Source organism: Pseudomonas sp. 13159349, assembly GCF_013305685.1.
Lineage (GTDB): Bacteria > Pseudomonadota > Gammaproteobacteria > Pseudomonadales > Pseudomonadaceae > Aquipseudomonas > Aquipseudomonas asiatica.
In genome coordinates, this window is the sequence record NZ_CP045553.1 from 56393 (window position 1) to 113637 (window position 57245).

At 60.3% G+C, this 57245-nt stretch carries 51 protein-coding genes (1 of these 51 cut by a window edge); 22 read left to right on the forward strand and 29 right to left on the reverse strand.

Annotated features, from left to right (window positions below; genetic code table 11):
- The first annotated feature begins 176 nt into the window (after nt 1-176).
- The 3 genes from GEV38_RS00265 (at nt 177) to GEV38_RS00275 (ending at nt 3160) form a co-directional block, all read left to right on the forward strand.
- The gene (locus GEV38_RS00265; RefSeq protein WP_009395904.1) at nt 177-1484 is read left to right on the forward strand and encodes an OprO/OprP family phosphate-selective porin; all 1308 of its coding nucleotides are present in this window, start codon (nt 177-179) and stop codon (nt 1482-1484) included.
- A 298-nt stretch (nt 1485-1782) separates the two neighbouring features.
- Nucleotides 1783-2808, forward strand: a complete 1026-nt coding sequence (locus GEV38_RS00270) for a hypothetical protein (RefSeq protein WP_011953109.1) — start codon at nt 1783-1785, stop codon at nt 2806-2808.
- Between the two features lie 127 nt (nt 2809-2935).
- Nucleotides 2936-3160, forward strand: coding sequence for a hypothetical protein (locus GEV38_RS00275; RefSeq protein ID WP_010951451.1), 225 nt, complete (start codon nt 2936-2938; stop codon nt 3158-3160).
- A 92-nt stretch (nt 3161-3252) separates the two neighbouring features.
- Here the strand turns inward: GEV38_RS00275 and GEV38_RS00280 are convergent, their stop codons facing one another.
- From GEV38_RS00280 to GEV38_RS00300, 5 genes are all read right to left on the reverse strand, one after another.
- Nucleotides 3253-5250 carry a heavy metal translocating P-type ATPase gene (locus GEV38_RS00280; protein WP_010951452.1) on the reverse strand — a complete coding sequence of 666 codons (1998 nt, stop codon included), beginning with the start codon at nt 5248-5250 and terminating at the stop codon, nt 3253-3255.
- A 202-nt stretch (nt 5251-5452) separates the two neighbouring features.
- Nucleotides 5453-5776, reverse strand: a complete 324-nt coding sequence (locus GEV38_RS00285; protein WP_003253432.1) for a DUF2790 domain-containing protein — start codon at nt 5774-5776, stop codon at nt 5453-5455.
- Nucleotides 5777-5938: 162 nt separating this feature from the next.
- On the reverse strand, nt 5939-9100 hold the full coding sequence (locus GEV38_RS00290; protein WP_010951454.1) for a CusA/CzcA family heavy metal efflux RND transporter: 3162 nt from the start codon (nt 9098-9100) through the stop codon (nt 5939-5941).
- A gap of 24 nt (nt 9101-9124) precedes the next feature.
- On the reverse strand, nt 9125-10375 hold the full coding sequence (locus GEV38_RS00295) for an efflux RND transporter periplasmic adaptor subunit (protein ID WP_010951455.1): 1251 nt from the start codon (nt 10373-10375) through the stop codon (nt 9125-9127).
- A 68-nt stretch (nt 10376-10443) separates the two neighbouring features.
- Nucleotides 10444-11715, reverse strand: a complete 1272-nt coding sequence (locus tag GEV38_RS00300; RefSeq protein WP_010951456.1) for a TolC family protein — start codon at nt 11713-11715, stop codon at nt 10444-10446.
- Between the two features lie 403 nt (nt 11716-12118).
- On the opposite strand from GEV38_RS00300, the gene GEV38_RS00305 reads away from it, so the two are divergent.
- The 3 genes from GEV38_RS00305 (at nt 12119) to GEV38_RS00315 (ending at nt 15066) form a co-directional block, all read left to right on the forward strand.
- Nucleotides 12119-13462, forward strand: a complete 1344-nt coding sequence (locus GEV38_RS00305; protein WP_003253422.1) for an OprD family porin — start codon at nt 12119-12121, stop codon at nt 13460-13462.
- Nucleotides 13463-13950: 488 nt separating this feature from the next.
- Nucleotides 13951-14625: a heavy metal response regulator transcription factor gene (locus tag GEV38_RS00310; RefSeq protein ID WP_003253420.1), complete on the forward strand. Its 675-nt coding sequence runs from the start codon at nt 13951-13953 to the stop codon at nt 14623-14625.
- A gap of 117 nt (nt 14626-14742) precedes the next feature.
- Complete coding sequence (locus tag GEV38_RS00315; protein ID WP_010951457.1) at nt 14743-15066, forward strand: hypothetical protein; 324 nt, start codon at nt 14743-14745, stop codon at nt 15064-15066.
- A gap of 101 nt (nt 15067-15167) precedes the next feature.
- Here GEV38_RS00315 and GEV38_RS00320 read toward each other — a convergent pair whose 3' ends face one another.
- From GEV38_RS00320 to GEV38_RS00330, 3 genes are all read right to left on the reverse strand, one after another.
- Nucleotides 15168-15695, reverse strand: a complete 528-nt coding sequence (locus GEV38_RS00320) for a hypothetical protein (protein ID WP_012269855.1) — start codon at nt 15693-15695, stop codon at nt 15168-15170.
- A gap of 189 nt (nt 15696-15884) precedes the next feature.
- Nucleotides 15885-17282 carry a hypothetical protein gene (locus GEV38_RS00325; protein WP_230491487.1) on the reverse strand — a complete coding sequence of 466 codons (1398 nt, stop codon included), beginning with the start codon at nt 17280-17282 and terminating at the stop codon, nt 15885-15887.
- 81 nt (nt 17283-17363) lie between these two features.
- The gene (locus GEV38_RS00330) at nt 17364-17765 is read right to left on the reverse strand and encodes a hypothetical protein (RefSeq protein ID WP_012269857.1); all 402 of its coding nucleotides are present in this window, start codon (nt 17763-17765) and stop codon (nt 17364-17366) included.
- A gap of 905 nt (nt 17766-18670) precedes the next feature.
- Between GEV38_RS00330 and GEV38_RS00335 the strand changes: the two genes are divergently transcribed.
- On the forward strand, nt 18671-21043 hold the full coding sequence (locus GEV38_RS00335; protein ID WP_043935155.1) for a DEAD/DEAH box helicase family protein: 2373 nt from the start codon (nt 18671-18673) through the stop codon (nt 21041-21043).
- A gap of 273 nt (nt 21044-21316) precedes the next feature.
- Here the strand turns inward: GEV38_RS00335 and GEV38_RS00340 are convergent, their stop codons facing one another.
- From GEV38_RS00340 to GEV38_RS00355, 4 genes are all read right to left on the reverse strand, one after another.
- A complete protein-coding gene (locus GEV38_RS00340; protein WP_015268425.1) occupies nt 21317-21688 on the reverse strand; it encodes a type II toxin-antitoxin system HigA family antitoxin in 372 nt (123 codons plus the stop codon).
- A gap of 6 nt (nt 21689-21694) precedes the next feature.
- Complete coding sequence (locus GEV38_RS00345) at nt 21695-21997, reverse strand: type II toxin-antitoxin system HigB family toxin (RefSeq protein ID WP_015268426.1); 303 nt, start codon at nt 21995-21997, stop codon at nt 21695-21697.
- Between the two features lie 90 nt (nt 21998-22087).
- Nucleotides 22088-22495, reverse strand: a complete 408-nt coding sequence (locus GEV38_RS00350; protein ID WP_015268427.1) for an RcnB family protein — start codon at nt 22493-22495, stop codon at nt 22088-22090.
- A 227-nt stretch (nt 22496-22722) separates the two neighbouring features.
- On the reverse strand, nt 22723-24015 hold the full coding sequence (locus GEV38_RS00355; RefSeq protein WP_054572532.1) for a sigma-54-dependent Fis family transcriptional regulator: 1293 nt from the start codon (nt 24013-24015) through the stop codon (nt 22723-22725).
- A gap of 222 nt (nt 24016-24237) precedes the next feature.
- Between GEV38_RS00355 and GEV38_RS00360 the strand changes: the two genes are divergently transcribed.
- From GEV38_RS00360 to GEV38_RS00370, 3 genes are read left to right on the forward strand one after another with little or no spacing between them, the layout of a single operon-like run.
- Nucleotides 24238-25122, forward strand: a complete 885-nt coding sequence (locus GEV38_RS00360; RefSeq protein WP_054572533.1) for an MBL fold metallo-hydrolase — start codon at nt 24238-24240, stop codon at nt 25120-25122.
- Between the two features lie 39 nt (nt 25123-25161).
- A complete protein-coding gene (locus GEV38_RS00365; RefSeq protein WP_173895516.1) occupies nt 25162-26433 on the forward strand; it encodes an FAD/NAD(P)-binding oxidoreductase in 1272 nt (423 codons plus the stop codon).
- Complete coding sequence (locus GEV38_RS00370; protein ID WP_015268431.1) at nt 26430-27248, forward strand: sulfite exporter TauE/SafE family protein; 819 nt, start codon at nt 26430-26432, stop codon at nt 27246-27248. The genes GEV38_RS00365 and GEV38_RS00370 overlap by 4 nt, the downstream gene beginning before the upstream one ends.
- On the opposite strand, the gene GEV38_RS00375 is transcribed toward GEV38_RS00370, so the two are convergent.
- Nucleotides 27237-28124 (reverse strand): LysR family transcriptional regulator, encoded by an 888-nt coding sequence (locus GEV38_RS00375; RefSeq protein WP_015268432.1) that lies wholly within the window; start codon nt 28122-28124, stop codon nt 27237-27239. The two genes, GEV38_RS00370 and GEV38_RS00375, sit on opposite strands and share 12 nt — an antisense overlap.
- 221 nt (nt 28125-28345) lie before the next feature.
- On the opposite strand from GEV38_RS00375, the gene GEV38_RS00380 reads away from it, so the two are divergent.
- Nucleotides 28346-29992 (forward strand): GMC family oxidoreductase, encoded by a 1647-nt coding sequence (locus GEV38_RS00380; protein ID WP_054572535.1) that lies wholly within the window; start codon nt 28346-28348, stop codon nt 29990-29992.
- 98 nt (nt 29993-30090) lie between these two features.
- Complete coding sequence (locus GEV38_RS00385; protein ID WP_137137807.1) at nt 30091-31710, forward strand: MFS transporter; 1620 nt, start codon at nt 30091-30093, stop codon at nt 31708-31710.
- A gap of 199 nt (nt 31711-31909) precedes the next feature.
- On the opposite strand, the gene GEV38_RS00390 is transcribed toward GEV38_RS00385, so the two are convergent.
- The 4 genes from GEV38_RS00390 to glyQ are packed head-to-tail and all read right to left on the reverse strand — an operon-like array spanning nt 31910 to nt 36268.
- Entirely contained in the window at nt 31910-32695 is a 786-nt protein-coding gene (locus tag GEV38_RS00390) for a 1-acyl-sn-glycerol-3-phosphate acyltransferase (RefSeq protein ID WP_025337179.1), read from the reverse strand.
- 46 nt (nt 32696-32741) lie between these two features.
- A complete protein-coding gene (gmhB, locus tag GEV38_RS00395; RefSeq protein ID WP_015268435.1) occupies nt 32742-33269 on the reverse strand; it encodes a D-glycero-beta-D-manno-heptose 1,7-bisphosphate 7-phosphatase in 528 nt (175 codons plus the stop codon).
- 3 nt (nt 33270-33272) lie between these two features.
- A complete protein-coding gene (gene glyS, locus GEV38_RS00400; protein ID WP_013970260.1) occupies nt 33273-35324 on the reverse strand; it encodes a glycine--tRNA ligase subunit beta in 2052 nt (683 codons plus the stop codon).
- Entirely contained in the window at nt 35321-36268 is a 948-nt protein-coding gene (glyQ, locus tag GEV38_RS00405; RefSeq protein WP_013970261.1) for a glycine--tRNA ligase subunit alpha, read from the reverse strand. Before glyQ ends, glyS begins: the two co-directional genes overlap by 4 nt.
- 83 nt (nt 36269-36351) lie before the next feature.
- Between glyQ and GEV38_RS00410 the strand changes: the two genes are divergently transcribed.
- Together GEV38_RS00410 and GEV38_RS00415 are read left to right on the forward strand one after the other, a co-directional pair.
- Entirely contained in the window at nt 36352-36903 is a 552-nt protein-coding gene (locus GEV38_RS00410; protein ID WP_003260004.1) for a DNA-3-methyladenine glycosylase I, read from the forward strand.
- 41 nt (nt 36904-36944) lie between these two features.
- Entirely contained in the window at nt 36945-37832 is an 888-nt protein-coding gene (locus tag GEV38_RS00415) for a lysophospholipid acyltransferase (RefSeq protein ID WP_015268436.1), read from the forward strand.
- A 97-nt stretch (nt 37833-37929) separates the two neighbouring features.
- On the opposite strand, the gene GEV38_RS00420 is transcribed toward GEV38_RS00415, so the two are convergent.
- From GEV38_RS00420 to def, 5 genes are read right to left on the reverse strand one after another with little or no spacing between them, the layout of a single operon-like run.
- Nucleotides 37930-38244 carry a tetratricopeptide repeat protein gene (locus GEV38_RS00420; protein WP_015268437.1) on the reverse strand — a complete coding sequence of 105 codons (315 nt, stop codon included), beginning with the start codon at nt 38242-38244 and terminating at the stop codon, nt 37930-37932.
- A gap of 11 nt (nt 38245-38255) precedes the next feature.
- Nucleotides 38256-39629: a Trk system potassium transporter TrkA gene (trkA, locus tag GEV38_RS00425; RefSeq protein WP_013970264.1), complete on the reverse strand. Its 1374-nt coding sequence runs from the start codon at nt 39627-39629 to the stop codon at nt 38256-38258.
- 23 nt (nt 39630-39652) lie between these two features.
- Complete coding sequence (rsmB, locus tag GEV38_RS00430; protein ID WP_054572537.1) at nt 39653-40963, reverse strand: 16S rRNA (cytosine(967)-C(5))-methyltransferase RsmB; 1311 nt, start codon at nt 40961-40963, stop codon at nt 39653-39655.
- Nucleotides 40960-41892, reverse strand: coding sequence for a methionyl-tRNA formyltransferase (fmt, locus tag GEV38_RS00435; protein ID WP_054572538.1), 933 nt, complete (start codon nt 41890-41892; stop codon nt 40960-40962). The genes rsmB and fmt overlap by 4 nt, the downstream gene beginning before the upstream one ends.
- A gap of 60 nt (nt 41893-41952) precedes the next feature.
- Complete coding sequence (gene def / locus GEV38_RS00440) at nt 41953-42459, reverse strand: peptide deformylase (protein WP_003260000.1); 507 nt, start codon at nt 42457-42459, stop codon at nt 41953-41955.
- A 207-nt stretch (nt 42460-42666) separates the two neighbouring features.
- Between def and dprA the strand changes: the two genes are divergently transcribed.
- From dprA to GEV38_RS00455, 3 genes are all read left to right on the forward strand, one after another.
- Nucleotides 42667-43764 (forward strand): DNA-processing protein DprA, encoded by a 1098-nt coding sequence (dprA, locus tag GEV38_RS00445; protein WP_015268439.1) that lies wholly within the window; start codon nt 42667-42669, stop codon nt 43762-43764.
- A 42-nt stretch (nt 43765-43806) separates the two neighbouring features.
- Complete coding sequence (locus GEV38_RS00450) at nt 43807-44364, forward strand: L-threonylcarbamoyladenylate synthase (protein WP_015268440.1); 558 nt, start codon at nt 43807-43809, stop codon at nt 44362-44364.
- Nucleotides 44365-44807: 443 nt separating this feature from the next.
- On the forward strand, nt 44808-45116 hold the full coding sequence (locus GEV38_RS00455; protein WP_031324379.1) for a hypothetical protein: 309 nt from the start codon (nt 44808-44810) through the stop codon (nt 45114-45116).
- A 159-nt stretch (nt 45117-45275) separates the two neighbouring features.
- Here the strand turns inward: GEV38_RS00455 and GEV38_RS00460 are convergent, their stop codons facing one another.
- Nucleotides 45276-46253 (reverse strand): NADPH:quinone reductase, encoded by a 978-nt coding sequence (locus tag GEV38_RS00460; RefSeq protein WP_013970270.1) that lies wholly within the window; start codon nt 46251-46253, stop codon nt 45276-45278.
- A gap of 134 nt (nt 46254-46387) precedes the next feature.
- Here GEV38_RS00460 and hemF point away from each other — a divergent pair, with 134 nt between their 5' ends.
- Both hemF and aroE read left to right on the forward strand, forming a co-directional pair.
- A complete protein-coding gene (gene hemF / locus GEV38_RS00465; protein WP_013970271.1) occupies nt 46388-47299 on the forward strand; it encodes an oxygen-dependent coproporphyrinogen oxidase in 912 nt (303 codons plus the stop codon).
- A gap of 25 nt (nt 47300-47324) precedes the next feature.
- Nucleotides 47325-48149 carry a shikimate dehydrogenase gene (aroE, locus tag GEV38_RS00470; RefSeq protein WP_015268442.1) on the forward strand — a complete coding sequence of 275 codons (825 nt, stop codon included), beginning with the start codon at nt 47325-47327 and terminating at the stop codon, nt 48147-48149.
- Between the two features lie 113 nt (nt 48150-48262).
- Here the strand turns inward: aroE and GEV38_RS00475 are convergent, their stop codons facing one another.
- The 3 genes from GEV38_RS00475 to betC all read right to left on the reverse strand — a co-directional run bounded on the left by GEV38_RS00475 (nt 48263) and on the right by betC (nt 52435).
- A complete protein-coding gene (locus GEV38_RS00475; protein ID WP_054572540.1) occupies nt 48263-49828 on the reverse strand; it encodes a SulP family inorganic anion transporter in 1566 nt (521 codons plus the stop codon).
- Between the two features lie 145 nt (nt 49829-49973).
- Nucleotides 49974-50903, reverse strand: coding sequence for a choline ABC transporter substrate-binding protein (choX, locus tag GEV38_RS00480; protein WP_054572541.1), 930 nt, complete (start codon nt 50901-50903; stop codon nt 49974-49976).
- A gap of 14 nt (nt 50904-50917) precedes the next feature.
- Nucleotides 50918-52435: a choline-sulfatase gene (gene betC, locus GEV38_RS00485; RefSeq protein ID WP_054572542.1), complete on the reverse strand. Its 1518-nt coding sequence runs from the start codon at nt 52433-52435 to the stop codon at nt 50918-50920.
- Between the two features lie 108 nt (nt 52436-52543).
- Between betC and GEV38_RS00490 the strand changes: the two genes are divergently transcribed.
- A complete protein-coding gene (locus GEV38_RS00490) occupies nt 52544-53443 on the forward strand; it encodes a LysR family transcriptional regulator (RefSeq protein WP_015268447.1) in 900 nt (299 codons plus the stop codon).
- A 121-nt stretch (nt 53444-53564) separates the two neighbouring features.
- Here GEV38_RS00490 and GEV38_RS00495 read toward each other — a convergent pair whose 3' ends face one another.
- Entirely contained in the window at nt 53565-54182 is a 618-nt protein-coding gene (locus GEV38_RS00495) for an NAD(P)-dependent oxidoreductase (protein WP_054572543.1), read from the reverse strand.
- 52 nt (nt 54183-54234) lie between these two features.
- Here GEV38_RS00495 and GEV38_RS00500 point away from each other — a divergent pair, with 52 nt between their 5' ends.
- The gene (locus GEV38_RS00500; RefSeq protein ID WP_054572544.1) at nt 54235-54567 is read left to right on the forward strand and encodes a DOPA 4,5-dioxygenase family protein; all 333 of its coding nucleotides are present in this window, start codon (nt 54235-54237) and stop codon (nt 54565-54567) included.
- A gap of 120 nt (nt 54568-54687) precedes the next feature.
- Here the strand turns inward: GEV38_RS00500 and trpA are convergent, their stop codons facing one another.
- Nucleotides 54688-55497 carry a tryptophan synthase subunit alpha gene (gene trpA / locus GEV38_RS00505; protein ID WP_054572545.1) on the reverse strand — a complete coding sequence of 270 codons (810 nt, stop codon included), beginning with the start codon at nt 55495-55497 and terminating at the stop codon, nt 54688-54690.
- Nucleotides 55494-56711 (reverse strand): tryptophan synthase subunit beta, encoded by a 1218-nt coding sequence (gene trpB / locus GEV38_RS00510; RefSeq protein ID WP_015268451.1) that lies wholly within the window; start codon nt 56709-56711, stop codon nt 55494-55496. The genes trpA and trpB overlap by 4 nt, the downstream gene beginning before the upstream one ends.
- 111 nt (nt 56712-56822) lie before the next feature.
- On the opposite strand from trpB, the gene GEV38_RS00515 reads away from it, so the two are divergent.
- Nucleotides 56823-57245 carry the 5' end (the start) of a LysR family transcriptional regulator gene (locus GEV38_RS00515; RefSeq protein WP_015268452.1) on the forward strand. Its footprint extends 474 nt past the window's final position, so only the first 423 of its 897 coding nucleotides appear in the window; the start codon lies at nt 56823-56825; its stop codon lies off the right edge, out of view.

Consider the following 57245-nt stretch of genomic DNA (forward strand, 5'->3'; position numbering starts at 1 on the left):
CTACAGAAACACAACTGTCATATTCGCTTGCAACCTAGTCAGAGTGCTTAGAACAAAGGCATCTTGTTACAGCGGGTGACAACCGTGGCCTGCTCCCATCTGCAAGATAAATTTAGGCCGGCGCAGGGCGAAATATAACGTCGGTAGCTAAGCACTTAACATACGAGAGGCAAGCAATGATCCGTTCTTCGAACATGCGGGAAAAGCTGTTGGCTGCCGCAATAATAGGCACATTTTCCTCGCAAGCATTCTCCGGAACAGTAACCACTGACGGAGCTGACATCGTTCTGAAGACCAAGGGCGGTCTTGAAGTATCGACTTCTGACAAGGAATTCAGTTTCAAACTGGGCGGCCGAGTTCAGGCCGACTACGGCCGTTTCGATGGTGTCTTCACCAAGAATGGCGATACCGCTGACGCAGGCTACTTCCGTCGCGCCTACCTTGAGCTCGGTGGCGTGCTGTACCGCGACTGGAAGTATCAGCTCAACTACGACCTTTCCCGCAACACGGGCAACGACTCCGACGGCTACTTCGACGAAGCCAGCCTGACCTACACGGGTTTCAAGCCGGTGCAACTGCGCTTTGGCCGTTTCTACACCGACTTCGGTCTTGAGAAAGCCACCAGTTCGAAGTGGACCACCGCCATGGAGCGGAACCTCTCGTACGACCTGGCGGACTGGATCAACGACAACGCCGGCATGGGTGTTCAAGCCACCAGCACCATCGCTGACATGGCTTATGTTTCCGGTAGCGTTTTCAGCGAAACCAATAACAACTCGGATGGCGACAGCACCAAGCGCTACAACGTACGTGGCGTGTTCGCACCGCTGCACAGTGATGGCAACGTCCTGCACGTCGGTGCTCAGTACGCTTACCGCGACCTCAAAAACAGTGCGGTCGATACCCGGATTCGTTCGCGTCTGGGCGTCCGCGGTGTAGATACCAATGGCGGCGGCGATGCCGGCACCAACGGCAACCGCATGCTGTTTGGCGGTGCTGCTGCACAAGATGGCCTGTGGAAGGACGACTCGGTCTGGGGTCTCGAAGGTGCCTGGGCCACCGGCCCGTTCTCGGTTCAAGCGGAATACCTTCGCCGCAAGCTGAAAGCTGACCAGGCCAACAACGACATGAAGGCCTCCGGTTACTACGCCCAGATGGCTTACACCCTGACCGGCGAGCCGCGTATCTACAAGCTCGATGGTGCCAAGTTCGACACTATCAAACCAGAGAACAAGGAACTGGGGGCCTGGGAAGTCTTCTACCGCTTTGACGATATCAAGGTCGAAGACGGCAACCTGGTCACCGCGGCGGACCAATCGAACGAGCGCAAGGCCAAGAGCCACACGGTGGGTGTGAACTGGTACGTCAACGAGGCGGTGAAAGTCAGTGCCAACTACATCAACGTGCGCACCGACAACAACGAGAACACCGTGGGCGACGACAGCGGCAATGCCATCGTGACCCGCCTGCAATACGTCTTCTGATCCCTCTCATCAGTCTGACGTGAGAAAGCCGGAAGCGCTCAACGTGCTTCCGGCTTTCCTGTTTCTGGAGGTGATCAAGCATGGAGCGCCCTCCTCCTACCTGCTTTCGCTTACCGATGACCGCTCTTGCCAAAGCTCGGCGAATCTGATGTGATTGCCGCGTCGGGCTTTGCATGGTGGCCGTGCAAGCAAATCAAACCTGACTCCTATTCATGATTGAACCTGATTCGACGTCCAGCTTCGCGTCTAACGGCCCTACAAGCGCAGCTACCCCAACGTCGCTCATTAGGGGATAGTCATGTCTGCAAAAAAGCTGCTTCAACCTCTCGCTGCTCAGCTGCACGCCTCGTTCTCGGCTTCTGGCCGCCCGTACTCTCATCTGCACCTCCACCAGCTGTTCCACGCGGCCATCGGCTCCGTTGCACCGCAAGTTGCCATCCAAGACAAGCTGCCAATTCAGGTCTGTCGTGACAACGAGACACGGCAGTACAACCTCTACGCGGCGGTCGAGCGGGCGAAAACGTGCTTAGGATTGACCGATCTTCAAGCAGTCGGTGTGGCTGAAGAAGTCATTGAGGTGCTACGAACTGCGGGAATCGGCGTGAACCAGGTTCGCCTGCTCCTTGACCCCTCCTTCAGCTCGAAGACTCGCAAAAAGGCCTTCAAGGCTCTCTGCAAGAACCTGGATCTGAACGAGCTAGGCGATCGCTTCGTCCCCAAGACTGCCACGTTGGCCATCGCTGCTGGTATTGCGCCGCCTCCCAAAATGTCGTGGAAGGATCGCTTCGCCCTGGCTGCAAATTCCCCCATGCGGGGGCCAAGCGAGCTCATCAGCATGGTCAACCGGGATGAGTGTTATCTGTGGGTATTCCCACCGACTGACCATCATGCGACGGCTCCAGCGACGCATGACCGTTTCTTTGGTGAAAAGACCCACCCGAGCGCAGAAATGGGCATGGGGTTCAGCATCATCGATTCCGGCTGGACCCGCCCCAAGTACCCGCTATCCAGGCAGTCACAAGAGACCTTCATCCAGTATTCGCTTTCTGCGCCGATGTGGTCCTGGCGCGCACAAAGTGACACCTGGCGCCTGGGAAACATCCTGCGTTCAAGAATCCTTGACGGGGCTCCTTGGCATAACGAGCCTCTGAGTGACGTGCTTCCGAGCGGCCTTAAATCCCTGCCCCGGATCTATGGGTGCGAAACCTGCCGAACGCTGTTCATTGAGAATCACAGCGACTACCCGGATGTACCCACTCAGTGCCAATGCGGTGAGGCGAGCAGCACGGGTGACCAAAACGAGTCATCTGCTCTCAATAGCTGATTTTCCTTACGGTGGCGGGCTGAGCCCCCCGTTAGGGATTGGCTATGGGAGCGGGATTCGCTCACCCCAAACCTGAAGGCGCCGCCACCTAACCGAGCGATATGAGCTGAATGCTCGCGGAGTAGATATGCAAAAGAGTAAAAACAAACAGGACACCCTGGCGGCGATCAATGCGCTTGTCGAGATTGCGTATGATCAGGGATTTGCGGACGGACACGGAGTCGGCAATCAAGTCGGTTTCGTAGCCGGTGTCATGAGCCTCAAAGCTGCATTGGCCTGCGGCTTACGGCATGGCTCACCTGAGTGCGGAAAGGCCCTTGAAAGCCTCAAGCGCATCGGGATCGACGAGTGAGAGAAAAGTACGGGTCGTGCGCTGATCGCGCACGACCCGTACTTCTACTTCAGGTCATTTCCCTGCTTAGCTTCATGATTGAAGCTCAGGGATCAGGTGCTTCTGCGGTAGGCCAACAGGCGCAAGGCGTTGAAGACGACCAACAGTGTGGAGCCCTCATGGATCGCAACAGCGGCACCAATGCTCAAGCCCATGATGGTGGACGGAACCAGGATGGCCACAATCCCCAAGCTGACGAACAGATTCTGGTGGATGATCGATCGCGTGTGACGGCTCAGCCCCACCGCAAATGGGAGTTGCCTGATGTCGTCAGCCATAAGCGCGATATCAGCCGTTTCCAGGGCAACATCAGATCCAGCAGCCCCCATTGCGATACCAACGCTCGAACTGGCCATGGCAGGGGCATCATTGACGCCGTCACCCACCATGGCCACCTTGGCGCTAAGGCGCAGGTTTTTGATGGCCTTGACCTTGTCTTCCGGCATCAGGTCTCCCCACGCTTCATCTAAGCCAACTTGTTTGGCTACAGCCTCTGCAACGCGGTTGTGGTCTCCAGAAATCATGACCATGCGTTCGATGCCCATCTCTCTAAGCTTCTGGAGTGCCTCTTTGGCCCCCTCCCGGGGTGTGTCCAATAGCCCGATAGCGCCCAGATCCTTGTCAGCACGCCGTACCACCATGGTGGTACGGCCTGACTGACGTAGACGCTCCGCAGCCTCCAGGGCTGCCTTGCTGAGTGCGGGAATACCATTGGTACCGAACATCTCGACCTTGCCAATCCAGACGAACTGCCCATCAAGCTCAGCACGCACGCCGCGGCCAATCATGTTGCTCATGTTCTTGGCTTGGAATCGGCGCCGTGTGCCAATCATCTCTTCACCGTCACGCACAATTGCCGCAGCCAGCGGATGGTCGCTCATCGACTCCACAGCGATGGCGACGTTTAGCAGATCCTCGATCTGCGTGCCGCCTATGGGTATTACATCGGTGATACGTGGGCGCCCTTCGGTCAGGGTACCGGTCTTGTCGAATGCCATGGCATTCAATGATCCAAGCTCTTCAAGTGGCGCACCGCCCTTGATCAGCACGCCACCTCGGGCTGCCCTGGCGATGCCAGAGAGAATGGCGCTTGGTGTAGCGATCGCGAGCGCGCAGGGGCTGGCTGCAACCAGTACGGCCATCGCCCGGTAGAACGAGTCACGGAACGGCTCGTCAAGGAAAATGCCGGCAAATAGCAGCCCGACTACCAGCAGTAAAACCAACGGGACGAATATGCGTTGGAAGCGGTCCGTGAATCGCTGGGTCGGTGACTTCCTGACTTCGGCTTCACTGACCATCTTGATGACCCGCGCCAAGGTACTCTCCGTAGAGCGCCGTGTTACCTCAACCTCGATGAGCGTTTCGCCATTGATGGTACCGGCGAAGACTTTCGAGGCTGCATCCACTGCATCTGGCTTGCTGCGTGCGAGTTCGGCATCAGGAACAGGTTGCTTGTCCACGGGGACGCTCTCACCGGTTACTGGCGCCTGGTTGATACTTGAGGAGCCTACGACTACAAAACCATCGGCCGGCAGGCGGTCATTGGGGCGCACGATGACAACGTCACCGGGAACCAGCAGCTCCACGGGCATCTCCACCGTGCCATTTGCTCTGCGTACGATCGCGGTGGCTGGTGCGAGCTTGGACAGTGCCTCAATCGCTTTCTTGGCCCGCCCCATCGCGTAGCTTTCAAGGGAATGCCCCAGACTGAACAGGAACAGCAGCAGAGCCCCCTCCGCCCAGGCGCCGATGCTCGCGGCACCGACTGCGGCGAGAAGCATCAGCGAGTCGATCTCGAAGCGTTTCTGACGGATGTTGGTAACCGCTTCCTTAGTGGTGAACCATCCACCGAACACGTAGGCCGACACGTACAGAATCAGAGGCAGACGATCAATCAGGCCAAGTTTTCCTGCGAGAGCTCCGGCACCCAGGAGAGCACCACAGATCAGCGCGAAAATCAGCTCTGTGTTCATTCCAAAAATGCCGCCATGCTCATGGCTATGACCTTCATGCCCGGCTTGGTCATCAGGGCGTTCAAGCAAACTCTTCATAACTCGTCCCTTCTGGGGTCAAGGCTTCCAATTGCCCTCTGCAGTTGGGGAGCCGTCTCTGTTGGTTGGCTAAGATCTATTGCACGGTTTGCCCGAGCCCAGGCGTTAACATTTCGAAGCTATGGGGTATCGGGCGTAATAAAAAATGCCAGGCACTGCCTGGCATTTATGAATTCTCTAATTGTTCTGTTCAAATCGTTTACTACTTGTTGTTGATGCATTGCGAATACATCGAGTAACGAACAGTCTTGAGCGTGCCCTGGGAGTCCTCGAAGGTCATCAACCGTGGATAGACCTGGCAGGTACGGGGGTCCTGCGACTGACGTACGAATTTCGCAACGTCTATCTTCATGCCATATTTGTAATCCTGAATCTCTGGCATTGGCTTGCCATTTTTCTCCGCGTACTTGGCCACTGCGGTCTGGTGTTCCTTGGTGTATTGAAGCTGCTTGCTCTCGGAGAAAGTGTTGGCCTGCGAAGCCACCGAGAAAACAACAAGTGCAGCAGCGATAATTAGCTTTTTCATAAAACCCTCTCAATTTCAAAACTTCTCGGGCGTAACCTTAGCAATGCATAGGCATCACCGGCATGACGAGAAACTTACAATTTTGAAAGGTAAGTGCATCTACTTCACTTTAAACAAAAAAGCCCACAACACGTGTTGTGGGCTTCTCTTTAGCGGAGGCTGTTAGCTAACCACTTCGGCCTCGTCGCCGTCTTCATCCTTGCGGTGTGCCCAGTGATACAGGGCAGGCAGTACCAGCAAGGTCAGTGCGGTGGAGGACAGGATCCCGCCAATCACCACCGTCGCCAATGGCCGCTGAACTTCGGCACCGGTGCCGGTGGCCAAAGCCATCGGGATGAAGCCCAGGGACGCTACCAAGGCTGTCATCAGAACAGGTCGCAGACGGGTCAATGCACCTTCATCGACTGCCTGTCTGAGCGTTCGTCCCTCCTCCCTTAGCCCGCGGATGAAGGCAATCATCACCAGGCCGTTCAGTACTGCAACGCCGGACAGTGCAATGAAGCCGACACCTGCCGAGATCGACAGTGGGATGTCCCGCAGCCACAACGCCACAACACCACCGGTGAGTGCGAATGGAATACCGGTGAAGACCAGCATGCCGTCCTTCAGGTTGTTGAACATCAGGAACAACAAGGTCATGACCAGCAGCAAGGCGACTGGAACAACGATCTGCAGGCGTTTGGCAGCCGACTGCAGCTGCTCGAACTGGCCCCCCCAAGTCGTCCAGTAGCCCGCAGGGATTTGCACCTTCTTGTCCAGCGATGCGGTCGCCTCCTCAACGAAGGACCCCAGATCGCGGCCTCGAACGTTGGCGCTGACGATAACCAGACGTTTGCCGTTCTCGCGGCTGATTTGGTTCGGGCCCAGTTGCAGGTCCAGATTGGCGACCTGGGACAGCGGGATGAAGCCGATCTGATTGGCACCCTGTGCCGCATTGGCAGGTACCGGGATCAGCAAGCTGGACATACCCGCTACGTCGGTGCGAACGGTCTCTGGTAGGCGTACTACCATGTCGAACCGACGGTCGCCCTCATACAGCGTGCCGGCCTGACGGCCACCCACGGCGATAGCGATCGAGTTCTGAACATCCGCGATGTTCAGGCCGTAGCGTGCTGCTTTTTCGCGGTCAATGTTGATGGTCAGCACCGGCAGGCCGGATGTCTGCTCAACTTTCACTTCCGATGAGCCCGGGACCGCTTTGAGCGCTGCCGCGATCTTGTTGGCGGTGTTGTTGAGCACGTCCATGTCATCGCCGAAGACTTTCACAGCGACGTCACTACGCACGCCCGAAATCAGCTCGTTGAAACGCAGTTGGATTGGCTGCGACAACTCGTAGTTGCTTCCTGGAACACCCGCTGCGGCCTTCTGCACTTCAGCAATCAGCTCATCACGAGGCTTCTTCGGGTTAGGCCACTGATCCTGAGGCTTGAGCATGATGTAGGCGTCAGAGGCGTTCGGCGGCATCGGGTCAGATGCAATTTCTGCGGTACCCGAGCGTGCGAACATCCGCTCAACTTCAGGCACCTGCGCAATCACCGCTTTCTCCAGACGCTGCTGCATCTCGACAGATTGAGTGAGGCTCGTTCCAGGCACACGCATGGCCTGCATCGCAAAGTCACCCTCACTGAGGCTTGGGATGAACTCGCTACCCATACGACTTGCCAGCAAACCACTGAGCACGACCAAGGCTACTGCGGCCGAGAAAGCGATGTTCCGATGTCCCAGCACCCATTGCAGAACCGGTTCATAGCGCAGTCGAGCTGTGCGCATGACCACGCCTTCCTCTTCCTTCACCTTGCCAGTGACGAACATGGCAATAGCTGCAGGAACAAAGGTAACGGACAGGACCATTGCACCCAGCAGCGCCATCACAACGGTGAAGGCCATCGGGTGGAACATTTTGCCTTCGACGCCGGTGAGGGCGAAGATCGGCAGGTACACCACCATGATGATCAGCTGACCGAAGATCAGCGGCCGGCGAGCTTCTCGCGCCGCGGCAAAGACCTCGTGGAAGCGTTCGGTTTTGGTGAGCATGCGGCCATGCTTATGTTGCGCATGAGCCAGTCGACGGATCGCGTTTTCTACAATAACCACGGCACCGTCGACGATGATGCCGAAGTCGAGTGCCCCCAAACTCATTAAGTTGGCACTGACCTTGTTGTTGAACATGCCTGTGAAGGTGAACAGCATGGACAGCGGAATCACCATCGCGGTGATCAGAGCCGCACGGATGTTGCCGAGGAACAGGAACAGAATGGCGATAACCAGGATCGCGCCTTCCACCAGGTTCTTCTTCACCGTCGCGATGGCTTTTTCAACCAGGTTGGTACGGTCGTAAACAGTCACAGCCACCACGCCCTTTGGCAGGGTGCGGTTGATGTCCGCCAATTTGGCGGCGACAGCTTGAGATACGGTGCGGCTGTTTTCACCAATCAGCATGAACACGGTACCGAGCACGACTTCGCGGCCGTTCTCAGTAGCAGCACCTGTACGGAGCTCTTTACCGATGCTGACGTCAGCAACGCTGCTGATGCGAATCGGTGCACCATCCACACTGGTGATCACGATGTTGGCGATGTCTTCGATATTGCCTACCTGACCCGGTGCACGGATGAGCAACTGTTCACCATTACGCTCGATGTAGCCGGCACCGACGTTGGCGTTGTTACTTTCCAACGCTGCGACCAGGTCATTGAGTGTCAGCTTGTAGGTAGCCAGGCGCTTTGGATCCGGCGCAACCAGGAACTGCTTGGCATAACCGCCGATGGTATTGATCTCGGCCACACCCGGGACGTTACGCAGCTGAGGCTTGATGATCCAGTCCTGGATCACGCGCAGGTCGGTCGGGGTGTACGGCGTACCGTCCTCTTTGACCGCGCCATCTTCGGCTTCAACAGTCCACAGGAAGATCTCGCCGAGGCCGGTAGATACCGGACCCATGACGGCCTCTACACCTTCTGGCAGCTGTTCCTTCGCAACCTGCAGCCGCTCGTTGATCAACTGGCGGGCAAAGAAGATGTCAGTGCCATCCTTGAAGATCACGGTGACCTGAGACAGGCCAGAGCGAGACAGGGAACGGGTCTGCTGAAGGCCCGGGAGACCGGCCATGGCCGTTTCAACTGGAAACGTGATCCGTTGTTCGGTTTCCAAGGGCGAGTAACCAGGCGCTGCAGTGTTGATCTGCACCTGGACGTTGGTGATATCGGGTACCGCATCGATGGGCAGCTTTTGATAGCTGTAGATACCGATACCCGCCATGATCAGAACGGCGATCATTACTACGATGCGCTGCTCGATGGCGAATCTGATGATACGTTCAAACATGAGAAATCATCCTGTCAGTTCGCATCAGTGACCGTGTTCGGCAGAAGCTTTGCCGAGCTCGGACTTGAGTGTGAAGCTGCCACTGGTTGCTACCTGGGCGCCGGCTTCAATACCGTCGATGATTTCCACGTACCCATTGTCGCGGCGACCCAGTTTTACCGGGCGGGTGTCAAAGCCATCTGGGGTGCGTACGAATACCGAAGGTTTGTCTTCAACGGTCTGCACAGCGTGCTCAGGGACCGCTACGGCAACTCGATCGGTCTGGGAGGTGACCGCAATGTTTACGAACAGGCCTGGACGCCAGGCGCCGTTGGGGTTGGTCAAGGTGACGCGGACAGTAGCTGCACGGTTTTGCTCGCCCAGCAGGCTGCCGACATAACCCACCTTCCCTTCGACCTCGACGTTCATGTCAGGCGAAGAGACTTTCACTGCACGGCCAGTCGTGACCTTGCCCAGATCTGTCGGCGGAACTGCGAAGGTCGCCCAGACCTGATTCAGGTCGGAAAGGATGAAGGCGTTGGTCGCCTCGCTGACGACTTCGCCGACGGTCAGGTGTTTCTCCACTACCACGGCGTCGAAGGGAGCGCGGAGCTCGTAACGATTACCGCCAACGGAGTTAACCGAGGCACCGATTGCGCCGACCTTCTGCTTGGCGTTGGCCAAGGAGATCTCCGCTTCTTGCAGCGCTTGGCGTGCTTGGAGGTAGTCTTGCTCTGCAGAGATCTTGTCCTGCCACAGTTGCTTCTCACGTTCGAAGGTCACACGCGCCAGTTCGACGCGACGCTGTGCGGCCTGTTGTTCGCTGCGCAGGTCAGAGATCTGCTGGCTGGCGATTACCGCGAGGACTTGCCCTTTCTTGACCGTCTCGCCCAGGTTGGCCTGGACAGCCTCAACAACGCCAGGAACACGAGGAACCACGTGGGCAGTACGATCTTCGTCGAAGCGAATTTCGCCAGGGAAGCTCACGACGGTACCGAGGTCACGAGGCGCTGCAGCTTCCAGGGCAACACCAGCGGCCTTGATCTGTTCAGCGCTGAGCGTCAGCTTGCCCTCTTCTTCACCGCCCTCTTCGCTGTGGCCTTCTTCACCATGGCCCTCATCACCTTCCTCTTTGGCGGCAGATGCGGCTTTCTTTTCGTCGCCATGGCCATCGTTAGCGCCATGCTCGGCAGTACTGGCGGCCTGCTGTCCGGAACTGTTGTTCCAGGCAAGGCTGCCAAATCCGAGGGCTGCCACAGCGGCTACCGCGAGGGCGATCTTGCGTTTGTTATCCATTGCTACTCCTGCTGATCGTAGGCACCGGCTTGTTCAAGGCTGTGTGCCGAAGAAAATGTTTGGCCCGTTCAGCGAGTGCCGGCGGTTGAGCCGACTTCGCCATAAACCCTTTCCACCTGCGCACGCGCATTGGTCGCCGCTGCCAACGATTCGAGGTATTGGCCACGAGCGACGATCAAGGTGCGCTGGGCATCCAGCACTTCGATGAAACCGAATTTGCCCATCTCGAAGCCGCGGGTTGCGGTCTCTACGGCTTGTTGGGCTGAAGGCAGAATGGTCTTGTCGTAGGACTCGACCTCCTGCATGGCGGTGGACCATTGGTTCAACGCGGTTTGGGTTTCGGTGCGCAGGCGCAGCTCAACAGCATTGCGCTGGTCCCGGGCCTGATCTGCACGACGAGAAGCGGAAAGAATGTTGCCCTGGTTACGATCGAACAGCGGCAAAGGCATAGACAGGCCCACAGTGTTGACCCGCTCGCGCACAGAGCGGTCGTACTGGCTACCTACACTGACAGTAAGGTTCGGGATACGCTGAGCTTTCTCTGAGCCGAGCGAGGCATCGCTCTTGTCTATCTGCACCACGGCCTGACGCATTTCTGCTGTTTGGTCGAGCTTAGCCAGCAGATCTTCAGTGCGAGGTGGCAAGCCCGGGGAGAGGGTTGGCGATTCGAGTCGATCAAACACGGTGACTGAGCTCCCGGTAATTTGAGCGAGCTGTTGGTAAGCGGTCGCTTTTTCCGTTTCTGCACGTCGAACTTGCAGCTGGGCTTCGGCCAGTTGCACTTGAGCGCGGGTCGCCTCCACTGGGGACGACTTACCTGCGCGAACACGGCCATCGACGATGCGAAGACCGCGCTCAGTCAGTTCGAGAGATTGCTTGGCCAGGTCGAGACCTGTCTGGGCCCGCAACGCGGCGTAAAAGGCTTGGACGACATCTGCACGCAGGCCGTTAACGCGACGGTCTAACTCAAGCTGTGCGGCGGTCTGCCCGTATGTGGCGACGTCAACACGAGCCCCCCGCTTACCGCCCAGCTCAAGGGTCTGGCTGAGAGAGACAGTCGTCTGGCTGGTGTTACGACGGGTGTCTTCCACGTCATACGAGATTGTGGGGTTGGGGATAAGCCCGGCCTGCTTGCGAGCACCATCAGCGATCCCAATTTCTTGCCTGGCCGCGGCCAGGTCTGGGTTGGCATCCATGGCCGTCGAAAGCGCCTGGGGCAAGCTGATGCTTTGGGCAAGGGCTGCAGGCGCCATCAACCCAGAGATGACTGCACAGAGTGCAGCGATCTTCCAGGGCGAGACGGGGGTCTTGGGTAAGACATTGCGGTTATACCGGGGCACTTTGATGGTCCTCGTGCACAAACTTCGATAAAGCTTGGCGAGAACGCCGAAACAGCTGCCAAGCCCCACTTGATTAGGTGATGGCACTCTAATGAGCGGTAGCTATCAGAGGGGTGGCTAGAAAATTACAATTCCGTAAGAATGTCCTGTAATGCCCGAAAATACTGGGAAACCAAACCCGACACGATGATTTCGTTACAAGCAACGGAGATGGCAAACACGCGGTGCGAAGGCCCGAACAACAGGTAGATGACGAAATTGTAATTTTCCTATCACCCCCCCGTTATCTTCGGCCTGCAAATATGAGCTCGCGCTACGCTAGGCGCGCCGCCTGGTCAGAACAATTAACGACACCCGCGCCGGTAAACATAATAAAAACTGCCGTGAATCAAAGGAGCATCGGATGAAAATCAAAGTACCACTGTATTTGGCGGCAGTTTCTGCGCTGTCTGGAAGCTATGCTATTTCGGCACAGGCAGAAGACAAGCCAGAAGGCTTCATTGAAGGCAGCAGCCTTACAGTGCTGAACCGTAACTTCTACTTCAACCGTGATAACCGCGACAGCACTGCCCCCACTTATAACAGTGGCAAGGGCAACACCAACGGCTACTCCGAAGCCTGGGCGCACGCGATCATCAGCAAATTCAACTCTGGGTTTACCCAGGGAACCGTTGGCTTTGGCGTTGATGCCTTCGCCATGATCGGCCTCAAGCTCGACACCGGTGATGGGCGCAACGGCGGCCGTAGCTCCTTCGACGTGCTACCCGTTGATAACAAGGGCGAAGCTCGCGACGAATACACCAAGGTCGGCGGCGCAGCCAAAGTCCGCTTGTTCGATACCATCGTGAAAGTAGGTGATGTTTTCCCATCGACTCCGGTCGTTGCATCCGGCGACTCTCGCCTGCTGCCAGAAAGCTTCCGCGGCGTGACCGTTGAGAACACCAGCATCCAAGGCCTCACCCTGCAGGGTGGTCGTCTGCATGCGATGAGCCAGCCGGTCTCAAGCAACCTGAACGACAACTTCGTGACGTTCTACGGCGGCCCGGTCAACTCGCCATGGATCGGTTACGGTGGCGGTGACTACTCGATCAACGACAACTGGACTGTGAGCGTCTACGCCAGCCAGCTGAAAGACGTCTGGAATCAGTACTACGCCGGCACCAGCGTGGTTTACCCGCTGAGCGACGATCTGGCGCTGATCGGTGGCTTCAACTACTACAAAGCCGTAGATGAAGGTAAGAAGCGCCTGGGTGAATTCGACAACAACATCTGGAGTGCCAAGGTCGGCGTGCGTTACGGTGCCCATACCCTAGCCCTGTCGCACCAGCGCAACAACGGCGACGACGATTTTGACTACCTGCGTCAGTCGGACTCGATTTTCGTCGACAACTCCATCCAGTACAGCGACTTCAACTCGCCGAAAGAGCGTTCCTGGATGCTGCGCTATGACCTGAACTTCACCAGTTACGGCATTCCAGGCCTGACGTTCATGACCCGCTACGCCAGAGGCTCGGGCGCGGATTACTCGAACGCTAACCAGTTCTACATGCGCACTGATGACAACGGCAACCCGCTCGACAATCAGAAGCGTTGGGAGCGTGACGTCGAAGTCAAATACGTTGTCCAAACCGGTCCAGCAAAAGATCTGTCCTTCCGGTTGCGCCAGGCAACCACACGTGCCACTGCATTCGAATCGGATCTGGATGAAACCCGTGTGATCATTGAGTACCCGCTTTCGATTCTGTAATTCGCTAACTGGACCAGTTATTCATTAACTGGTCCTATTAGTAAAACGAGCATTACGAATTCACCTTGAGTGGCTTAAGTGCTCCTTTGGTAAAAGGTGGATATTTGGCGCCCATTGGGCGCCTTTTTTTGCCTAAAATTCAAGTAGGCGTTCGATTGTACGCATCGCATGCCGGTGAAGTTCATGACTACACCAATGACCAGTCTCTTCAATGTGAGCGACCTCGCCGTCATCTGAGCGGAACGAAGCCAGCACAAAGAAGAAAATAACCCAATACTTCATAAGGTCAAATCACCTGCTGGAGAGAGGGCCCGCAACTGTCAAACCCAAACCGCGACAAGATATACCGCCAGACTATCAACTGTATTACCTAGAAATTACAAATCCGTCATTTGAGCCCCGGCACGCTCATTTTGATTTACCATCCCTTTCAATAATGCCGGCGCGCGTGCGCGGTTAATTGCTCAGTGATATCGAGACAAAATCCCATGCGAATTCTGGTAATTGAGGATGAAGTAAAAACTGCGGAGTATGTGCGTCAAGGTCTGACGGAATGTGGCTATGTCGTAGATTGCGTCCACACCGGGTCAGATGGATTATTCTTGGCTAAGCAGCACGAATATGAGCTGATTATCCTGGATATAAATCTGCCAGAGATGGACGGTTGGCAGGTCCTTGAGTTGTTGCGTCGTAAAAACTGCCCTTCCCGTATCATGATGCTGACGGCGAGAAGCCGGCTGGCGGATAAGGTCCGGGGGCTGGAGAACGGAGCAGATGACTACCTGATCAAGCCATTTGAGTTCCCTGAGCTGCTGGCCCGGGTTCGCGCCTTGATGCGCAGGTCAGATCACCCTGCATCCGTAGAGGTCATTCGCGTCGCTGACCTGGAGCTTGATCAGAGCCGGCACAGGGCATTCAGGGACGGTCAGCGCATTGACCTGACCACGAAAGAATTCGCGTTACTGCATTACCTGATGCGTAATACCGGTGTGGTGCTGAGCCGCACCCAAATTATTTCGCAGGTTTGGGATATGAATTTTGACTGCGACACAAACGTTGTAGAGGTGTCGATTCGAAGACTCAGAGCCAAGATAGATGACCCTTTCGAGACCAAACTGATACATACGCTTCGGGGCGTAGGGTATGTGCTTGAAAAACGATAGTTGCCAAGCTCTCTAGTACCGAAAATCCGCTACATGCTCCCGTCGCTTGCGAACTTGAGGTTTCTGTTTACGATCCGCGGCGCTGATTCCTCACTCAACAAATGAGGTAGGCTGTACATGAGGTATAGCATTGATTATCAGCAGGTTTCGCAAGGACAATCCGATGCCAGCATTGATGCCTGTCCAGCTGACATTGTCTTCAACAGCGACCATGGCCTAGCTCTTATCCCGTGCGTTGGCGATGTTATCAACCTCCCCTCTACGGCGGTCAAAGAAGGGGTTTGCGGCATCGTTAGATCAAGGATTTTCAATTATCTCAGAGGTCCTGAAGAGCTGTACTGTCACGTCAATATTCTCGTTGAGGAGGCGGACATCAATTTCGAAAGTCTCATCTCGGAATACATGCGCAATCAGTCACGTGCTCGCTCGCCTTCTTCATAAAGTCGAAGGCGGGCCAGTCCATTAATGGTTGTGTATGGGTGAGGGTTCAGCAGAGCGAGCGCCTACTGAGCACCAGAGATGAATAGTCACAGCCTAGTGGTTTAACGCGGTACTGCTGGTGTACGCAGGGCCGGACTCATTGTTTTTTGAATGGCGCATTGCAGCACATAGAAATATAAAACCCCGGAAGCAAATACGATTGCGGACAGATAAGCAAACTCAGAGTCTAAAACCCCGGAAACCATATACAATTTAATCGTGATAGAACCCATAATAATTCCGGTACAGTACATGACGCCTGTGAACTGATTGCCCAAAAAACTCAGTATGCCGCTGAAGGCATTGTTCGCACTCAACAGCATTGCTTTCAGTATCGTCCAGCCGAGAACTGGCAGAAAAGCCTTGATCATGAAGGCGAATAACATCGACGATGCAAACAGTTTTATCGGGGTTTCTGCCCACGGCTTGATGGTGCCGTCTACTTCAACGCCGGTATACAAGATGATATTCAGAATAATCGCCATAAGGGTGCATATGCCGAGGCGTATCATTTCCCGCTTAAGCGGGGCCATCATTATCACTGCGTGAATCTTGTTTCCAAAGTATCGTTTTAGTCCTTGGATCGACATTTTTCTTCCTATGCTCTCGGGTATGACGCTGTTGTAGCGTTGTATGACGGTCATGCTTTTACCCGAAGAGAGGTGACGCTTCAACGGTCCTGAATTGCGCAGGGGATCTCATGTCCTTCCCCTGGCTGGGTAGCTTGCTGAGAAATTCTCATCTACCTGCGTGGCAACGATGCGGCCACCCCGCCGCCGTCAGAGCTCTGGAGGACTGGCTGCTGTCAGCAACTCATCGAGTGACGGAACCTTAGCGTTTGCACTGAGGACGAGTGTTCTGGATCGGAGTATGGATACATCAAAGAAAGATTCGCACTCGACTCTTCCGTTTACTTCTCTCCAGTGGGTGACTTCTGGTATCAACTCATTAGGCACCGGGTATAGTGCCATAGGGTTATGGAATACCTCCACTTCAGCAGACCACGGCTCGTAGCCATATTGCGGCCAGAGCTGACCGTAGTCGCTGGACGCTACATCCAACAGAAATGGGATACCTCGTGATGCTCCCGGAGAACGGTCGAAAAACTCACCAAACCGCAAGTATCGGTACCCGTCTAGATGAGCTCCACCTGAGATCGGCACTCGGCTGAGCTTTGGCACTGTGCAGGCATTGGTGAAAATGACCGCTGAAAGATGGGCATTTTCCATTAGCGTAAATAGGCCGTTGGGGCGCCCTGATAGCAGAGATGTCTCTTCCTCCACAGTTATCAGGTGCGTACCACGATGCGCAGATGAGTGAACTGCAAAGCCATAGAGATAGCTGATGAGCGACTCCCTGCTCCACAGCATTGAACTGGGCGCATGGAAATCGGCTAAGGCCAGAATGAGCGGCTTACCCTCCACGTGCGGTAGGGATTCGTAACGCTTGTCCAATTTGTTTTGGATGGTCCTCGCAAACCTTTCTGCAGCCGCTCCTAAGAAACGCTCATGTCGGTCAGCGGGTGGGGGGACCGGCGAGGCGCCAAAATGCTCATACCGCTCTTCCGGGTTGGCTGTCACTGCTTCAACCCAGGCCTCATCTCCCAGCCTATTCTCGATGTGAAAATCGGGTGATTCTTTAGGCTGGGTGACCAAGAGTCCCTGTTCACGAAAAATCGCTAATAGGTGGGCTTCCCAGAGGCGGGTGTGAAAATTCTCAGTCTGGCAATCGGGAACCCAATTTCTGTCTGGGGATGGCAGTGCGAGATACAGTTGATTCAGCGCCCACGCCCCAATACGGCGGCTTGGATCAAATAGTGATTTGAACACCACGCTTGGTGTGCGCTTACCCATTCTGCTTAGAGGAGCACGTCGTCGTTCACCTGAAGGGAGTGGAAGCGGATGGGCTTGGGTATAGAGAAAATGGCTGATTGAGGCGCGGGCTTCAGACTCGCCAGTGGTGCGCTCACTATGGCTGAGGAGCACCCACACGCTATCGACACGACGCCGCAAGGTGACAATTCCGAAGCTGCCGGCATGGATATTTCGGGTTAGAGCGGCACAAGAAATTCCGTCCTCACTAAGCCATGCCCCTACTGGCGGGCTGTCCCCAAACCCCAACCCTCGTGGAAGCGACAAAGCGATTAGATCGAACATCGGCGCAGCAATTTCTTTCATTCGCTGATCTCGGCAGCCGTCAAAATGCATTCCATCAATGCCTCGGAGCGTGCCCGCCGGCGATGGCATCGGTGGAGGTACCTATTGAAGAAGGGGGCCTTGTTCCACCAGGACATCTCGGTTGGTGAAGATGGTCTCAATGGTTGCAGCCTCGGCAGCCACATGAGTCTTTCGCGTGATCTCTTCAAGGGCCAGTTCGAGCCGGTAGTCTTGGAAATACTCGTACAGCTTTTCAGAGCTCTCGGATATCTCCTCCCCACCATTCTTCGCGAACAAGATGTGGATGATCGCTGCGAGTGGGAGAGAGATGTCGAGATCCTTCTCTTCTGCATCTGAATCCGAGTTCAAACCGTCGAAATACCTCTCCAGATGACTCTGGAGCTCCTCAAGCCAGAACTGAGATAGGTTGCTTGGAAGGGAGCTTTCAGGCCCGGTCAGAAGGACTTCATCTCTGAATAGAGCCAGCAGATTGGGGTTTGCCATGGAGGACCTCACGATTAGATTTGAGAGCAACTGGTCAGCATAGTCCACCTCAAGATGACCACCTCCTTGACGCCCATCCTGGTGCTCCTGAGCATCAGACGAGTGAATCGCCCCGAAACCTGTAGATACAAAATGACCGCTTCTCGCCGTTAGCTGCCTTTCTTGAAGGACAGCTTTGGGTCGATAGCGGCCTTCGTGGAGGTTGGTGTCTACGGGGTCGGTTTAGTCAATCTGAATCTCCGGTTTCACCTCCGTGAGGCCGGCCATCGTCATGCATCAGATCTTGATTGACACGCGTGCCGCTTTGGATAGCCTTGCAATTGAGGGCTGCAACTGCGCATTTGTCGGGCCTGGGTACCAGCATGAGCCCCCCGCAATTTTGGCAGCAGAGGAAGCTGGTTCCTCTGAAGTAGTGACGGCGGGCATTGCCAGTCGGATTCTGAACCCAAGGTCGCCAGACTAGGAGCTAAAGGATCGCTGCGACTACTCCTCATCCCTTACCGAAAAGTCACGCGTCGGTCGTAAACGGCCCTTTCCAGGCCAATCAACTTTTGTGATTGGTGAGTAGGGATTTCTCGGCTTTTCTGTGAAAAGCACCCCTTCATTTCACAAAAAAAATGGCGAAGATTCCAATTTCACGGGGTCTGGCCTATCACCTATTTTGTGAACCTACATTCGGTGTAGGTTTACAGAAAAGCTGCACGCTTTCACAGATAGATGACCGGCCGGGCCCAGATTCTGGTCCCCACCGGTCAACATCAAGCTCGCACGCGCGGGCTTTTTTTGCCTCTATTTTCTTCAGCCTCACCTGAAGGCCCCGAAGGCATTTGATGGCCGCCGTCGTAGGCTGATAGCCTACCCGTAACTAGGTTAGCAACCTGTTCAGCGACAGAGGCTTCTAAGCAGTGAGCGATTCCACGCTGGTTGCAAAATTGCGGGCAGAGAATGAGCGACTAGTAGCCTTGCTTGAGGCGCATGGCATTGAGTGGCAGCTTCCAGCTGAGTCTGTATGTATGCCGGTACTGGGTAATCAGCCGCTCACCAACCTTGATACTGATAGCAAACTCGCTCTTTTCCGTAGCTTGTTCAAAGGACGTATCGACACCTACCCGTTGCGCTGGGAAAGTAGAGGCGGCAAGTCTGGGTATGCACCTGCCTGTGCCAATGAATGGCGGCCCGGAATCTGTGAAAAGCCACTTATCAAATGCGGTGATTGTGGCAAGCGTCAACTCCTACCAGTGAACGACGAGGTCATTTATCGTCACCTCTCAGGGACTATTGTGGTTGGGGTCTATCCGCTGCTTTCGGATGATACGTGTCACTTCCTAGCTGTCGATTTCGATGAAGCTGACTGGCGAGAGGATGCGCTGGCGTTTGTGCATGCTGGCCGTTCTCTCGATGTTCCTGTAATTCTGGAAATCTCGCGTTCTGGCAATGGGGCACACGCGTGGATTTTCTTCCAAGACAAAGTGCCTGCCAGTGACGCCCGCCGTTTGGGAGCCGCGATCATAAGTCATGCTTGCGAGCGCACCCGACAGCTGTCACTCAGTTCGTACGACAGGCTCTTCCCGAATCAGGACTTTATGCCCAAGGGTGGGTTCGGCAACCTGATTGCTCTGCCGCTGCAGAAGCGAGCCAGGGCAAACAATCACAGTGTTTTTGTCGACGACTCACTGGAACCGTATCCCGATCAATGGGGGTTCCTGGCTTCTGTTCGGCGGATGAGTCCAGAAAGCATCCAGCCGGTTATCAATCAAGCCATGGGCAATCGAGATCCTTTGGGTGTTGCTTTTTTTGACGAGCAGAGTGAAGCCGAACCCTGGAAACATCGTGAGCCAACTTCCCGGTCGCTGACATGCCCTTTACCAGATACCCTCAACGTTACGCTGGCTAACCTGATTTATTTTGAGAAGTCACAGCTACCCCAGCCATTGGCTAACCAGCTCATTCGGCTTGCGGCTTTTCAAAACCCTGATTTTTACAAGGCGCAGGCAATGCGGCTATCGGTTTGGAATAAACCCAGAGTCATTGGCTGCGCTCAAAATTTCCCTCTGCATATTGGGATTCCTCGCGGCTGTTGGGATGCGGTAGAGGATCTCTTAAAAGACCACAAGATCACTCCGCAACTTCAGGATGAACGCTTTGCTGGCGCTGCCCTCGAGGTCAAATTCTTGGGTGCATTACGTCCAGATCAGGACGCGGCAATCCTTGCACTGATTCCGCATGACACAGGAGTACTTTGCGCCCCAACGGCGTTTGGTAAAACAGTAACCGCCGCTGCTCTAATTGCCAGGCGTAGAGTTAACACTCTGGTACTTGTGCATCGCACGGAACTGCTTCGGCAGTGGCAAGCCCGATTACAGACCTTCTTGGGCGTAGGAAAGGAGGTAGTCGGTACGATTGGCGGTGGAAAGCCTAAGACAACCGGGCTGATTGATATCGCTGTGATGCAGTCACTTTCGCGGAAAGGTGAAATCAGTGACCTGATCAAAAATTACGGTCAGATTATTGTGGATGAGTGTCATCACCTCTCTGCGGTCTCCTTTGAAGCATTACTACGAAGCGCCCCCGCGCGCTATGTGCTTGGTCTGACTGCTACACCCATCCGCCGAGACGGACAGCAGCCAATTATTTTCATGCAGTGCGGTCCCATTCGGCATACTGCGGCACGACCAGAAAATGCCCCCCACGATTTGTCAGTCACTCCTCGGATGCTTAGTGGTCCGGTTCCTGTATCTGATGGTGCGGGAATACAAGAGGTCTTCAAAAGACTTGCCGACGACCCGGGGCGTACTGCGCAGATCGTTTCAGAGATCCGCTCAGCCTATGAGCAAGGTAGAAAAGTACTAGTGTTGACGCAACGCACGGAGCATGTGGATGCCTTAGAGCAGGCACTGAAGGCGTATATTGAAAACCTCTTTACCCTTCATGGAAGAATGCCCAAGAAGCAGCGATTATCCCGTCTTGGAGAGCTTGAATCCTTGTCTGAAGACACGCCTCGAGTCCTCCTTGCTACGGGAAAACTGATTGGTGAGGGCTTTGATCATCCTGCATTGGATACACTCGTGCTGGCTATGCCCATTTCCTGGCGGGGAATCCTCCAGCAATACACTGGTCGATTGCATCGAACGCACACCGCCAAGACTGATGTACAAGTCATCGATTTTGTTGATGAGGGCAACGTCGCATTAATGCGAATGTGGGAGAAGCGAAAAATAGGCTACAAGATGATGGGGTATCGGCTGACGGACAGTCTGGCCACTATGAAACTTCTCTAGTGCCGCCTAATCTACGCCAATTGCCGTACTTGGTGATTGTTGATAGCGGCGTAGCCCCTCAAGTGGAAGCCATCCATCGTTTGTATGGGCGCGGTCTCTCGGTGTGCCGGGAGGAGACCTTCGGCGATTTTTCAGATGACGTTGTTGAGGAACTGCGCCGAGTGGAGTGGGACCATGATAGTTGGCTTTGGGAAGCGGGTTCTTAGGCTAGTGACCTTTCCCTATTCCTCCAAGGCTTATTCGCTCTTCCACAAATAGTGTGGACAGCTGGCTTCAAGCTGTCTTCATTGGTTTGATCAGGCTTTCAGCCGGAATGCCAAACATTTCGTGCAATTTCCAAATCATTGGCAGCGTCAATGAACGCTTACGATTTAGCACTTCATAGACCCGGTTTGTCTTACCTATGGCAGGAGCCAGATCGGCAGCGGTTAGGCCGGACTGTTCCATACGAAACTTGATGGCCTCGATCGGGTCTGGCAGCTCCACCGGAAAATGCTTGCTCTCGTAAGCCTCGATCAAGGTGATCATGACTTCAAAAGCGTCTCCCTCGGGTGTGCCAGGTTCTGGCTCATTCTCGAACAGCGGAGAGATCTCCTTGAGTGCTGCCCGGTAGTCGTAGTCGGTGCGGATTGGGCGGATGTTCATTGATAGTCACTCCATCTCCACAGTGTTTGCGTCGATTTTGTCGTACTCCTCGTGCGTTCCGACAAACTTGATGTAGACCGCTCCAAAGCGGTAGGCAACGGCTACCACCAGCCTGTAATCGTTCCCTTTGATATTGAAGACGACGCGTCTGCCTTTCAGGATGCTTGCGTTACGGTACTGGCTCTTGATGGTATCAGGACTCGTCCATGTCGCTTTCCTGGCTTCGTCGACCCATGCGCGTAGTGGTTGTTCAGCGTTTGGGTAGGTTTCCCAAAAGGCTTTCAACTGGCTGATGGCGATGATCTTCATGTTTGGTAGTGTAGTCCCATGGTGGGACTGCACGCAAGGGTTGGTAGAGTCGCTCCGACAACGATTCAACGTTCCACGTGGAACAGGTATTCAGTAACCGCTGAGGACGTTGACGATCACACCACTGGCAATAGCCACCAGCACATAGTCCCCGTTCACATACAACCAACGGTGATCACGCGGTGGCGCATACAGGTGGCGTGCTTTCCAGTCGGTCACCCAGTAACGGTCGCCACGATAATGCGGGTCAACCACATGGCCACGCTGCCACTGCTGATGCGGAACCGGCATGCCCTGTTGTGGGCGGAAGTTCGGGTCGCGGTAGGCGGGACCGCGGCCATTGTCATGTCGGCCTTGGTACTGTGGCTGACCATGCGGTGGGTTGCCCTGGTGCGATGGGCCGCCATCATGCCGGTCAGGTGGGCCTGGCTGCGCGAAACTGGCCAAGGGGGCGCTGAGCATGAGCGCGGCGCAGATCACGGTCAGGGTTTTCTTCATTTTGCGGTCCTCTGCATGTTGACGCCTGGCGGGAGCTGACTGGTTGCCAGGTTCGGTTAACTGATCAGACCACAATCATTCCCGCTTAATGTCAGGACAGAGGTAAAGGTCCGGTAAAGGTCCGTGAAGCGCCATCACTATGGGAGCGGGTATTGCGCCGTATTCGGGGCCTGTACTGTACCTGTGGGAGCTGGCTTGCCGGCGATACGGCCAGCACAGCCAACGCGTCAATTCAGGCCAAGCTCCTTCAACCGGCGATATAGGGTGCGCTCGCTCAGGCCAAGGTGACGGGCCAGTTCACTGCGCGAGCCCTTGAACTGTTCCAGTGCCTGCGCCAGTTCACCCAGGTGATTGCGCCGGCCACCTGTCTTGATCGCCCCCGCTGGGCCGATATCCTCCGGCAAATGCTCGGGCCGGATCAGCCCGTCATCGGCAAACAAGCGCGCCCTTTCCAGAATGTTGCGCAGTTCGCGAATGTTGCCCGGGAATGGATGCAGCCCAAGCTGCTGCAAAGCTTCGTCGCTCAGCCTGGGCGTCGGCTTGCCTGCCATGCGCTGCAGCAGGCTCTGGGCGAGCAAGGGCAGGTCCTCTACGCGTTCGCGCAACGCCGGCAGACGGATCGGGAAGCCGCTGATGCGGTAATACAGGTCTTCGCGGAAGGTGCCGTCCGCGACCATTTGCCTGAGCGGTTTATGGGTTGCCGACACCAGGCGAAAATCCGAATGCACCGTGCGCAGGCTACCCACCGGGCGGAAGCTGCCGGACTCGATCAGGCGCAGCAGCTTCACCTGCATCGCCAGCGGTACCTCGCCAATTTCATCCAGAAAAAGGGTGCCACCATGCGCCGCTTCAGCCAGACCGATCTTGCGCTGGTTGGCGCCAGTGAACGCGCCCTTCTCGTAGCCGAACAACTCGCTCTCGAACAACGATTCGGTCAGGCCGGTACAGTCAACCACCACCAACGGGCCGTTGGCCCGGGGGCTACCCAAGTGCACTGCGCGGGCGAACAGTTCCTTGCCGGTACCCGACTCACCCTGTAGCAACACCGGGATCTGCGCCGGTGCCGCACGTTGCAGGCTGGCCAGGGCCGCTTTGAACGCTGGCGCGCGGCCGACCAGCCCTTGTTCCTGAGGCTGCGCCGACGCGAGGGTGATGCTGGTCAGGCGTTCGACAAAGGCCACCACCCTGCCCTGTTCATCCAGGATCGGCCGCAGCTCTACATCCACATGCTCGGGGCCGCGTGGCGTGTGATGAATGTGCAAAACCCGCTCCGGTGCCTTGCTGTGCCACGCCTTGCGCATCGGGCAATGCTCGCCGGCCTGGTCGCAAGGCACGGCGTAGTGGTGCGAGACCTTGTGGCATTTCTCGCCCAGCGGCGCCTGCTCGTGGCGACCGAACTGGCGGCGATAGGCAGCGTTGGCCGCCAGGATGTTGTAGTCGGTATCCAGCACGATGGTTGGCAGGGCATCGTGCTCAAGATAGGAAACCAAAGCTAGGATGAGGGGATGGGCTTCAGGCATGACGGCACCGATTGGATGACCGGCGCAGGGTAACAAGGACTGCCAAACACTGCCATTGGCTGACAGTCGACTGCCATCTGCGCTGCCACTGTCGTCGGCAATTGTCAGCAACGGGCCGGTTTCATTGGCCCAAGCGCAGGAAAATGCCTGGCATGCATCTTGATAAACCTCCTGGCACTGCCTACGCCTGTACAAGGCTGGGCGGATAAATTGGAGAACGCGATGATCATCGGCAACAACCTGCACGTGGACGCCTTTTACGACAAGGCGACCTCGACCATCAGCTACCTGGTCATGGACGGCGAAACGCGCAAGTGTGCGTTGATCGACAGTGTCCTGGACTATGACCCCAAGTCGGGGCGTACCTGCACTGCTTCGGCGGACCAGTTGATTAACCGGGTAAAGGAGCTGCGAGCTGACGTGCAGTGGGTGCTGGAAACCCATGTGCATGCCGACCACCTTTCGGCAGCGGCCTATTTGAAGGAAAAGCTCGGCGGCCATACCGCCATCGGCGCGCACATCACCCAGGTACAGAAAGTGTTCGGTGCCCTGTTCAACGCCGAGCCTGGCTTCGCCCGCGATGGCAGCCAGTTCGATGTGTTGTTCGAGGACGAGGAAGGTTTCCGCATTGGCAACCTGCATGCCCGCGCGTTGCACACCCCGGGGCACACGCCTGCGTGCATGAGCTTCATGATCGAGGACGCCGGCGAGATAGCGGTGTTCGTCGGCGACACCCTGTTCATGCCCGACTACGGTACCGCCCGTTGCGACTTCCCTGGGGCCGATGCCCGTACCCTGTACCGCTCGATCCGTCGCCTGCTGGCCTTCCCCGACCAGACCCGGCTGTTCATGTGCCACGACTACCTGCCAGGTGGCCGTGACATGCAGTACGTCACCACCGTGGCCGAGCAGCGCGCCAACAATATTCATATCCACCAGGGCATCGATGAGGACAGCTTCGTCGCCATGCGTGAAGCCCGCGACAAGACCCTCGACATGCCCGTGCTGATCCTGCCTTCGGTGCAGGTGAACATGCGCAGCGGCCAGTTCCCCGCGCCGGAAGATAACGGTGTGAGCTACCTGAAGATTCCGCTGAACAAGCTGTGACCGCCCTGCCCCATAACCAGATTTACAGGATTTACCGCCATGCCTGCCTTGTTGTCCCCTGCCAATACCGACCACCACAAAGTGGTCATCGTCGGTGCCGGCGCCGCCGGAATCGCCACCGCTTCCAGCTTGATCAGCCGTGACCCGTCGCTGGATGTGACCTTGATCGACCCCGCCGAAGTGCATTACTACCAGCCCGGCTGGACCATGGTCGGTGCCGGTGTGTTCAATGCGCCAAGCACTGCTCGCACCATGGCCTCGACCATTCCACGCGGCGTTCGCTGGATAAAGGCACGTGTGCAGGGGTTCGACCCGCTGGGCCAACTGGTCCTCCTCGAAGGCGGCCGCGCCATCAGTTATGAACAGTTGGTGGTCTGCCCCGGCCTCAAACTGGATTGGGCGGCCATTGATGGCCTCAGCGAGACCTTGGGCCGCAACGGCGTCACCTCCAACTACCGCTACGACCTGGCGCCCTACACCTGGGAACTGGTACAGAAGCTCAAGCAAGGCCGAGCCCTGTTTTGCCAGCCGCCCATGCCGATCAAGTGCGCAGGCGCGCCGCAGAAGGCGCTGTACCTGTCTTGCGACCACTGGCTGCGGCATGGTCACCTGGGGGCTGTGAAAGCCAGTTTCTTTAATGCCGGTGTAGTGTTGTTCGGAGTGGCGGACTACGTGCCCGCACTGATGAAGTACATCGACAAGTACGCAGTGGATCTCAATTTTTCCCATCGCCTGGTCGCCGTGGACGGCCCGAACAAGCGCGCCACTTTCGTGCGCACCTTGGCCGATAGCAGCAGCGAAACCCGTATCGAGGCCTTCGACATGCTGCACGTGGTACCGCCGCAGGTGGCACCGGACTTCATTCGTGAAAGTCCGTTGGCCGACAGTGCCGGCTGGGTCGATGTCGACCCGCACACCTTGCGCCATCGCCACTTCACCAATGTCCATGCCCTTGGGGACGTGACCAACACCAGCAATGCCAAGACCGCCGCCGCTGCACGCAAGCAGGCTCCGGTCGTGGCCAACAACGTGCTGGTGGCCCTGGGCAGGTTGCCTACCCTGGCCCAGTACGATGGTTATGGCTCGTGCCCGCTCACCGTCGAGCGCGGCAAGATCGTCCTTGCCGAGTTCACCTATGGCGGCAAGCTGGCTCCAAGCTTCCCCAACTGGTTGCTGGATGGCCGCAAGCCGACACGTCTGGCCTGGTTGCTCAAGGCGCAGGTGCTGCCACCCTTGTACTGGAAAAGCATGCTCAAGGGCCGCGAGTGGCTGGCACGGCCACAGCCGTTGGTAGCCGAGGATCGTCAGTGATCGAACATCAAATACTGGGAGCGGGCCTGGGCGCGATCATCGGTGCCGTGCTGGCATTGACCGGTGCCGGCGGTGGCATTCTCGCAGTGCCTTTGCTGGTGTTCGGCCTGGGGCTGTCGATGGTCGAGGCGGCACCGGTCGGCCTGCTGGCCGTAGGCATCGCGGCAGCGGTGGGTGCTGTGCTGGGCTTGCGGCAGGGCCTGGTGCGCTACCGGGCGGCGCTGTTCATCGCATTGATCGGTGTGGCAGCGGCGCCGTTCGGGCTGACGCTGGCGCACCGCCTGCCGAACACGCCACTGCAGTTGGTGTTCGCCGGGGTGTTGGTGTATGCCTGCCTGCGTATCTGGCGCAAGGCGGCCAAGGAACTGCGCGGCGAAGCCAATGATGCCCATCGCTACATCGAACCCTGCGTGCTGAACCCGCTGCAGGGCCGTTTGCGCTGGACCCTGCCCTGCGCGCGCGCCCTGGCCTTTACCGGCGCATTGTCAGGGCTGCTGTCCGGCCTGCTGGGCGTGGGCGGTGGCTTTGTCATCATCCCGGCCCTTAACCGCTACACCAACCTGCGGATGGCCAGCATCGTCTCCACTTCGCTGGCGGTGATCGCGCTGGTGTCCACCGGCAGTGTGGTCAGCGCCAGCCTCGCAGGGGTCATGCACTGGCAGGTTGGCGCCCCGTTCGCCGTCGGTGCGGTGCTCGGCCTGCTGCTGGCGCGGCCATTGGCGGCCAGGCTGGCCGGGCCGCGCTTGCAGCAGATGTTTGCCGTGGCCGGTTGGGCTGCGGCCCTGCTGCTGTCCGGCAAGGCGCTACTGGGCTAGCAGCTCGCTCTGTTCTGCCGCGCACAGCGCCAGCAGGTAGTCCCACACTACCCGCAGGCGCACTGACTTGTGCAGTTCGCGGCGGGTGCAGATCCAGTAGCTGCGCTGGATGGTTTCGCCAGGCAGCACGCGCACCAGCGTCGAGTCGTGGCGGGCCATGTAGTTGGGCAGTACGGCGATGCCCAACCCGGCGCGGGCGGCGGTTTGCTGGGCGATCACGCTGGTGCTGCGAAACACCACGTTGGGGGCCCGACAGAAGCTGTTGAGAAACAGCAGTTCCTGGCTGAACAGCAAGTCGTCGACGTAGCCGATCCAGCTGTGCCGGGCCAGGTCCTCGCGGTTGCGCAGCGGGGGCGCGCGATCCAGGTAGTCCTGGCTGGCGTACAGGGCCAGGCGATAGTCGGTGAGTTTGCGGGTGATCAGCAGGTCGGCGTTGGGCCGCTCCAGGTGGATGCTGATCTCCGCCTCGCGGTTGAGGATGCTGACGAAGCGCGGCACTGCCACCAGCTCCACTTCCAGGCCGGGGTAGCGGTCGAACAGCGCATTCATGCGCGGGGTGAAGAACATGATGCCGATGCCTTCGGTCACCCCCAGGCGAATCTTGCCCAGCGGCGTGATGGCCTGGGTGATTTCTTCCTGCGCCAGCAGGGCGACGTTTTCCATGGCTTCGGCGTGCTTGAGCAGGGCCTGGCCCGAGGGGGTCAGTTCATAGCCCTGGGCATGCTGCACGAACAGCGCAGTCCCCAGGCTCTGCTCGATGCTCTCGATGTGCCGGGCCACGGTGCTGTGGGTGGTGTTGAGGCGCTTGGCGGCGGTAAGCAGGCGGCCGCTGCGCTGCAACTCGAGGAAAAACCGCAGATCGTTCCAGTCGAACATGCTGATCCTTTTTGGCAGTTCGTTCCGGCCTCTTCGCGGGCACGCCCGCTCCCACAGGGATCGCGTTACCTTGTGGGAGCGGGCGTGCCCGCGAAGAGGCCAGCACAGACTTACCACTGTGCTAAAACGCACAGCGGCTGCGCGAAATCTCGTGTTTCCTCCACGAAATTACTCACTAAGATGGATCGGGACAAGAATAATAATCAGGCCCGAGGTTGCACATGCCATCAGCCGATTCTGTCTTCGACTACGTGGTCGTAGGTGCCGGTCCCGCCGGTTGCCTGTTGGCCAATCGTTTGTCCGCCGATCCTTCCTGCCGAGTGCTGCTGCTGGAAGCGGGTGGGCGCGACAACTATCCCTGGATCCATATCCCCGTCGGTTACCTCTATTGCATCGGCAACCCGCGCACCGACTGGTGCTTCAAGACCGAGGCGCAGCCCGGCCTGGGCGGTCGTGCGCTGGGCTATCCACGCGGCAAGGTGATGGGTGGCTGCTCCTCGATCAACGGCATGATCTACATGCGCGGCCAGGCTGCCGACTACGACCGTTGGGCCGAGCAAGGCAACGACGGCTGGGCCTGGAAGGACGTACTGCCGCTGTTCAAGGCCAGCGAAAGCCACTTTGCCGGCGCCAGCGAGCACCACGGTGGTGATGGCGAATGGCGGGTCGAGCGCCAGCGCTATAGCTGGCCGATCCTCGATGCTTTCCGTGATGCCGCCGAGCAAAGCGGCATCGGCAAGGTCGATGACTTCAATACCGGCGACAACCAGGGCTGTGGATATTTTCAGGTCAACCAGCGCAGCGGTGTGCGCTGGAACGCTTCCAAAGCTTTCCTGCGGCCGATCAAGGATCGCCCCAACCTCACCGTGCTGACCGGCGTTCAGGTTGACCAGGTGCTGCTCAACAACACCCGTGCACGGGCGGTAAAGGCGTTCTGGCAGGGTGCCTGGCACGAGTTTGCGGCACGTCGCGAGATCATCCTCTGTGCGGGCGCTGTAGGCTCTCCCGGTATCCTGCAGCGCTCCGGCATCGGCCCGCGGCAGTTATTGGAAAGCCTGGGCATTGGCGTGCGTCACGACATGCCCGGTGTTGGCGGCAACCTGCAGGATCACCTGCAGCTGCGCCTGATCTACCAGATCCGCAATTCCCGTACCCTGAACCAGATGGCCAACAGCCTGTGGGGCAAGATGGGCATGGGCCTGCGCTACCTCTATGACCGCAGTGGCCCGCTGGCCATGGCCCCGAGCCAGCTGGGTGCATTCGTGCGTTCAAGCCCGGAGCAGGCCACCGCCAACCTGCAGTACCACGTGCAGCCGCTGTCACTTGAGCGATTCGGCGAACCACTGCACACGTTCCCGGCCTTTACCGCCTCGGTGTGCAACCTGCGCCCGGCCAGCCGCGGGCGTATCGATATCCGCAGCAGCGACATGAACAGCACGCCGCTGATCGACCCCAACTACCTCAGCGACCCCCAGGACCTGCGCGTCGCCGCCGATGCCATTCGTCTTACCCGGCGTATCGTCCAGGCCCCTGCCCTCGCTGCGTTCGACCCCAAGGAATACCTGCCGGGCCCAGCCCTGCAAACCGAAGAAGAGCTGTTCGAAGCCGCCGGCAAGATCGGCACCACCATCTTCCACCCGGTAGGCACCTGCCGCATGGGCAATGGCGAACTGGACGTTGTGGATAACCAGTTGCGCGTACACGGCATCCCTGGCCTGCGCGTGGCGGACGCCTCGATCATGCCGCAGATCACCTCCGGCAATACTTGTTCACCCACCCTGATGATCGCCGAGAAGGCGGCGCAACTGATCCTCAAAGGAGCTGCTACCCAGACCTATCTGAACGAAGACGCGATACCGACGCCCTGACCCCGGGTGCGTGCAGTACCGGCAGCTGGCGGTCAGAAGCTGCCGACAGTGGAACAACAAGAATAATCACTGTGGCCTGCGGGCCGAGGACAGCAACGATGTCGGATTACATCCAAGAGCAGGGTGCGGCGGCCAGCAGCTCCAGCCGTCGTGAAGAACGCAAGATCATTTTCGCGTCATCCCTCGGGACAGTTTTCGAGTGGTATGACTTTTTTCTCTATGGTGCGCTGGCAGCGGTCATCAGCAAGCAGTTCTTCGCTGGCGTGAACGACACCACCGCCTTCATCTTCGCCCTCATGGCCTTTGCCGCCGGCTTCCTGGTGCGGCCGTTCGGTGCGCTGGTGTTCGGCCGGCTGGGCGACATGATCGGGCGCAAGTACACCTTCCTGGTCACCATCGTGCTGATGGGCCTGTCCACCTTCGCGGTGGGGTTGTTGCCCACCTACGCCAGCATCGGCATCGCGGCACCGATCATCCTGGTGGTCCTGCGCATGCTGCAGGGGCTGGCGCTGGGGGGTGAATACGGCGGTGCGGCCACCTATGTGGCCGAGCATGCTCCGCCCGGCAAGCGCGGTTTCCACACGGGTTTCATCCAGTCCACCGCCACCCTTGGCCTGTTGTTGTCGCTGGTGGTGGTGCTGGGCAGCCGCTATATCAGTGGCGACCAGTTCGAAACCTGGGGTTGGCGCCTGCCGTTCCTGCTGTCGATCGTGCTGCTGGCGATTTCCACCTGGATCCGCATGAGCATGCACGAGTCGCCGGCCTTCGTGAAAATGAAGGCCCAGGGCAAGGTCAGCAAGTCGCCGATCCGTGAGTCGTTCACCTCCTGGCCGAACCTGAAAGTGGTGCTCACCGCCCTGTTCAGCATCAACGCCGGGCAGGCCGTGACCTTCTACACGGCGCAGTTCTACGTGCTGTTCTTCATGACCCAGATGCTGAAGATGGACCCGGCCCAGGCCAACACCCTGCTGATCATCAGCGTGGTCATTGGTGCGCCGTTCTTCGTGTTCTTCGGCTGGTTGTCCGACCGTATTGGCCGCAAGCCGATCCTGATGCTCGGCCTGCTCCTGGCCACGGTGCTGTACTTCCCGTTGTTCAAGGCGCTTAGCCACTACGCCAACCCACAGATCGACGCGGCCAGCCGCCAGGCGCCGATCGTTGTCACTGCCGACCCGCAAGGCTGCACCTTCCAGTTCGACCCGGTGGGCAAGGCGCGTTTCGACAGCCCGTGCGACAAGGTCAAGACCTTCCTGGTCAAGCAGGGCCTACCGTACAGCTCTGTGGATGTGGCCGGCAGCGATGTGGTGGTCAACATCGGTGACAAGACCATCAACGGCTTCGACGAAGCGGCCATGCGTGCTGCGGTGGAACAGGCCGGCTACCCGGCCAAGGCCGACCCTGGGCAGGTCAACCAAGTGATGGTGGTGGTGCTGATCGTGGCGATGATCCTGATCGCGACCATGACCTATGGCCCGCTGGCGGCGGTGATGGTCGAGCTGTTCCCCACTCGCATCCGCTACACCTCCATGTCACTGCCCTACCACATTGGCAACGGCTGGTTCGGTGGCTTCCTGCCAACGGTGTCGTTCGCGCTGGTGGTGTACACCGGGGATATCTTCTATGGGCTGTGGTACCCGGTGGTGGTGACCGGGGTCAGCCTGGTGGTGGGGATCTTCTGCCTGAAAGAAACCAGGGATGTGGATATCGACAAGATCTGACGGTTGCAACGGGCCGTTTCTACACGCCCGCATGAGGCAATAAAAAACCGGCTGTAAAAGCCGGTTTTCTTATGCCCCAAAAAACTTATGCACGATTTTCAGAAAAATGTCATACACAGAAATAAACAGCTAATTCAAACACTTAGCGATCACTTCAGGCTTTTAATCCAAAAACAGTTCACAAGTTATCCACAGATGGTCAGGCCATCTGTTCCTGGGGTTTTTCCTCTGCTGGCGGCAGCGAACCCATGGCCCGCTGGGTCGCTTCGTTCCACGCCGCAGCGCGGTCGTTGAGCTCGGCAATGGCCCGTGGCCCGGTGCCGTTGGCGTACATCGGCTCGCCAATCACCACCTCGATTGTGCCCGCGCGCTTGCCCCAGCCGGTCTTGGGCCAGAACTTGCCGGCGTTATGGGCAATCGGCAGCACCGGCAGGCCGGCATTCACTGCCAGCGCGGTACCGCCACGGGAGAACTTGCCCATGGTGCCGAATGGCACGCGGGTGCCTTCCGGGAAGATCAGCACCCAGGTCTTCTGCTTGAGCAGCTCGTCACCCTTGCTGGCTACCTGGCGCAGGGCTTCCTTGGGGTTATCTCGGTTGATCGCGATCGGCCGCAGCATGGCCATGGCCCAACCGAAGAACGGCACATACAGCAACTCGCGCTTGAGCACCTGGCTCAGCGGCGAGAAATACTGGGAAAGGAAGAAGGTTTCCCAGGTGCTCTGGTGGTTGGACAGGATCACGCAAGGCTCATCAGGCACGTTCTCGGCGCCAGTGATCTTGTAGTCGATACCCAGGATGGTGCGCACCAGGAACAACGCGCAACGGCACCAGTACACGTTGATGAACTTGTAGCGCTTGGGGAACGACAGGAACGGCGCAACGAAGAAGCTCAGCGAGCACCACAGCAGCGAACTGGTGCCCAGCAGCAGGTAAAAAAGAAAGATTCTGATCGCCTGCAGGATCGACATAGTGGCTTGTACCATTGCGGGGCATGCCCGCCTGAGAAAAATGCGCCCGAAGGCGCACTGTTTAAATTAGTTCTCTGGCGATAGCTGCCAGATCGTCGAAAATCAGTGTAGTTTCCGGGACGCCTTTTTCCAGGGTCCGCTCGCCCTTGCCGGTTTTCACCAACACGGGTTGTGCACCGACGGCCAGGGCGGCCTCCAGGTCACCTTTGCTGTCGCCAACGAACCAGACGCCTTCCAGGCCGACCTGGTAATGCTCGGCGATCGCCCGCAGCATGCCAGGCTTGGGCTTGCGGCAATCGCAGCCTTCGTCCGGCCCGTGCGGGCAATACACGATGTGGCCCACTTCGCCACCCTGCTCGGCCACCAGCGCGCGCAGGCGCGCGTGCATGGCCTCGAGGGTAGTCAGCGCATAGTAGCCACGGGCAATGCCGGACTGGTTGGTGGCCACGGCCACCGTCCAGCCCGCCTTGCTCAACTGCGCGATCGCATCGACCGAGCCAGGGATCGGCACCCACTCGTCCAGCGTCTTGATGTAGGCGTCGGAGTCGTAGTTGATTACTCCGTCACGGTCGAGAATCAGCAGTTTCAAGGCTTACCCCAGCAGCGAAATGTCGGCCACGCCCAGGAACAGGCCGCGCAGGCGGCTGAGCAGGGCATAACGGTTGGCGCGTACCTTGGCATCCTCGGCGTTGACCATCACCGCCTCGAAGAAGGCGTCGACCGGGTCACGCAGGGCCGCCAGGCGGGCCAGCGATTCGCTGTACTGGCGTGCAGCAGCCATCGGTTGCACGGCCTGGTCGGCCTGCTGGATGGCCGAGTACAGGGAGAACTCGTTGGCGTTGTCGAAGTACTTCGGCTCGACGTGATCGGCGATGGCGCCTTCGGCCTTGCTCAGCAGGTTCGACACGCGCTTGTTCACCGCGGCCAGGGCCTCGGCTTCCGGCAGCTTGCGGAAGGCTTGTACAGCCTGCACGCGCTGGTCGAAGTCCAAGGCAGAACCTGGCTGCAGGGCACGGACCGACAGGTAGGTGGCCACGTCGATGCCTTCGTCTTCGTAACGCGCACGCAGGCGGTCGAAGATGAACTCCAGCACCTGTTCGGCCAGGCCGGCGGCCTTGACCTTGGCGCCGAACTGCTTGACCGCGAACTCGACCGCACCGGTCAGGTCCAGGTCCAGCTGTTTCTCGATCAGGATACGCAGCACGCCCAAGGCGGCACGGCGCAGGGCGTACGGGTCCTTGCTGCCGGTAGGCAGCATGCCGATGCCGAAGATGCCGACCAGGGTGTCGAGCTTGTCGGCGATGGCCACCGCAGCACCGGTGAGGGTCTGCGGCAGCTCGGCGCCAGCACCGCGCGGCATGTACTGCTCGTTCAGGGCCAGGGCCACGTCTTCCGGCTCACCGTCGTTGAGCGCGTAGTAGTAACCGGCCACACCCTGCATCTCAGGGAATTCGCCGACCATCTCGGTGGCCAGGTCGCACTTCGACAGCAGGCCGGCGCGGCCGGCGCGCTGGGCGTCGCCGCCGATCAGCGGGGCGATGAAGGCGGCCAGCTTGGAGACGCGCTCGGCCTTGTCGTACACGGTACCCAGCTGAGCCTGGAACACCACGTTCTTCAGGCGCTCGTTGAAGGTTTCCAGCGGCTGCTTCTTGTCCTGCTTGAAGAAGAACTCGGCGTCGGTCAGGCGTGGGCGTACGACCTTCTCGTTACCTTGCACGATCTGCTTCGGGTCGCGGCTCTCGACGTTGGCCACGGTGATGAAGCGCGGCAGCAGCTTGCCTTCGCTGTCCAGCAGGCAGAAGTACTTCTGGTTGTCCTGCATGGTGGTGATCAGGGCTTCCTGCGGCACTTCGAGGAAGCGCTCCTCGAACGAGCACACCAGCGGCACTGGCCACTCGACCAGGGCGGTCACTTCGTCCAGCAGCGCCGGCGGCACGATGGCGCTGCCTTCCTGCTGCATGGCCAGTTCGGCGGTACGCTTGCTGATCAGCTCCCGGCGCTCGGCGAAGTCGGCCAGCACGTAGGCTTTGCGCAGGTCTTCGACGTAGTTGGCCGGGGTGGTGATGACCACGTTTTCCGGGTGGTGGAAGCGGTGGCCACGGGATTCACGGCCTGCCTTCTGCGACAGGATGGTGCAGTCGACCACTTGGTCGCCCAGCAGCATCACCAGCCATTGGGTCGGGCGCACGAACTCTTCACGGCTGGCCGCCCAGCGCATGCGCTTGGGGATCGGCAGGTCGTTGAGCGAATCTTCGACGATGGTCGGCAGCAGGCCGGTGGTGGCCTTGCCCGGGATGTGCTGGGAGAAGCGCAGCTTGGGGCCGCTCTGGTCGATTTCCGACAGCTCCACACCGCATTTCTTGGCAAAGCCCAAGGCAGCCTGGGTCGGCTCGCCGTCTTTGAAAGCAGCCTGCAGGGGCGGGCCGTCGATATTGATGCTGCGGTCAGGCTGTTGCACGTCGAGCTGGCGGATCAGCACGGCCAAGCGGCGCGGCGCGGCGTAAACCTGCTTGCCGGTGTAGTTCAGGCCAGCGGCCTGCAGGCCCTTCTCGATACCCGCCAGGAAGGCTTCGCCAAGGCTGGCGAGGGCCTTCGGTGGCAGCTCCTCGGTGCCCAGTTCTACCAGGAAATCTTGAGCACTCATTGTGCAGCCTCCAGCTTAGCCAACACTTCGTCACGCAGTTCAGGGGTGGCCATCGGGAAGCCCAGGCGTGCGCGGGCTTGCAGATAGCTTTGCGCCACGTCCCGGGCCAGGGTACGTACACGCAGGATGTAGCGCTGGCGCTCGGTTACCGAGATGGCGCGGCGGGCGTCCAGCAGGTTGAAGGTGTGCGAGGCCTTCAGGACCATTTCATAGGTCGGCAGCGGCAGCTCAAGCTTGATCAGGCGGTTGGCTTCGCTTTCGTAGAAGTCGAACAGCTCGAACAGCTTGTCGACGTTGGCGTGCTCGAAGTTGTAGGTCGACTGCTCCACCTCGTTCTGGTGGAACACGTCGCCGTAGGTGACCTTGCCGAACGGGCCGTCGGCCCACACCAGGTCGTACACCGAGTCGACGCCCTGGATGTACATGGCCAGGCGCTCCAGGCCGTAGGTGATTTCACCAGTGACTGGGTAGCACTCGATGCCGCCTACCTGCTGGAAGTAGGTGAACTGGGTGACTTCCATGCCGTTGAGCCAGATTTCCCAGCCCAGGCCCCAGGCGCCGAGGGTCGGCGATTCCCAGTTGTCTTCGACGAAGCGAATGTCGTGGACCAGCGGGTCCAGGCCGATGGCTTTCAGCGAGCCGAGGTACAGCTCCTGGAAGTTGGCCGGGTTGGGCTTCAGTACCACCTGGAACTGGTAGTAGTGCTGCAGGCGGTTGGGGTTTTCGCCATACCGCCCGTCGGCAGGGCGACGGCTAGGCTGCACATAGGCGGCGTTCCAGGTTTCTGGACCCACGGCGCGCAGGAATGTAGCGGTGTGGAAAGTGCCGGCGCCTACTTCCATATCGTAGGGCTGAAGCACCACACAACCTTGCTCGGCCCAGTAGTTCTGCAGGGCGAGGATCAGGTCTTGGAAGGTACGCACGGCTGGCGTAGGCTGGCTCACGAAATTCACCTGTATCTGGGGATGCGGATGTAAAGAGCGGGAGTATAACCTGATTCGCCTCGCCCTCTACTCATTGGAGCCTTATGCCACGCTGCTTTTGGTGTACCGACGATCCGTTGTACCAGGCCTACCATGACCAGGAATGGGGAACGCCCCAGCGTGACCCGGCGTTGCTGTTCGAGATGCTTTTGCTCGAAGGGTTCCAGGCGGGGCTTTCGTGGATCACCGTATTGCGTAAACGCGAGCGTTATCGCGAGGTGATGCACGGCTTCGATCCGGTGAAACTCGCCGTCATGAGCGACGAACGCATCGAGGAGCTGATGCAGGATGCCGGCATCATCCGCAACCGCCTCAAGCTCAAGGCTGCCAGGCGTAATGCCCAGGCCTGGCTGGCTGTGGACAACCCCGCCGACTGGCTCTGGTCATTCGTCGGTGGTGCGCCGAAGATCAACCACTTCACTGGCCGCAGCGAGGTGCCAGCGGTTACCGATGAAGCCAAGGCGATGAGCAAAGCCCTGCAGAAAGCCGGCTTCACGTTCGTTGGCCCGACCATCTGCTATGCCTTCATGCAGGCCACCGGCATGGTCATGGACCACACCACCGATTGCGATCGCTACGCCGCCTTGTTGCGCTGAGGGGTTACAATGCGCGCCTTGCTGAAATAAGGAATTCGCCTGTGGAAAAGTTCAAGGGCGCCCTGATGGTCGGGGTGCTGCGTCTGTTTGCCAAGCTGCCCTGGGGCGCTGTGCAGCGCGTCGGCGCCGGTATCGGCTGGCTGATGTGGAAGATCCCCAACGGCTCGCGCAATGTCGTGCGCATCAACCTGGCCAAGTGCTTCCCGGAGATGGACCCGGCCGAGCGCGAGCAGCTGGTGGGCCGCGCGTTGAAGGACATCGGTAAATCCTTCGTCGAAAGTGCCTGTGCCTGGATCTGGCCGCCGCAGCGCTCGCTGGAGCTGGTCAAGGAAGTGCACGGCCTGGAAGTGCTGGAGCAGGCGTTGGCCTCGGGCAAGGGCGTGGTCGGCATCACCAGCCACCTGGGTAACTGGGAAGTGCTGAACCACTTCTACTGCAACCAGTGCAAACCGATCATCTTCTATCGCCCGCCGAAGCTGAAGGCGGTGGATGACCTGCTGCGCGAGCAGCGGGTGCAGATGGGCAACCGCGTGGCGCCTTCGACCAAGGAAGGCATCCTCAGCGTGATCAAGGAAGTGCGCCGTGGTGGTCAGGTGGGTATTCCTGCCGACCCGGAGCCGGCGGAGTCGGCCGGGGTGTTCGTGCCGTTCCTGGGTACCCAGGCGCTGACCAGCAAGTTTGTTCCGAACATGCTGGCCGGGGGCAAGGCGGTTGGGGTGTTCCTGCATGCCCTGCGGTTGCCTGACGGCTCGGGCTTCAAGGTGTTCCTGGAGGCGGCGCCGGAAGAGATGTACAGCACCGATGTGACCGTGTCGGCGGCGGCGATGAGCAAGGTGGTCGAGCGCTATGTGCGCGAGTACCCGAGCCAGTACATGTGGAGCATGAAGCGCTTCAAGAAGCGCCCGGCTGGCGAGGCGCGCTGGTACTGAGATTTTCACTGTCCCCTGTTGGAGCGGGTTTACCCGCGAATGCGTCGGTGAATCCAACATCGCATTCGCGGGTGAACCCGCTCCCACAGGGACCGCGTTAACCTGATGTCTTGCTGAGCTTCTTCAGAAACACGGTCATCTCTTTCTCGGCCTGCTTGTCCCCATGGGCCTGCGCCGCCACGATCCCCTCCTCCCAGGCCTTGCGCGCCGCCGCCAGGTCACCCTGCAGCTGATGCGCCTTGCCCAGCAGCTTCCACGCCGCCGAGTACTTCGGGTCCTGTTCCACGCACCGTGCCAGATGCACCGCCGCTTCAGCACCATTGCCTTCGTCCAGCCAGGCCTTGCCCAGGCCGAACCTCAACAACGGGTTATCCACACCCTTGGCCAGCATCTTCTCCAGCGATTCGCGCATGCCCTGTGCTCCTAGAAGAAACTCAAGCCGACGTGGAACAGCTTCTCCACATCCCGGATATGCTTTTTATCCACAACGAACAGGATCACATGGTCGCCCGATTCGATCATGGTGTCGTCGTGGGCAATCATCACCTCTTCGTCACGAATGATCGCGCCGATGGTGGTGCCCGGTGGCAGCGCGATGTCTTCGATCGCCTTGCCGACCACCTTGCTCGACTTCGAATCCCCGTGCGCCACCGCTTCGATCGCCTCGGCCGCGCCGCGGCGCAGCGAGTGTACGCTGACGATGTCGCCCCGGCGCACGTGCGCCAGCAGGGTGCCGATGGTGGCCAACTGTGGGCTGATGGCAATGTCGATGTCGCCACCCTGCACCAGGTCGACATAGGCCGGGTTGTTGATGATGGTCATCACCTTGCGGGCGCCCAGGCGCTTGGCCAGCAGCGACGACATGATGTTGGCCTCGTCGTCGTTGGTCAGGGCCAGGAAGATGTCGGCGTCGGCGATGTTCTCCTCCAGCATCAGGTCCTTGTCCGAGGCGCTGCCCTGCAGCACCACGGTGCTTTCCAGGGTGTCGGAGAGGTGTCGGCAACGGGCCGGACTCATCTCGATGATCTTCACCTGGTAGCGGCTTTCGATAGCCTCGGCCAGGCGTTCGCCGATTTGCCCGCCACCGGCGATGACCACACGCTTGTTGGTTTCGTCGATACGGCGCAGCTCACCCATCACCGCGCGGATGTCCTTCTTCGCGGCGATGAAGAACACTTCGTCGTCTGCTTCGATCACCGTGTCGCCCCGCGGGGTGATCGGGCGGTCGCGGCGGAAGATGGCCGCCACGCGGGTGTCGACGTTGGGCATGTGCGCGCGGATCTGGCGCAGTTGCTGGCCTACCAATGGGCCGCCGTAGTACGCCTTCACTGCCACCAGTTGGGCCTTGCCTTCGGCGAAGTCGATTACCTGCAGCGAGCCCGGGTGCTCGATCAGGCGCTTGATGTAGTTGGTCACTACCTGCTCGGGGCTGATCAGCACGTCGACCGGGATATGGTCGTTGTCGAACAGCTCTTCACGGGTCAGGTAGGCCGACTCGCGCACCCGGGCGATCTTGGTCGGGGTGTGGAACAGCGAATAGGCCACCTGGCAGGCGACCATATTGGTCTCGTCACTGTTGGTTACCGCCACCAGCATGTCGGCGTCGTCGGCACCGGCCTGGCGCAGCACCGTAGGCAGCGAGCCGCGGCCCTGCACGGTGCGGATGTCCAGGCGGTCGCCCAGGTCGCGCAGGCGGTCGCCGTCAGTGTCGACCACGGTGATGTCGTTGGCTTCGCTGGCCAGGTGCTCCGCCAGCGTACCGCCTACCTGCCCTGCGCCGAGGATGATGATCTTCATCCGCTACTCCCTACCTTTTGTTCTTATCCGCGCGAGGCGGCGATCTTGATCAGCTTGGCATAGTAGAAACCGTCGTGGCCGCCCTCCTGGGCCAGCAACTGGCGGCCGTGGGGCTGGCGCAGGCCGGCTTCGGTGGCCAGGTCCAGCTCACGGGCGCCCGAGGTGCGGGCAAGGAAGGCATCGATCACTTCGGTGTTCTCGGTCGGCAGGCTGGAGCAGGTGGCATATAGCAGCATGCCGCCCACTTCCAGGGTCGGCCACAGGGCATCGAGCAGCTCACCTTGCAGCGTGGCCAGGGCCGGGATGTCGTCGGCCTGACGGGTCAGCTTGATGTCAGGGTGGCGGCGGATCACGCCGGTGGCCGAACAGGGGGCATCGAGCAGAATGCGCTGGAACGGCTTGCCGTCCCACCAGCTGGCGGTGTCGCGGGCATCGCAGGCGATCAGCTCGGCGTCCAATTGCAGGCGGTCGAGGTTCTCGCGCACGCGGGTCAGGCGCTTGGCTTCGAGGTCGATGGCCACCACGTGGGCCAGGCCGGCTTCGGCTTCCAGCAGGTGGCAGGTCTTGCCACCCGGTGCACAGCAGGCGTCGAGCACGCGCTGGCCGGGGGCCAGTTCCAGCAGGTCGGCGGACAGCTGCGCGGCTTCGTCCTGCACGCTCACCCAGCCTTCGGCAAAGCCTGGCAGGCCGCGCACATCGAAGGCTTCGGCCAACACGATACCGTCACGGCTGTACTGGCAGGCGCTGGCGCCAACGCCTGCCTCGGCCAGCAGTGCCAGGTAGGCATCGCGGCTGTGGTGGCGACGGTTGACCCGCAGGATCATCGGCGGGTGGGCGTTGTTGGCGGCGCAGATGGCCTCCCAGTGCTCTGGCCAGAAGGCCTTGAGCGACTTCTGCAGCCAGCGCGGGTGGGCAGTGCGTACCACCGGGTCGCGCTCCATGCCGGCCAGCAATTCTTCGCCTTCGCGTTGGGCGCGGCGCAGCACGGCATTGAGCAGGCCTTTGGCCCACGGTTTCTTCAGCTTGTCGGCACAGCCGACGGTCTCGCCGATGGCAGCGTGGGCCGGGATACGGCTGTAGAACAGCTGGTACAGGCCGACCAGCAGCAACGCCTGCACATCGGCATCGGCGGCCTTGAACGGCTTCTGCAGCAGCTGCGCGGCCAGCAGGTCCAGGCGTGGCTGCCAGCGTGCGGTACCGAACGCCAGGTCCTGGGTCAGGCCGCGGTCGCGTTCATCGACCTTGTCCAGTTGCGCTGGCAGCGAACTGTTCAGCGAGGCCTTGCCACTGAGTACAGCGGCAAGGGCACGGGCGGCGGCGAGGCGTGGGTTCATTGGCCCAGCACCTTGCCGCTGGCGAATTTCTCGCGACGGCTGTTGAACAGGTCGCTGAAGTTCAGTGCCTTGCCGCCGGGCAGTTGCAGACGGGTCAGGCTCAGTGCCTGGTCACCGCAGGCGACAACCAGGCCGTCCTTGCTGGCGGAGAGGATCTCACCCGGGGTGCCTATCGCTGTGGACAAGTTGGCGGCCAGCACTTTCACGCTTTCGCCATCGAGGGTGCTGTGGCACACCGGCCACGGGTTGAAGGCACGGATCAGGCGTTCCAGCTCGACGGCCGGGCGGCTCCAATCGATGCGCGCTTCGTCCTTGTTCAGCTTGTGCGCGTAGGTGGCTAAGGCATCGTCCTGCACTTCACCGTGCAGCGAACCATCGGCCAGGCCGGCGATGGCCTGGACGACTGCGGGCGGGCCCATCTCGGCCAAGCGGTCGTGCAGGCTGCCGCCGGTGTCTTCGGCGCTGATCGGGGTGACCACCTTGAGCAGCATCGGGCCGGTGTCCAGGCCCGCTTCCATACGCATCACGGTCACACCGCTCTCGGCGTCGCCGGCTTCCACGGCGCGCTGGATCGGTGCGGCACCGCGCCAGCGTGGCAGCAGGGAGGCATGGCTGTTGATGCAGCCCAGGCGCGGGATATCCAGCACCACCTGCGGCAGGATCAGGCCATAGGCGACCACCACCATCAGGTCCGGCTTCAGCGCAGCCAGTTCGGCCTGGGCTTCGGGGTTGCGCAGGGTCGGCGGCTGGAACACCGGGATGTCATGGGCCACAGCCAGTTGCTTGACCGGGCTCGGCATCAGCTTCTGGCCACGGCCAGCGGGGCGGTCGGGCTGGGTGTAGACGGCCACGATCTCGTACGGGCTGTCGAGCAGGGCCTTGAGGTGTTCGGCGGCAAACTCTGGAGTGCCTGCAAAGACGATGCGCATGGAGTTCTCGCTTCAAAAAAGAAAAAGGCTTGCCGGAGCAAGCCTTCTGGAAGGTGGGGATCAGGCTTGCTGGCGGTGCTGCTTTTCCAGCTTCTTCTTGATCCGGTCGCGCTTGAGCTGCGACAGGTAGTCGACGAACAGCTTGCCGTTGAGGTGATCGAATTCATGCTGCACGCACACCGCCAGCAGGCCTTCGCACTCCAGCTCGTAAGGCTTGCCGTCGCGGTCCTGGGCCTTGACCCGCACACGCAGCGGGCGGTCGACGTTCTCGTAGAAGCCAGGTACCGACAGGCAGCCTTCCTGATACTGGCCCATGTCGTGGGTCAGCTCTTCGACCGTGGGGTTGATGAAGACGCGCGGCTCGCTGCGGTCTTCACTGAGGTCCATGACCACGACCTGCTGGTGCACGTTGACCTGGGTAGCGGCCAGGCCGATGCCAGGGGCTTCGTACATGGTTTCAAACATGTCGTCGATCAGCTGACGCAGGGCGTCGTCGAACACCGTCACCGGCTTGGCGATGGTGCGCAGGCGCGGGTCCGGGAATTCGAGAATGTTCAAGATGGCCATAAGGTCAGGCAGTCACTGTGCGTTCGGTTGAAAACTGAGCACACATAATAAAGGGAAACGGGGATTTCAGCACCTGTGAAAGCTCGTCTAGGGTTTTCAGGGCCAGCTTATTGCCCATTCGATGGACAGGTTGTCAAAGCGTTATCAACAAAGTTATCCACAGTTTGTGCCACGTCGATGGCCCCGTTTCGATCAAGGATGATCCCCATGCAGACCTACCATTCGTCGCCTCTTCCGCCTGCCGAACTGGAGGCCCGATTACGCCTGCACCGGCTGCCGGAGACGGGATTGCGTCGCTTTAACACCTTGCTTGAGGCTTTTGGCAGTGCCTCTTCGGCACTGTGTGCACCCGCCGGCGCCTGGCGCGCATTGGGCATACCCCAGGCCACCATCGATGCCCGGCGCAGTGCCGAAGTTCGTGAGGGTGCATTGGCCGCAATGGCCTGGCTAGAGCGCCAGGGCCAGCATTTGCTGATGTGGGACGGCCCTGGCTACCCGCCACTATTGGCGGAAATCGACGATGCCCCTCCACTGCTTTTCGTAGCTGGAGACCCGGCCTTGCTCGAGCGCCCACAACTGGCAATTGTGGGCAGCAGGCGTGCTTCACCACCGGCGCTCGACACCGCTGCGGCATTTTCCCGCTACCTGGCGCAGGCCGGTTTCACCATTACCAGCGGCTTGGCCGTGGGCATCGACGGTGCCGCTCATCGGGCCGCATTGCAGGCTGGCGGGGGCACGATCGGCGTGCTCGGTACGGGGTTGCAAAAACTTTATCCACAGCGCCACAAGTCGCTTGCGCAAGCGATGATCGACAATGGCAGCGCGCTGGTATCCGAGTACCCGCTGGATGCCGGGCCGCTGCCCGGTAATTTCCCGCGGCGCAATCGCATCATCAGCGGGCTGTCGCTGGGCGTGCTGGTTGTCGAGGCAAGCCTGGCCAGTGGTTCGCTGATCACCGCACGCCTGGCTGCCGAGCAAGGCCGCGAGGTGTATGCCATACCGGGCTCCATCCACCACCCCGGGGCCAAAGGCTGCCACCAGTTGATCCGTGACGGCGCGCTGTTGGTGGAGAGCGTGGAGCAGATACTGGAAAGCCTGCAGGGCTGGCAGAACCTGCCGCCTGCGGTTGTGGATAAATTCGACCATCCTCTTCTCGCCCTGCTGCATGCTGCGCCACAAACCAGCGAAAGCCTGGCCCACTGCAGCGAGCTGCCGCTGGCCGACGTGTTGGCGCAGCTGACCGAACTGGAGCTGGAAGGCCGGGTCAGCAATGAAGCCGGGCGTTGGTTTGCCCGCGCGGGCTAAGTACACTGCTCACAAGCAAGGTATATAGGCGGAGTAACAGAAATGGTGAGCAGTTTTCGTGTGCAACAAGCCGCACGTGAGATCCGGGCGGGCGCAGTGATCGCCTATCCGACGGAAGCGGTCTGGGGCCTGGGCTGCGACCCGTGGAACGAGGACGCGGTGTATCGCCTGCTGGCGCTGAAGTCGCGGCCTGTGGATAAAGGCCTGATCCTGGTAGCCGACAACATCCGCCAGTTCGACTTCTTGTTTGAGGATTTCCCCGAAGACTGGATCGACCGCATGGGCAGCACCTGGCCGGGGCCGAACACCTGGCTGGTGCCGCACCAGGACCTGTTGCCCGAGTGGGTTACCGGGCAACATGACACCGTGGCACTGCGGGTCAGTGACCACCCGGTGGTACGTGAGCTGTGTGCGTTGGTGGGTCCGTTGATTTCCACTTCGTGCAACCCGGGCGGGCGCCCGGCGGCGAAGACCCGGTTGCGGGTGGAGCAGTACTTCCATGGGCAGCTGGATCTGGTACTGGGCGGGGCCTTGGGTGGAAGGAAGAACCCGAGTGTGATTCGCAACCTGGCCACAGGCGAAGTCGTTCGGCCAGGCTAACTCATACCCACAGGCCTGGCCGGGACCTCCTGTGGGAGCGGGCGAGCCCTCGAAGAATCCAACGCGGTGCCTGGCACGGGCTTCGCCCGTGTTCGCGGGCATGCCCGCTCCCACAGGTCAGGGCCAAGCCCCCGCAGATTTTTCTGATTTTGTTTCGAATGCCTGTCCAGCTTGCGGCTTGGGAAATATCCTACGAGCCGCGTCCCCTGCCATCACCTTCTCAGTGGGAACCTCCGCCCTTAGTCTTCAGCCGTCGCCGAATAACTTGGCGATCGGGTGTGGTAACCCGGGTTCTGGGTGATCTTGGCAGTCCATGGCGGCTGTTCGCAGGAGGCTTCGTGCCTGCTGGGTTTTAGATCTCCCACCCGGTTTACCACCCTGCGTACAGCTGCCACCTATTCGTGTGGTAACGACTGGGTGGTGCCATGAAGCGAGATCTAGTGATGAAGAAGATTGTCCCCGATCCACCCCTACCCTGCACATCCACCCGCCCCTTCGGCCGCTGCGATGCCGGCCACGAACCGCTGTTCACCGTAAACCCGAACATTTCCGCCGAGGACGCCTTGGTTCATGTAGCTCTGTATCTGCGAGGCGCCTACGAAACGGGCTCGAAAGCCCTCGAGTACCTGCGCGAAGAAGGCCGTGGCATGTATTGGTCGAGCCTGCATTCCATTGAATTGGCGGAGGGATTGGTGGAGGCGATTCTCGATGGTATCGAGTCGATACCAACCACCCGTCCTCCACAGGCATAGCGCCCTGTTCAAGGCCGACGCAGTACCTGTGGGAGCGGGTTCACCCGCGAACACCGGCGCAGCCGGTGCCATGCACCGCGGTGCTTGCTTCGCGGGCATGCCCGCTCCCACAGGGATGGCACTGCACTTAAGATCGGTGCAGTACCTGTGGGAGTGAACTCAAGGAAGCAGAATTGTGGAACCCACAGTCCGCCGAGCCGACAGCTCCGCCTGTGCCTTGGCCGCCTCGCTGAGCGGATACCGCTGTTGGATATCCACAACCAGCTTGCCACTGCCGATCATCGCAAACAGGTCATCGGCCATGGCCTGGGTATTCTCGGCATTGTTGGCATAGGTCGCCAACGTCGGGCGGGTCACATACAGCGACCCTTTCTGCGCCAGAATCCCCAGGTTCACCCCGCTCACAGCCCCCGAGGCATTGCCAAAGCTCACCATCAACCCGCGCGGCTGCAGGCAGTCCAGCGAGGTCAGCCAGGTGTCGGCACCCACACCGTCATACACCACCGGGCATTTCTTGCCGTCGGTCAGCTCCAGCACCCGCTTGGCTACGTCCTCACGGCTATAGTCGATGGTCGCCCACGCCCCAAGCGCCTTGGCCCGTTCGGCCTTCTCGGCAGAACTCACGGTACCGATCAGCTTGGCCCCCAGCGCCTTGGCCCACTGGCACGCCAACGAACCCACGCCGCCAGCTGCTGCGTGGAACAGGATCACGTCACCCGCCTTCACCTCATAGGTCTGCTTCAGCAGGTACTGCACGGTCAAACCCTTGAGCATCACCGCCGCTGCCTGCTCGAAGCTGATGTTGTCGGGCAGCTTCACCAGATTAGCTTCCGGCAGCGTATGCACCTCGCTGTACGCGCCCAACGGGCCGCCGGCATGGGCCACGCGGTCACCCACTTTCAGCCGGGTCACGCCCTCGCCCACGGCCTCGACCACGCCAGCCGCTTCAGTGCCTAGCCCCGAAGGCAGGGATGGCGGTGCATACAGCCCGCTGCGGAAGTAGGTATCGATGAAGTTCAGGCCGATCGCATGGTTACGTACACGCACCTGCTGTGGCCCTGGCGGGGCTGGTTCGAATTCCACAAACTGCAGCACTTCCGGGCCGCCATGCTGGCTGAACTGGATACGCTTGGCCATCTCGCACTCCTGTCGTATGGGTCGGGAAAGACCTTCTATCGGACGCCTTTGCTTGATCGCCGTCAACTGCGGCGCGCGGGCTGGGGGTGGTATGCTACGCGGCGAATTCTTCCCTGCCCGTTCCTGGTGACCCGATGACTAGCCGCACCGAGGCCGTGAAAGCCTACCTGCTCGACCTGCAAGACCGCATCTGCTCTGCCCTCGAAGCTGAAGACGGCGGCGCCCGCTTCGTCGAGGACGCATGGGTGCGCGAAGCCGGTGGCGGGGGCCGCACGCGGGTGATCGGCGATGGCAAGGTGATCGAGAAAGGGGGGGTCAACTTCTCCCACGTGTTCGGCGCCGGTCTGCCGCCGTCGGCCAGTGCCCACCGCCCCGAGCTGGCGGGCCGTGGCTTCGAGGCCTTGGGCGTGTCGCTGGTGATCCACCCGCACAACCCGCATGTGCCCACCTCCCACGCCAACGTGCGCTTCTTCATCGCCGAAAAGGAAGGTGAAGAGGCTGTCTGGTGGTTCGGCGGCGGCTTCGACCTGACCCCGTACTACGGCAATGAAGAAGACTGCATCCACTGGCACCGTGTGGCCGAGCAGGCCTGCGCGCCGTTCGGTGCCGATGTGTACCCGCGCTACAAGGCCTGGTGCGACCGCTACTTCCACCTCAAGCACCGTGGCGAGCCACGCGGCATCGGTGGCTTGTTCTTCGATGACCTGAACGAGTGGGACTTCGACACCTGCTTCGCCTTCATCCGCGCCATTGGCGACGCCTACGTCAACGCCTACCTGCCGATCGTCCAGCGCCGCAAGGGCACGCCCTACACGCCGCAGCAGCGCGAGTTCCAGGAGTATCGCCGTGGCCGCTACGTGGAGTTCAACCTGGTCTACGACCGTGGCACCTTGTTCGGCCTGCAGTCCGGCGGTCGCACCGAGTCCATCCTCATGTCGCTGCCGCCGCAGGTGCGCTGGGGCTACGACTGGAAGGCCGCGCCCGGCAGCGAAGAAGCACGCCTGACCGAGTACTTCCTGCAGGACCGCGACTGGCTCGGCCAGTAAGCCTGTGGATAATCAAGGAGCCGTCATGGACCAGTACGTCGTTTTTGGTAACCCCATCGGCCACAGCAAGTCGCCGCTGATCCATCGCCTGTTCGCCGAACAGACCGGCCAGGACCTGGAATACGCCACCCTGCTGGCGCCGCTGGACGAGTTCAGCGACTGCGCGCGCGGCTTCTTCAAGCAAGGCCGCGGCGGCAACGTCACCGTGCCGTTCAAGGAAGAGGCCTACCGCCTGTGCGACAGCCTGACCCCGCGTGCTCGGCGCGCTGGTGCGGTGAACACGCTAAGCAAGCTGGCCGATGGCACACTGCAGGGCGACAACACCGATGGCGCTGGCCTTGTGCGCGACCTGACGGTGAATGCTGGGGTCGAGCTGGCGGGCAAACGCATTCTGATCCTGGGTGCTGGTGGCGCGGTACGTGGCGTGCTGGAGCCGATCCTGGCGCACAAGCCGCAGTCGCTGGTGATTGCCAACCGTACCGTGGAAAAGGCTGAGCAGCTGGCGCGTGAGTTCGATGAACTGGGGCCGGTGGTGGCCAGCGGGTTTGCCTGGTTGCAGGAACCGGTGGATGTGATCATCAATGCCACCTCGGCGAGCCTGGCCGGTGAGTTGCCGCCGATCGCCGACAGCCTGGTCGAGGCGGGGCGCACGGTTTGCTACGACATGATGTATGGCAAGGAGCCTACGCCGTTTTGCCAGTGGGCCGAGAAGCTGGGGGCGGCCAAGGTGCTGGATGGGCTGGGGATGCTGGCTGAGCAGGCGGCTGAGGCTTTCTTTATCTGGCGTGGGGTGCGGCCGGATACGGCGCCAGTGTTGGCTGAGTTGCGCCGGCAGCTGGCTCGCGGCTGAGACACAAGGCCGCTCCTACAGGGGACCGCGTCAGCAGGCTTTGCGCGGTCGGTGTAGGAGCGGCCTTGCGTCGCGATGGGCTGCGCAGCAGCCCCAAAAATCTCAACCCAACATCACTCTTCAAACCGGATCGGACAAAGCTCCACCCCTTCCAGCTTCTGCAACTCCTCGATCACCTGCGGCCTGGCCCGGTGCAGGGTCAGACTCCCCCCTGCCCGCCGCAACCGCCGCGCCTCGCGGTGCAACATATCCACACCCGAGTAATCGATGAAGTTCACCTGCCGCGCATCGATAACAACATGCGGCCCCTGGCAGCGCTGCAAGCGCACCTGCAGGTAATGCGCCGCACCAAAGAAGATCGACCCGCCCACCCGCAGCACGTCCGCCTCCCCTTCACGGCTTTGTTGCACCCGTGGTCGCGAGGTGCGCTTCAGATAGAAGAACAGCGACGCCAGCACTCCGGCATAGATCGCCGTCTGCAGCTCCAGCAACAAGGTCGCTGCCGCCGTCAGCGCCATTACCAGGAACTCCGAGCGGCTGACCCGGAACAGCGCACGAATCCCCCGGTGGTCCACCAACCCCCAGCAGATCAGCAGGATGCTGCCGGCCATGGCCGGAATCGGCAGGTGCGCGATCAGCCCAGCTCCGGCAACGGCGAACACGGCCACCCACAGCGCCGAGAATACCCCGGCCATGGGCGAGCGGGCACCGGCGTCGTAGCTCAGCCCGGAACGGGTGAAGGAGCCGGAAGACAGGTAACCGGAGAAAAACGCACCGACGATGTTCGACAGGCCCTGTGCGCGTATTTCCTGGTCTGCGTCGATCAACTGCTCCGAACGTGCCGACAATGAGCGGGCAATCGACAGGCTGGTGACCAGCCCGAGCATGCCCACTGCCACAGCGCTGGGCAGCAGGCGCAGGATCAGTTCCACATCCAGCAAGGGCAGCGGGCTGAAGGGCGGCAGCTGGCCGGTGAATGCGGGCACACGCGGCACATGGCCAAAGAACCCGGGCAGCAGCCAGGCCAGCAGGCTTACCAAAATCAGGCTTATCAACAGGCTGGGCCAGCGTGGGCGCCAGAGCTTGAAGCCTACGCCGATCAGCACTGTGGCCAGGCCCAGAATCAAGGAAGGCAGGTCGACGTCGCCGGCATGGCTGGCCAGGTCCTGCACGGTCTTCAGCGCCGTGGCCTGGCTTGGCAGGTCCATGCCCAGCAGGTTGGGCAACTGGCCCAGGGCAATGACGACAGCGGCGCCCAGGGTGAAGCCGAGCACCACGGAATGGGAGACGAAATTGACCAGTGCGCCGAAGCGCAAAAGCCCCAGCAGTAACTGAAAGATGCCGCCGAGGAACGTCAGCAGCAGCACCAGGGTGACATAGTCGGCGCTGCCAGCCACGGCCAGCGGGCTGATGCTGGCGTAGAGAACGATGGAGATGGCTGCGGTCGGGCCGCAGATCAGGTGCCAGGACGAGCCCCACAGACAGGCGATCAGCACTGGCACGATGGCGGCGTACAGGCCGTATTCGGCGGGCAGGCCGGCGATCAGGGCATAGGCGATGGATTGCGGCAGGGCGAGGATTGCACCGCTCAGGCCCACCAGCAGGTCCTGGCGCAGGCTGCGGCCCGATTGGCGGGGGAGCCATGAGAGGAAGGGCAGCAGGTGAGTGAGGCGATGCATGGGTTATCCACATTCCTTACTGTTTCGCCAATCCCTGTGGGGAGCGGGCATGCCCGCGAAGAAGCCGCCGCGGTGGATGGCACCGGCTTCGCCGGTGCGCGCGGGCATGCCCGCTCCCACAGGGATAGAGGTTTTGCTTGTGAGGTTACAGTTTGGCTTTGACGGCCTCCAGCGCATTGCCATCGGCCTTGGTCGTCACCCCGGCCAACCACCCTTCCAGCAACTCGGGGTGCGCCTTCAGCCAAGCCTTGGCCGCATCATCGAAGCTGATCTTCTTGTCCACAACTTCGGCCATGATGGTGTTTTCCATGTCCAGCGTGAACTTCAGGTTGCCCAGCAGCTTGGCCGCATTCGGGCAGGCTTGTGGATAACCCTTGCGGGTCAGGGTATACACCTCGCCCTTGCTGCCAAACCACTTCTCCCCGCCGCTCAGGTAATGCATCTTCAGCTTCACGTTCATCGGGTGCGGGGTCCAGCCGAGGAAGGTGATGAACTGTTGTTTCTTCACCGCCCGGTCGACCTGTGCCAGCATCGCCTGCTCGCTGGACTCCACCAGTTTCCACTGGCCGAGGTTGAATTCATTCTTGTCGATGATTTCCTTCAACGACAGGTTGGCCGGTGCCCCGGAACCAATCCCGTACAGCTTCTTGTCGAACTGGTCGGCGTGCTTCTGCAAGTCGGCGAAATCTTTCACTCCGGCATTCCACACATAGTCGGGCACTGCCAAGGTGAACTCGGTTCCTTCCAGATTGCGCGAAAGCTGCTGCACATCGCCATTTGCGATGAACTTGTCATGAAAGCCCTGCTGCGCCGGCATCCAGTTACCGAGGAAGGCATCGACGCGGCCATCCTTGAGGCCGCCGTAGATGATCGGAACGGCCAGGCTGTCGATTTTCACCTGGTAACCCAGGCTTTCCAGAAGCACGCGGGCCAAGGCGTTGGTCGTTGCGATGTCGCTCCAGCCGGGGTCGGCCATCTTCACGGTGGTGCATTGCGCGTCGCTGTCGGCGGCGTGGGCCGTGGCGGTACCCAGGCTCAGGGCCAGGGCGAACACGGCGGCGGAGAACTTGTGCATGGCGGCCTCTCTTCTCAATCCAGGGGGGCGGGCTGTGGATAACGTGCCTTGCGCTCGAGGTCGTCGAGATCGATGTGGTTGCGCATGTACTGTTGGCTGGCGTCCACCAGCGGTTGGTGGTCCCAGCTTTTCAGCTTGCCGACGGCCAGCGCCTCGGCCACCAGGCGGCGGCGCCGCTGGCTGGCCAGAACCTGCTGGCGCAGGCTGGGGATATCCCAACGCTGCTGTGCTTCATCGACAAATGCCTGCAGCAGCGCCTGGTGTTCCGGGCTGCCGGTTAGGTTCTCCCGCTCGTGCGGGTCGCGGCTCAGGTCATAGAGTAGGCATGGGTCGTCTTCGCTGTACACGAACTTGTACGGCCCGCGGCGGATCATCATCAGCGGGCCGACGGTGCCTTCGGCCATGTATTCGCCGATCACTTCGTCATGGCCACCCTGCCCTTGCAGGTGGCCGACCAGCGAGCGGCCATCCAGGTGCAGGTGGTTATCCACAGCACCACCGGCCAGCTCGACCAGGGTCGGCAGCAGGTCGCAGGTAGACACCGAAGCGCTGACCCTGGCTGGCGCGAAATGCTTCGGCGCGTGCACCAGCAGAGGCACCCGCGCCGACATCTCGAACCAGTGCATCTTGTACCAGAGGCCGCGCTCGCCGAGCATGTCACCGTGGTCGCCGGAGAACACGATCAGGGTGTCGTCAGCCAGGTTGCATTCCTCCAGGGTTTGCAGCAGCAGGCCGATGTTGTCGTCGATATAGCTGCAGGCGCCGAAGTAGGCACGGCGGGCGTCACGGATCTTGTTCACAGGCAGCGGCTTGTTCCACAGGTCGTAGACCTTCAGCAGGCGTTGCGAGTGCGGGTCAAGCTCTGCCTGGCCCAGTTCGGCGCGGGGCATGGGGATATCCACACCCTCGTAGCGATCCCAATAGCGCCTGGGGATGGTGTATGGGTCGTGCGGGTGGGTCATCGACACGGTCAGGCAGAATGGCCGGCCATCGTTTTCGCGCACATGGTCGTACAGGTACTGGCGCGCCTTGAATACCACTTCTTCGTCGAAATCCAGCTGGTTGGTGCGCACGCACGGGCCGGCCTGCAGCACCGAGGACATGTTGTGATACCAGCTCGGGCGCACGTCCGGCTCATCCCAGTTCACCGCCCAGCCGTAGTCGGCCGGGTAGATATCGCTGGTCAGGCGTTCTTCGTAGCCATGCAGCTGGTCCGGCCCGCAGAAGTGCATCTTGCCCGACAGCGCGGTGCGGTAACCCAGACGGCGCAGGTAATGGGCATAGGTCGGTACATCGGCAGGGAAGTCGGCGGCATTGTCGTAGGCACCGATGCGGCTGGGCAGCTGGCCGCTGATCAGAGTGAAGCGCGACGGTGCGCACAACGGGCTGTTGCAGTAAGCCGAGTCGAAAACCACCGCCTGTTCGGCAAGGCGGCTCAGGTGCGGCATCTGGATCGGCGAAGAGGCGTAGATCGGCAGCAAGGGCGCGGCCATCTGGTCTGCCATGATGAACAGGATATTCGGGCGCGTCATGGTGGCTTCCATCGTTGAGGGTTATGCGAACCGCTTGCCTATCAAGATGCGACTGTGGATAACATGGGTAAAGCCCATGGCGGGCAATGACTGGGATTAGCCCTGCTTATGTTTGACCACCTTGCCAAGTTGTCGCTGGATACACTGCGCGTGTTCGAGGCTGCCGCACGGTTGCGTGGCTTTACCGCTGCGGCACTGGAGCTGGGCACCACGCAGCCGGCGGTGAGCCAGCAAGTCAAACGGCTGGAGGCACAGCTGGGCACGCGGTTGTTCGACCGCATTTACCGGGGTATCGAGCTGACCGAGGCCGGCCAGGTGCTGTTCGAACAGGTGCACCAGGGCCTGCAGGCCATGGAGGACGGCATTGCCCAGGCCAGTGGGCGCGGCCAGAGGGAAGTGCTGCAGGTGGCTACCGACTTCGCCTTTGCGGCGTTCTGGCTGATGCCACGGCTGCAGCGTTTTCACGAGGCTTATCCACAGGTGGACGTGAGCCTGGTGACCGGTGAGCGCAGCCAGGGCATGTTGCGCCCGGACATCGATGTGGCGGTGCTGTTTGGCGACGGGCGCTTTCACCAGGGCGAGAGCCGCTGGCTATTCGATGAGGAGGTTTTTCCGGTGTGCAGCCCCCGGCTGATTCATGGCAAACCCTTGTCAGCCGTGGCTTTGCAACGATTGCCCTTGCTGCACTTGAAGGGAGAGCAGGCTAGCCGCTGGTTTGATTGGGCAGGGGTGTTTCGCGGGTTTGGTGTGGCCAGCCCGCCACCGGCCGGGCAGTTGAGGTTTGATAACTATACGTTGCTGATCCAGGCGGCGATTGCCGGGCAAGGGGTGGCGATTGGCTGGGGGCACCTGGTGGATGGGCTGGTGGAGCAAGGGTTGCTATGCCGGCCGTTGGAGGGGAGTTTGCGCTCGGCGCGCGGGTATTACGCAGTGCTACCACCACGCAAGCGGCGTGGGGCTTTGATCGAGCGGTTCGTGGACTGGCTGGAGCAAGAGCGTAGCCTTTGAGATTTTGGGGCCGCTTTGCGGCCCATCGCGACACAAGGCCGCTCCTACAAAGGTACTGCGCACGCCGGCCCGTGTGGGAGCGGCCTTGTGTCGCGATGGGCTGCGCAGCAGCCCCGGCAATCTAGACCACAAAGTTCAGATGCTCGCCCCGGTGCAAATCCAGCTCCAGCATATCCACCATCCCTGCCGCGACCCTGGCCAGGTACCGCAACGGCTCGGCCAACCCCGGCTCCAGCGTACCTTCAGTGCTGCGAAAATGCTCCATCCCCAACCCGGCCAGTTCCTGCGGGGCATTGATCAGCGTCCAGTGCAAGGCACTGCGCTGTAACCCGTCCACCACCTGGTCCACACACTCCCGCTCCGCCTCGCTGTACTTGCCCGGCTTATCCAGCACATCGAAATCGCCCACCAGCAACAGCCGGCGTATAGTTGTACGCTTCAGCCCCGCCACCAGCGCCTCGCTCATGCGGGCTTGCCTGGGCAGATCGCCCGGCGCCAGCGTCGACAACAGGGCAATTACTGCCGACCCGCCTGCCGCGCCCTGCTCCGCCTGGTCGGCATTGCCCAGCCCGCCTATCTTGAAATGCAGGCCGGGGCGCGGCGCATGGCGATTAAGGTCGTCGACCACGGCGGTGACTTCGTGCTGGCGCGACAGCAGCTCTACCATCAGGGCGTTGCCCAGGCTGCTTTCTGGCCCGAACAGGACCAGTTTGAACACTGGGGTTTCGGCGTTTTTCACTGCATCACTCCCTTTGCAGGTGGTGATGTTTGGACCGCAATCAGGAGTTATCGTGCAGAGGATCAAGGGTTATCACGCCCACGTTTACTACGACGCAGCGACCATGGACCAGGCCCGTGAGCTGTGTGAGGAAGCGGCGCGGCTGTTTCCCGTGACCATGGGGCGCATGCACCAGAAACCGGTGGGGCCGCACCCGGACTGGAGCTGCCAGCTGGCCTTCGAGCCGGAGTTTGTGGGGGTGGTGCTGCCGTGGTTGGCGCTGTATCGGAAGGGGTTGGTGGTGTTCATGCACCCGCTGACCGGGGATGAACTGGCGGACCACCGTGACCATGCGATCTGGATGGGGGCGGTGCGGCCGCTGGATCTGTCGATGTTTGGGGGCTAGTTCTTCATAGTCTGTACTGGCCTCATCGCCGGCAAGCCAGCTCCCACAGGGATATCACAGGGCCTGAGGGCGGCGCTGTACCTGTGGGAGCTGGCTTGCCGGCGATGAAGGCGACGCGGTTTAACGGCGGGCGCCGCGCACCCCTTCAGCCAGTGCCGAGCACAGGCTCAATACATCGTTGACTGCCTGCTCGGCACTCTTGGCCTGGGCAATCTTGTCGACCAGCGCCGAGCCCACCACTACGCCGTCCGACAGACGGGCAATGGCCGCAGCCTGCTCCGGCGTACGAATACCGAAACCAACGCTGATTGGCAGGTCGGTATACCGACGCAGGCGGGCAATGGCTTCGGTCACGTGCTCGGTGGTCGCCGAGCCGGCGCCGGTCACACCGGCCACCGACACGTAGTAGACGAACCCGGAGCTGCGCTCCAGCACGCGCGGCAGGCGCGCGTCGTCGGTGGTCGGGGTGGTCAGGCGGATAAAGTCGATACCCGCTGCCTGGGCCGGGGTTGCCAGTTCGGCGTCGTGCTCTGGCGGCAGGTCGACGATGATCAGGCCATCTACACCCGCTTGCTTGGCTTCGGCCACGAACTTTTCCACGCCAAAGCGGTGGATCGGGTTGTAGTAGCCCATCAACACAATCGGTGTGGCCTGGTTATCCACACGGAATTCGCGAACCATCTGCAGGGTCTTGGCCAGGGTCTGGCCGGCTTCCAGGGCACGCAGGGTGGCCAGCTGGATGGCCACGCCGTCGGCCATCGGGTCGGTGAACGGCATGCCCAGTTCGATCACGTCGGCACCGGCTGCCGGCAGGCCCTTGAGGATCTGCAGCGAGGCGTCATAGCCCGGGTCGCCCGCGGTGACGAAGGTGACCAGTGCCGAGCGGCCTTCGGCCTTCAGCTCGGCGAAGCGTTGTTCAAGACGGCTCATGCCTGTTTCTCCTGGGCGGCCATGTGGTTCATGACGGTTTGCATGTCTTTGTCGCCGCGGCCCGACAGGCACACGACCATCAGGTGGTCCTTGGGCAGCTTCGGTGCGCGCTTGATCGCCTCGGCCAGGGCGTGGGAGCTTTCCAGGGCCGGGATGATGCCTTCCAGGCGGCAGGTGGCGTGGAATGCATCCAGCGCTTCGTCGTCGGTGATGCTGACGTACTCGACACGCTTCACTTCGTGCAGGTAGGCGTGCTCCGGGCCGATGCCCGGGTAGTCCAGGCCGGCGGAAATCGAGTGGGCGTCGGTGATCTGACCGTCTTCGTCCTGCAGCAGGTAGGTGCGGTTGCCGTGCAGCACGCCCGGTACGCCGCCGTTGAGGCTGGCGGCGTGCTTGTCGGTGTGCACACCGTGGCCACCGGCTTCGACGCCGATGATCTGCACGCTTGGCTCTTCGAGAAACTCATGGAACAGGCCCATGGCGTTGGAGCCACCACCGACGCAGGCAACCAGGCTGTCTGGCAGGCGCCCTTCCTTCTCTTGCAACTGGGCGCGGGTTTCCTTGCCGATGATCGACTGGAAGTCGCGGACCATGGCCGGGTACGGGTGCGGGCCGGCCACGGTGCCGATCAGGTAGAAGGTGTCTTCGACGTTGGTGACCCAGTCGCGCAGGGCCTCGTTCATGGCGTCCTTCAGGGTGCCGGTGCCGGCAGTGACCGGGACGATTTCGGCGCCCAGCAGCTTCATGCGGAACACGTTAGCCTGCTGGCGCTCGATGTCGGTGGCGCCCATGTAGATCACGCAAGGCAGGCCGAAGCGGGCAGCGACGGTGGCGGTGGCCACGCCGTGCATGCCGGCGCCGGTTTCTGCGATCAGGCGCTTCTTGCCCATGCGCTTGGCCAGCAGCACCTGGCCGATGCAGTTGTTCACCTTGTGCGCGCCGGTGTGGTTGAGCTCTTCACGCTTGAAGAAGATCTTGGCGCCGCCGCAGTGCTCGGTCAGGCGCTCGGCGAAGTACAGCGGGTTGGGGCGGCCGATGTAGTCGCGCTGGAAGTAGGCCAGCTCTTCGAGGAACTTGGGGTCTGCCTTGGCCGCTTCGTATTCGCGGGCCAGGTCCAGCACCAGTGGCATCAGGGTTTCGGCCACGTAGCGGCCGCCGAACGAGCCGAACAGGCCATTGGCGTCGGGGCCGGGGCGGTATTGGGACTGGGTCATGGGGGCGCTCCAGGGCGTAATGAATGAGTGATGGGCTTTACTCTAACCACGGCAAGCCCAGCTGAAAACCGATAAGATTGCGCAAACTTGTCAGAAAAACTCACAGGTAAAATGGCCCACGATCTCCCTCCCCTCAACGCCCTTCGGGCTTTCGAGGCCACCGCTCGTCTCAACAGCGTCAGCCAGGCGGCCGAAGCGCTGCACGTCACCCATGGCGCCGTCAGCCGGCAGATCAAGGTACTTGAAGAGCACCTGGGCGTAGCGCTGTTCGTGAAGGACGGGCGTGGCATCAAACTCACAGATGCCGGCGTACGTCTGCGCGATGCCAGTGGCGAAGCCTTCGATCGCCTGCGCAGCGTGTGCGCCGAGCTCAGCCACGACGTCAGCGAGGCGCCATTCGTGCTGGGCTGCTCGGGCAGCCTGCTGGCGCGCTGGTTCATCCCGCGATTGGGGCGGCTGCAGGCGGATTTACCTGAACTGCGTCTGCACCTGTCGGCCGGTGAAGGCGACCTGGACCCACGGCGGCCAGGGTTG

Bases quoted from the DNA above. Each gene is read 5' to 3' on its own strand.
- aroE (WP_015268442.1), top strand. From the start codon at position 47,325: ATGGACCAGTACGTCGTTTTTGGTAACCCCATCGGCCACAGCAAGTCG.
- dprA (WP_015268439.1), top strand. From the start codon at position 42,667: ATGCAGACCTACCATTCGTCGCCTCTTCCGCCTGCCGAACTGGAGGCC.
- GEV38_RS00450 (WP_015268440.1), top strand. From the start codon at position 43,807: ATGGTGAGCAGTTTTCGTGTGCAACAAGCCGCACGTGAGATCCGGGCG.
- trkA (WP_013970264.1), bottom strand. From the start codon at position 39,629: ATGAAGATCATCATCCTCGGCGCAGGGCAGGTAGGCGGTACGCTGGCG.
- choX (WP_054572541.1), bottom strand. From the start codon at position 50,903: ATGCACAAGTTCTCCGCCGCCGTGTTCGCCCTGGCCCTGAGCCTGGGT.
- GEV38_RS00320 (WP_012269855.1), bottom strand. From the start codon at position 15,695: ATGTCGATCCAAGGACTAAAACGATACTTTGGAAACAAGATTCACGCA.
- trpA (WP_054572545.1), bottom strand. From the start codon at position 55,497: ATGAGCCGTCTTGAACAACGCTTCGCCGAGCTGAAGGCCGAAGGCCGC.
- betC (WP_054572542.1), bottom strand. From the start codon at position 52,435: ATGACGCGCCCGAATATCCTGTTCATCATGGCAGACCAGATGGCCGCG.
- def (WP_003260000.1), bottom strand. From the start codon at position 42,459: ATGGCCATCTTGAACATTCTCGAATTCCCGGACCCGCGCCTGCGCACC.
- GEV38_RS00310 (WP_003253420.1), top strand. From the start codon at position 13,951: ATGCGAATTCTGGTAATTGAGGATGAAGTAAAAACTGCGGAGTATGTG.
- GEV38_RS00455 (WP_031324379.1), top strand. From the start codon at position 44,808: ATGAAGAAGATTGTCCCCGATCCACCCCTACCCTGCACATCCACCCGC.
- hemF (WP_013970271.1), top strand. From the start codon at position 46,388: ATGACTAGCCGCACCGAGGCCGTGAAAGCCTACCTGCTCGACCTGCAA.
- GEV38_RS00305 (WP_003253422.1), top strand. From the start codon at position 12,119: ATGAAAATCAAAGTACCACTGTATTTGGCGGCAGTTTCTGCGCTGTCT.
- GEV38_RS00475 (WP_054572540.1), bottom strand. From the start codon at position 49,828: ATGCATCGCCTCACTCACCTGCTGCCCTTCCTCTCATGGCTCCCCCGC.
- glyS (WP_013970260.1), bottom strand. From the start codon at position 35,324: ATGAGTGCTCAAGATTTCCTGGTAGAACTGGGCACCGAGGAGCTGCCA.
- GEV38_RS00270 (WP_011953109.1), top strand. From the start codon at position 1,783: ATGTCTGCAAAAAAGCTGCTTCAACCTCTCGCTGCTCAGCTGCACGCC.
- GEV38_RS00265 (WP_009395904.1), top strand. From the start codon at position 177: ATGATCCGTTCTTCGAACATGCGGGAAAAGCTGTTGGCTGCCGCAATA.
- GEV38_RS00380 (WP_054572535.1), top strand. From the start codon at position 28,346: ATGCCATCAGCCGATTCTGTCTTCGACTACGTGGTCGTAGGTGCCGGT.
- GEV38_RS00330 (WP_012269857.1), bottom strand. From the start codon at position 17,765: ATGGCAAACCCCAATCTGCTGGCTCTATTCAGAGATGAAGTCCTTCTG.
- GEV38_RS00290 (WP_010951454.1), bottom strand. From the start codon at position 9,100: ATGTTTGAACGTATCATCAGATTCGCCATCGAGCAGCGCATCGTAGTA.
- fmt (WP_054572538.1), bottom strand. From the start codon at position 41,892: ATGCGCATCGTCTTTGCAGGCACTCCAGAGTTTGCCGCCGAACACCTC.
- GEV38_RS00315 (WP_010951457.1), top strand. From the start codon at position 14,743: ATGAGGTATAGCATTGATTATCAGCAGGTTTCGCAAGGACAATCCGAT.
- GEV38_RS00390 (WP_025337179.1), bottom strand. From the start codon at position 32,695: ATGGTACAAGCCACTATGTCGATCCTGCAGGCGATCAGAATCTTTCTT.
- GEV38_RS00325 (WP_230491487.1), bottom strand. From the start codon at position 17,282: ATGAAAGAAATTGCTGCGCCGATGTTCGATCTAATCGCTTTGTCGCTT.
- GEV38_RS00375 (WP_015268432.1), bottom strand. From the start codon at position 28,124: ATGTTCGACTGGAACGATCTGCGGTTTTTCCTCGAGTTGCAGCGCAGC.
- rsmB (WP_054572537.1), bottom strand. From the start codon at position 40,963: ATGAACCCACGCCTCGCCGCCGCCCGTGCCCTTGCCGCTGTACTCAGT.
- GEV38_RS00275 (WP_010951451.1), top strand. From the start codon at position 2,936: ATGCAAAAGAGTAAAAACAAACAGGACACCCTGGCGGCGATCAATGCG.
- GEV38_RS00295 (WP_010951455.1), bottom strand. From the start codon at position 10,375: ATGGATAACAAACGCAAGATCGCCCTCGCGGTAGCCGCTGTGGCAGCC.
- GEV38_RS00345 (WP_015268426.1), bottom strand. From the start codon at position 21,997: ATGAAGATCATCGCCATCAGCCAGTTGAAAGCCTTTTGGGAAACCTAC.
- GEV38_RS00340 (WP_015268425.1), bottom strand. From the start codon at position 21,688: ATGAACATCCGCCCAATCCGCACCGACTACGACTACCGGGCAGCACTC.
- trpB (WP_015268451.1), bottom strand. From the start codon at position 56,711: ATGACCCAGTCCCAATACCGCCCCGGCCCCGACGCCAATGGCCTGTTC.
- GEV38_RS00410 (WP_003260004.1), top strand. From the start codon at position 36,352: ATGCCACGCTGCTTTTGGTGTACCGACGATCCGTTGTACCAGGCCTAC.
- GEV38_RS00420 (WP_015268437.1), bottom strand. From the start codon at position 38,244: ATGCGCGAATCGCTGGAGAAGATGCTGGCCAAGGGTGTGGATAACCCG.
- GEV38_RS00460 (WP_013970270.1), bottom strand. From the start codon at position 46,253: ATGGCCAAGCGTATCCAGTTCAGCCAGCATGGCGGCCCGGAAGTGCTG.
- GEV38_RS00355 (WP_054572532.1), bottom strand. From the start codon at position 24,015: ATGCCTGAAGCCCATCCCCTCATCCTAGCTTTGGTTTCCTATCTTGAG.
- GEV38_RS00350 (WP_015268427.1), bottom strand. From the start codon at position 22,495: ATGAAGAAAACCCTGACCGTGATCTGCGCCGCGCTCATGCTCAGCGCC.
- GEV38_RS00385 (WP_137137807.1), top strand. From the start codon at position 30,091: ATGTCGGATTACATCCAAGAGCAGGGTGCGGCGGCCAGCAGCTCCAGC.
- GEV38_RS00285 (WP_003253432.1), bottom strand. From the start codon at position 5,776: ATGAAAAAGCTAATTATCGCTGCTGCACTTGTTGTTTTCTCGGTGGCT.
- GEV38_RS00365 (WP_173895516.1), top strand. From the start codon at position 25,162: ATGCCTGCCTTGTTGTCCCCTGCCAATACCGACCACCACAAAGTGGTC.
- GEV38_RS00360 (WP_054572533.1), top strand. From the start codon at position 24,238: ATGATCATCGGCAACAACCTGCACGTGGACGCCTTTTACGACAAGGCG.
- GEV38_RS00490 (WP_015268447.1), top strand. From the start codon at position 52,544: ATGTTTGACCACCTTGCCAAGTTGTCGCTGGATACACTGCGCGTGTTC.
- GEV38_RS00280 (WP_010951452.1), bottom strand. From the start codon at position 5,250: ATGAAGAGTTTGCTTGAACGCCCTGATGACCAAGCCGGGCATGAAGGT.